Origin of the sequence: Citrobacter sp. Igbk 16 (assembly GCF_028069755.1) — a bacterium.
Classification (GTDB): Bacteria; Pseudomonadota; Gammaproteobacteria; order Enterobacterales; family Enterobacteriaceae; genus Citrobacter.
Window position 1 is genome coordinate 1 of the sequence record NZ_JANEWJ010000028.1, and the last position, 57,671, is coordinate 57,671.

At 51.6% G+C, this 57,671-nt stretch carries 54 protein-coding genes; 35 read left to right on the plus strand and 19 right to left on the minus strand.

Annotated elements, in window-relative coordinates; translation table 11 throughout:
* Positions 1–78 precede the first annotated feature (78 nt).
* Positions 79–3,507 (plus strand): autotransporter outer membrane beta-barrel domain-containing protein, encoded by a 3,429-nt coding sequence (locus tag NNO03_RS17065; RefSeq protein WP_271450073.1) that lies wholly within the window; start codon positions 79–81, stop codon positions 3,505–3,507.
* 110 nt (positions 3,508–3,617) lie between these two features.
* Here the strand turns inward: NNO03_RS17065 and NNO03_RS17070 are convergent, their stop codons facing one another.
* Positions 3,618–4,889 carry a dicarboxylate/amino acid:cation symporter gene (locus tag NNO03_RS17070; RefSeq protein WP_271450074.1) on the minus strand — a complete coding sequence of 424 codons (1,272 nt, stop codon included), beginning with the start codon at positions 4,887–4,889 and terminating at the stop codon, positions 3,618–3,620.
* Between the two features lie 407 nt (positions 4,890–5,296).
* On the opposite strand from NNO03_RS17070, the gene tar reads away from it, so the two are divergent.
* From tar to NNO03_RS17120, 10 genes are all read left to right on the plus strand, one after another.
* Positions 5,297–6,958 (plus strand): methyl-accepting chemotaxis protein II, encoded by a 1,662-nt coding sequence (gene tar / locus NNO03_RS17075; protein ID WP_271450075.1) that lies wholly within the window; start codon positions 5,297–5,299, stop codon positions 6,956–6,958.
* 43 nt (positions 6,959–7,001) lie between these two features.
* Positions 7,002–8,603 (plus strand): methyl-accepting chemotaxis protein IV, encoded by a 1,602-nt coding sequence (gene tap / locus NNO03_RS17080; RefSeq protein WP_271450076.1) that lies wholly within the window; start codon positions 7,002–7,004, stop codon positions 8,601–8,603.
* 19 nt (positions 8,604–8,622) lie between these two features.
* Positions 8,623–9,489 (plus strand): protein-glutamate O-methyltransferase CheR, encoded by an 867-nt coding sequence (cheR, locus tag NNO03_RS17085; protein ID WP_271441777.1) that lies wholly within the window; start codon positions 8,623–8,625, stop codon positions 9,487–9,489.
* The gene (locus tag NNO03_RS17090; RefSeq protein ID WP_005127683.1) at positions 9,486–10,535 is read left to right on the plus strand and encodes a chemotaxis response regulator protein-glutamate methylesterase; all 1,050 of its coding nucleotides are present in this window, start codon (positions 9,486–9,488) and stop codon (positions 10,533–10,535) included. Before cheR ends, NNO03_RS17090 begins: the two co-directional genes overlap by 4 nt.
* A gap of 17 nt (positions 10,536–10,552) precedes the next feature.
* On the plus strand, positions 10,553–10,942 hold the full coding sequence (gene cheY / locus NNO03_RS17095; protein ID WP_005127682.1) for a chemotaxis response regulator CheY: 390 nt from the start codon (positions 10,553–10,555) through the stop codon (positions 10,940–10,942).
* Positions 10,943–10,952: 10 nt separating this feature from the next.
* Positions 10,953–11,597 (plus strand): protein phosphatase CheZ, encoded by a 645-nt coding sequence (gene cheZ / locus NNO03_RS17100; RefSeq protein ID WP_040232409.1) that lies wholly within the window; start codon positions 10,953–10,955, stop codon positions 11,595–11,597.
* Positions 11,598–11,765: 168 nt separating this feature from the next.
* On the plus strand, positions 11,766–12,917 hold the full coding sequence (gene flhB / locus NNO03_RS17105) for a flagellar biosynthesis protein FlhB (RefSeq protein WP_271450077.1): 1,152 nt from the start codon (positions 11,766–11,768) through the stop codon (positions 12,915–12,917).
* Positions 12,910–14,988, plus strand: a complete 2,079-nt coding sequence (gene flhA, locus NNO03_RS17110) for a flagellar biosynthesis protein FlhA (protein ID WP_048211356.1) — start codon at positions 12,910–12,912, stop codon at positions 14,986–14,988. The genes flhB and flhA overlap by 8 nt, the downstream gene beginning before the upstream one ends.
* The gene (gene flhe / locus NNO03_RS17115; protein WP_271441779.1) at positions 14,988–15,380 is read left to right on the plus strand and encodes a flagellar protein FlhE; all 393 of its coding nucleotides are present in this window, start codon (positions 14,988–14,990) and stop codon (positions 15,378–15,380) included. Before flhA ends, flhe begins: the two co-directional genes overlap by 1 nt.
* A 329-nt stretch (positions 15,381–15,709) precedes the next feature.
* The gene (locus tag NNO03_RS17120; protein WP_271441800.1) at positions 15,710–16,849 is read left to right on the plus strand and encodes a glycoside hydrolase family 105 protein; all 1,140 of its coding nucleotides are present in this window, start codon (positions 15,710–15,712) and stop codon (positions 16,847–16,849) included.
* Here the strand turns inward: NNO03_RS17120 and mrdA are convergent.
* Both mrdA and argS read right to left on the minus strand, forming a co-directional pair.
* Positions 16,821–18,758 (minus strand): penicillin-binding protein 2, encoded by a 1,938-nt coding sequence (mrdA, locus tag NNO03_RS17125; protein WP_271450078.1) that lies wholly within the window; start codon positions 18,756–18,758, stop codon positions 16,821–16,823. The two genes, NNO03_RS17120 and mrdA, sit on opposite strands and share 29 nt — an antisense overlap.
* 274 nt (positions 18,759–19,032) lie before the next feature.
* A complete protein-coding gene (gene argS, locus NNO03_RS17130; protein ID WP_271450079.1) occupies positions 19,033–20,766 on the minus strand; it encodes an arginine--tRNA ligase in 1,734 nt (577 codons plus the stop codon).
* Positions 20,767–21,014: 248 nt separating this feature from the next.
* Here argS and NNO03_RS17135 point away from each other — a divergent pair, with 248 nt between their 5' ends.
* Both NNO03_RS17135 and cutC read left to right on the plus strand, forming a co-directional pair.
* Positions 21,015–21,581, plus strand: a complete 567-nt coding sequence (locus NNO03_RS17135; protein ID WP_271450080.1) for a VOC family protein — start codon at positions 21,015–21,017, stop codon at positions 21,579–21,581.
* Between the two features lie 3 nt (positions 21,582–21,584).
* Complete coding sequence (gene cutC, locus NNO03_RS17140) at positions 21,585–22,331, plus strand: copper homeostasis protein CutC (protein ID WP_271450081.1); 747 nt, start codon at positions 21,585–21,587, stop codon at positions 22,329–22,331.
* A gap of 165 nt (positions 22,332–22,496) precedes the next feature.
* Here cutC and cmoB read toward each other — a convergent pair whose 3' ends face one another.
* The 5 genes from cmoB to NNO03_RS17165 form a co-directional block, all read right to left on the minus strand.
* Positions 22,497–23,465 (minus strand): tRNA 5-methoxyuridine(34)/uridine 5-oxyacetic acid(34) synthase CmoB, encoded by a 969-nt coding sequence (gene cmoB / locus NNO03_RS17145; RefSeq protein ID WP_271450082.1) that lies wholly within the window; start codon positions 23,463–23,465, stop codon positions 22,497–22,499.
* Positions 23,462–24,205 carry a carboxy-S-adenosyl-L-methionine synthase CmoA gene (cmoA, locus tag NNO03_RS17150; protein ID WP_271441785.1) on the minus strand — a complete coding sequence of 248 codons (744 nt, stop codon included), beginning with the start codon at positions 24,203–24,205 and terminating at the stop codon, positions 23,462–23,464. Before cmoA ends, cmoB begins: the two co-directional genes overlap by 4 nt.
* A 40-nt stretch (positions 24,206–24,245) precedes the next feature.
* Complete coding sequence (locus NNO03_RS17155; RefSeq protein ID WP_003833847.1) at positions 24,246–24,641, minus strand: MAPEG family protein; 396 nt, start codon at positions 24,639–24,641, stop codon at positions 24,246–24,248.
* Positions 24,642–24,815: 174 nt separating this feature from the next.
* A complete protein-coding gene (locus NNO03_RS17160; RefSeq protein WP_271450083.1) occupies positions 24,816–25,634 on the minus strand; it encodes a DUF72 domain-containing protein in 819 nt (272 codons plus the stop codon).
* Positions 25,631–26,197: a hydrolase gene (locus NNO03_RS17165; protein ID WP_271450084.1), complete on the minus strand. Its 567-nt coding sequence runs from the start codon at positions 26,195–26,197 to the stop codon at positions 25,631–25,633. Before NNO03_RS17165 ends, NNO03_RS17160 begins: the two co-directional genes overlap by 4 nt.
* 286 nt (positions 26,198–26,483) lie before the next feature.
* On the opposite strand from NNO03_RS17165, the gene aspS reads away from it, so the two are divergent.
* The 6 genes from aspS to ruvB all read left to right on the plus strand — a co-directional run bounded on the left by aspS (position 26,484) and on the right by ruvB (position 31,740).
* A complete protein-coding gene (gene aspS, locus NNO03_RS17170; RefSeq protein ID WP_271441788.1) occupies positions 26,484–28,256 on the plus strand; it encodes an aspartate--tRNA ligase in 1,773 nt (590 codons plus the stop codon).
* Position 28,257: 1 nt separating this feature from the next.
* Positions 28,258–28,701 carry a dihydroneopterin triphosphate diphosphatase gene (nudB, locus tag NNO03_RS17175; RefSeq protein WP_271450085.1) on the plus strand — a complete coding sequence of 148 codons (444 nt, stop codon included), beginning with the start codon at positions 28,258–28,260 and terminating at the stop codon, positions 28,699–28,701.
* Positions 28,702–28,729: 28 nt separating this feature from the next.
* Positions 28,730–29,473 carry a YebC/PmpR family DNA-binding transcriptional regulator gene (locus NNO03_RS17180; protein WP_003833836.1) on the plus strand — a complete coding sequence of 248 codons (744 nt, stop codon included), beginning with the start codon at positions 28,730–28,732 and terminating at the stop codon, positions 29,471–29,473.
* A 34-nt stretch (positions 29,474–29,507) separates the two neighbouring features.
* On the plus strand, positions 29,508–30,029 hold the full coding sequence (gene ruvC, locus NNO03_RS17185; protein WP_003034867.1) for a crossover junction endodeoxyribonuclease RuvC: 522 nt from the start codon (positions 29,508–29,510) through the stop codon (positions 30,027–30,029).
* A gap of 80 nt (positions 30,030–30,109) precedes the next feature.
* Complete coding sequence (gene ruvA / locus NNO03_RS17190; RefSeq protein WP_137381569.1) at positions 30,110–30,721, plus strand: Holliday junction branch migration protein RuvA; 612 nt, start codon at positions 30,110–30,112, stop codon at positions 30,719–30,721.
* Between the two features lie 8 nt (positions 30,722–30,729).
* Positions 30,730–31,740, plus strand: a complete 1,011-nt coding sequence (gene ruvB, locus NNO03_RS17195) for a Holliday junction branch migration DNA helicase RuvB (RefSeq protein ID WP_271450086.1) — start codon at positions 30,730–30,732, stop codon at positions 31,738–31,740.
* A gap of 87 nt (positions 31,741–31,827) precedes the next feature.
* Here ruvB and znuB read toward each other — a convergent pair whose 3' ends face one another.
* A complete protein-coding gene (znuB, locus tag NNO03_RS17200) occupies positions 31,828–32,613 on the minus strand; it encodes a zinc ABC transporter permease subunit ZnuB (protein WP_137381571.1) in 786 nt (261 codons plus the stop codon).
* Entirely contained in the window at positions 32,610–33,365 is a 756-nt protein-coding gene (znuC, locus tag NNO03_RS17205) for a zinc ABC transporter ATP-binding protein ZnuC (protein WP_271450087.1), read from the minus strand. Before znuC ends, znuB begins: the two co-directional genes overlap by 4 nt.
* 78 nt (positions 33,366–33,443) lie before the next feature.
* On the opposite strand from znuC, the gene znuA reads away from it, so the two are divergent.
* From znuA to lpxM, 3 genes are all read left to right on the plus strand, one after another.
* The gene (gene znuA / locus NNO03_RS17210; protein ID WP_271450088.1) at positions 33,444–34,388 is read left to right on the plus strand and encodes a zinc ABC transporter substrate-binding protein ZnuA; all 945 of its coding nucleotides are present in this window, start codon (positions 33,444–33,446) and stop codon (positions 34,386–34,388) included.
* Positions 34,389–34,403: 15 nt separating this feature from the next.
* Positions 34,404–35,723, plus strand: coding sequence for a murein DD-endopeptidase MepM (mepM, locus tag NNO03_RS17215; RefSeq protein ID WP_271450089.1), 1,320 nt, complete (start codon positions 34,404–34,406; stop codon positions 35,721–35,723).
* Between the two features lie 120 nt (positions 35,724–35,843).
* Entirely contained in the window at positions 35,844–36,815 is a 972-nt protein-coding gene (gene lpxM, locus NNO03_RS17220; RefSeq protein WP_271450090.1) for a lauroyl-Kdo(2)-lipid IV(A) myristoyltransferase, read from the plus strand.
* Positions 36,816–36,899: 84 nt separating this feature from the next.
* Here the strand turns inward: lpxM and pyk are convergent, their stop codons facing one another.
* Both pyk and NNO03_RS17230 read right to left on the minus strand, forming a co-directional pair.
* Complete coding sequence (gene pyk / locus NNO03_RS17225) at positions 36,900–38,342, minus strand: pyruvate kinase (protein ID WP_137381575.1); 1,443 nt, start codon at positions 38,340–38,342, stop codon at positions 36,900–36,902.
* Positions 38,343–38,461: 119 nt separating this feature from the next.
* Positions 38,462–39,331: a MurR/RpiR family transcriptional regulator gene (locus NNO03_RS17230; RefSeq protein ID WP_271450104.1), complete on the minus strand. Its 870-nt coding sequence runs from the start codon at positions 39,329–39,331 to the stop codon at positions 38,462–38,464.
* A gap of 540 nt (positions 39,332–39,871) precedes the next feature.
* Between NNO03_RS17230 and zwf the strand changes: the two genes are divergently transcribed.
* The 3 genes from zwf (at position 39,872) to kdgA (ending at position 44,069) form a co-directional block, all read left to right on the plus strand.
* Positions 39,872–41,347 (plus strand): glucose-6-phosphate dehydrogenase, encoded by a 1,476-nt coding sequence (gene zwf / locus NNO03_RS17235; RefSeq protein ID WP_271450091.1) that lies wholly within the window; start codon positions 39,872–39,874, stop codon positions 41,345–41,347.
* A 234-nt stretch (positions 41,348–41,581) separates the two neighbouring features.
* On the plus strand, positions 41,582–43,393 hold the full coding sequence (gene edd, locus NNO03_RS17240; protein ID WP_271450092.1) for a phosphogluconate dehydratase: 1,812 nt from the start codon (positions 41,582–41,584) through the stop codon (positions 43,391–43,393).
* Positions 43,394–43,427: 34 nt separating this feature from the next.
* Positions 43,428–44,069, plus strand: a complete 642-nt coding sequence (gene kdgA, locus NNO03_RS17245) for a bifunctional 4-hydroxy-2-oxoglutarate aldolase/2-dehydro-3-deoxy-phosphogluconate aldolase (protein WP_005120716.1) — start codon at positions 43,428–43,430, stop codon at positions 44,067–44,069.
* Between the two features lie 102 nt (positions 44,070–44,171).
* Here kdgA and purT read toward each other — a convergent pair whose 3' ends face one another.
* Entirely contained in the window at positions 44,172–45,350 is a 1,179-nt protein-coding gene (gene purT, locus NNO03_RS17250; RefSeq protein ID WP_271450093.1) for a formate-dependent phosphoribosylglycinamide formyltransferase, read from the minus strand.
* A gap of 132 nt (positions 45,351–45,482) precedes the next feature.
* Between purT and yebG the strand changes: the two genes are divergently transcribed.
* The 4 genes from yebG (at position 45,483) to ptrB (ending at position 49,163) form a co-directional block, all read left to right on the plus strand.
* Positions 45,483–45,773 carry a DNA damage-inducible protein YebG gene (yebG, locus tag NNO03_RS17255; RefSeq protein ID WP_271450094.1) on the plus strand — a complete coding sequence of 97 codons (291 nt, stop codon included), beginning with the start codon at positions 45,483–45,485 and terminating at the stop codon, positions 45,771–45,773.
* 120 nt (positions 45,774–45,893) lie between these two features.
* Positions 45,894–46,250, plus strand: coding sequence for a protein YebF (gene yebF, locus NNO03_RS17260; RefSeq protein WP_271441794.1), 357 nt, complete (start codon positions 45,894–45,896; stop codon positions 46,248–46,250).
* A 91-nt stretch (positions 46,251–46,341) separates the two neighbouring features.
* Positions 46,342–47,001 (plus strand): tellurite resistance TerB family protein, encoded by a 660-nt coding sequence (locus NNO03_RS17265; RefSeq protein WP_271441795.1) that lies wholly within the window; start codon positions 46,342–46,344, stop codon positions 46,999–47,001.
* Between the two features lie 86 nt (positions 47,002–47,087).
* On the plus strand, positions 47,088–49,163 hold the full coding sequence (ptrB, locus tag NNO03_RS17270; protein WP_271450095.1) for an oligopeptidase B: 2,076 nt from the start codon (positions 47,088–47,090) through the stop codon (positions 49,161–49,163).
* On the opposite strand, the gene exoX is transcribed toward ptrB, so the two are convergent.
* From exoX to NNO03_RS17285, 3 genes are all read right to left on the minus strand, one after another.
* The gene (gene exoX / locus NNO03_RS17275; RefSeq protein WP_271441797.1) at positions 49,145–49,807 is read right to left on the minus strand and encodes an exodeoxyribonuclease X; all 663 of its coding nucleotides are present in this window, start codon (positions 49,805–49,807) and stop codon (positions 49,145–49,147) included. The two genes, ptrB and exoX, sit on opposite strands and share 19 nt — an antisense overlap.
* A 23-nt stretch (positions 49,808–49,830) precedes the next feature.
* A complete protein-coding gene (locus NNO03_RS17280) occupies positions 49,831–50,487 on the minus strand; it encodes a carbon-nitrogen hydrolase family protein (RefSeq protein WP_271450096.1) in 657 nt (218 codons plus the stop codon).
* 106 nt (positions 50,488–50,593) lie between these two features.
* On the minus strand, positions 50,594–50,824 hold the full coding sequence (locus NNO03_RS17285; RefSeq protein ID WP_005120732.1) for a DNA polymerase III subunit theta: 231 nt from the start codon (positions 50,822–50,824) through the stop codon (positions 50,594–50,596).
* 142 nt (positions 50,825–50,966) lie between these two features.
* Here NNO03_RS17285 and yobA point away from each other — a divergent pair, with 142 nt between their 5' ends.
* From yobA to pphA, 5 genes are all read left to right on the plus strand, one after another.
* Positions 50,967–51,341, plus strand: a complete 375-nt coding sequence (yobA, locus tag NNO03_RS17290) for a CopC domain-containing protein YobA (RefSeq protein WP_271450097.1) — start codon at positions 50,967–50,969, stop codon at positions 51,339–51,341.
* 3 nt (positions 51,342–51,344) lie between these two features.
* Complete coding sequence (copD, locus tag NNO03_RS17295; RefSeq protein ID WP_271450098.1) at positions 51,345–52,217, plus strand: copper homeostasis membrane protein CopD; 873 nt, start codon at positions 51,345–51,347, stop codon at positions 52,215–52,217.
* A gap of 16 nt (positions 52,218–52,233) precedes the next feature.
* The gene (locus NNO03_RS17300) at positions 52,234–52,572 is read left to right on the plus strand and encodes a YebY family protein (RefSeq protein ID WP_040232386.1); all 339 of its coding nucleotides are present in this window, start codon (positions 52,234–52,236) and stop codon (positions 52,570–52,572) included.
* 588 nt (positions 52,573–53,160) lie between these two features.
* On the plus strand, positions 53,161–53,943 hold the full coding sequence (locus tag NNO03_RS17305; protein WP_271442563.1) for an HNH endonuclease: 783 nt from the start codon (positions 53,161–53,163) through the stop codon (positions 53,941–53,943).
* A 240-nt stretch (positions 53,944–54,183) separates the two neighbouring features.
* Positions 54,184–54,825: a protein-serine/threonine phosphatase gene (gene pphA, locus NNO03_RS17310; RefSeq protein ID WP_271450099.1), complete on the plus strand. Its 642-nt coding sequence runs from the start codon at positions 54,184–54,186 to the stop codon at positions 54,823–54,825.
* On the opposite strand, the gene NNO03_RS17315 is transcribed toward pphA, so the two are convergent.
* Together NNO03_RS17315 and NNO03_RS17320 are read right to left on the minus strand one after the other, a co-directional pair.
* On the minus strand, positions 54,826–55,017 hold the full coding sequence (locus NNO03_RS17315; RefSeq protein WP_271442561.1) for a YebW family protein: 192 nt from the start codon (positions 55,015–55,017) through the stop codon (positions 54,826–54,828).
* 72 nt (positions 55,018–55,089) lie between these two features.
* Positions 55,090–56,007, minus strand: a complete 918-nt coding sequence (locus tag NNO03_RS17320) for a LysR substrate-binding domain-containing protein (RefSeq protein WP_271442560.1) — start codon at positions 56,005–56,007, stop codon at positions 55,090–55,092.
* Positions 56,008–56,133: 126 nt separating this feature from the next.
* On the opposite strand from NNO03_RS17320, the gene NNO03_RS17325 reads away from it, so the two are divergent.
* Positions 56,134–57,315 (plus strand): nitrate/nitrite transporter, encoded by a 1,182-nt coding sequence (locus NNO03_RS17325; RefSeq protein WP_271442559.1) that lies wholly within the window; start codon positions 56,134–56,136, stop codon positions 57,313–57,315.
* A gap of 27 nt (positions 57,316–57,342) precedes the next feature.
* Here NNO03_RS17325 and NNO03_RS17330 read toward each other — a convergent pair whose 3' ends face one another.
* A complete protein-coding gene (locus tag NNO03_RS17330; protein WP_101742234.1) occupies positions 57,343–57,579 on the minus strand; it encodes a YebV family protein in 237 nt (78 codons plus the stop codon).
* Between the last annotated feature and the right edge of the window lie 92 nt (positions 57,580–57,671).

Consider the following 57,671-nt stretch of genomic DNA (forward strand, 5'->3'; position numbering starts at 1 on the left):
GAAATAGTTTATATTGCTCATGAATACATAATGAAGTTGTGCCTCCTGATTTTTCTATTGGCGTAGAGGGAACTAAATATGAATGCTATATATAATATAGTCTGGAGTACGGCGCGTAATATGTTTGTGGTTGCTGGTGAGTTTTCCCGCGGTAATAATGGAATGCGTAATAGCATCAAGGTAACAGGCCTCGCAACATTAATCTGTACTGCTGCTGTCAATGCTGCAGAGTTAGGCCCACAAAACGGTGCATCGATCATTTTGAGTGATAATGATGTCGTTACGGCTAGCGGGCAAACAAATACCACGGGGGTTGAGAGCATCACTACCGGTGGTGATGGCTTGCAGATTCAAGGAAAAACAATTATCAACGTATCGGGTGAAACCCTGTCTACCGGTGTTTCACTGGATAATGGCACCCAAAATGATTTAGGTACGAATACCGAAATCCATGTTACCGATACGGATGGCACACAAAACTCAAGTAAAAATACCAGCGGGATTTTGATTTCAGGTAATAACCCGGGCACAGAAGTAACAGCATCCGGTATTAATATTGATGTTTCGGGTAAAAATAATGTTTATGGGTTTAGAAATACAGGCAAAGACAGTAACGTCGATCTTGGTAGTGGAAGTTCTATTACAGCCATAACTGAAACGGATTATAGTATTGGTGGGATAGGTGATGCCCGCGGTGTCTATTTATTAGACGGGAGTGGTACTTTCACCATGGATAATGGTTCTATCCATGCTACGAGTAAAGACAACACCGCGTGGGGGATTCAAAGTACGGGTAATGCCAACATTGATTTAGGTAAAAATAGCCAGGTGGTTGTAGAGGGCAATAATATTGCAACCGGTATTGAGATAGGTACTGATGGTGTATTGGATGCCGATCAACTCACTGTCACGGCAACAGGACTGGCAACAGATTATGGTTCTGTGACAGGTTTAAAGCTAGGTAAGAATAATCAGGTTGATTTGGGCGATAACAGCAGAGTCACCATCACTGGTACCTCCGATCTTGCCGAAGGCATCTCAGTTATGGGGCCTGATGCTACTTTCATCGCCAATAATATGGATATTAATATCAGTACGACTCTGGACTGCCGCACAGGAGGGTGTACCACGCGTGGCATCGCTATTAATGGCACCGGATCACGCATTGATTTGGGCAGCGGATCGACCATCTCAATCACCGGTTTCTATGATGGGGCTGGAGTAATGATAAACCCCGCGGCAAAAGGTTCTGAATTTATTGCTGATAACCTGACGATTGATGTGACTGGACCGCAGGTAAATGCAATATCAATGAGCACGGGTTTTATGGATTTAGGCCAAAACAGCATCATAAGCGCAGCCGGAAAGGCGACGACCCTCTGGGTGATGGGGGGCGAATTCCACGCGGATGCGCTTACCGTCAATACCGCTCAGTCTGTGGGCATCATTGCGCAGGGGGGCGATGTGATGATTGGCGCAGGCAGCGTTGTTGACGGCAGAAGTTCTGCCATGTCGGGCGCTGCGACCAGCGGTATCGCTGCGACCTCCGGAAGTACTCTTGATTTTAAAGGGGATGCCGACAATCGAAATGTTATTTACGCGATCGATGGTTATGGCGTGTCATCCCAGTTTTACGGTGCAACGGTTAATATCGCGAATACCGATATTCTCATGAGTGGGCAGAATAACCCTTACGGGCTTTGGGCGATAGGAAGTAATGATTTAAGCCGTCCGGGAATAATTAATGGTGAAAACTTGACCATTGATGTGACAGCGAGTGGGACAAATGGTTATGGGGCGGTGGTTCAGCAGGGCGGGGCAATATCGCTGACCGGTGACACCACCATTAAAACCCAGGATGGCGTCGCTATTTTTGTTCCGCTTGTTACCGACAGTGCGGGAAATCTCTTACCCGGCGGGACCGTGGCCGGTTCAGGTGTAATGGATATTACGGGCGATATCATTAGCGCGGGTGAAGGCAGTATTTCACTGGATATGGCGTCTGGTTCGCGGTTTGTGGGGGCGACGTCTGTTAACACCGATCCGACGGTAGACTCCTCGCTGAATCTCTCACTGGCTGAACAGACGCAATGGACAATTACCGGTGATTCTTCTTTAACTCAATTAAGTAATGCCGGAGATATTGTATTTGATACGCCTTCACAGAACGGACAATTCAAAACGCTGACGATTAATGGGAATTATAACGGCAGTGACGGTGATCTTTATCTGAACACGCAGTTAGGGGATGACAATTCACCGACGGATAAAGTGATTATCACTGGTGATACTTCCGGTAGTACGACGCTCTATGTCAATAACATCGGCGGGGAAGGGGCGTTAACTACAAAAGGTATTGAAGTGATTGATGTCGGCGGTCAGTCTGATGGCGTTTTTACTCAGGGTAATCAGGTGCAGACAGGTTTGTATGAATACCGATTGTATGAAGACGGTGGTGACTGGTATTTGCGTTCGCAGGCTGCCACGCCGGTAGATCCTGATGACGGCGACGATGTTTCGCCGGTAGATCCGGATGACGGCGGTGATGTTACGCCGGTAGATCCGCAGTACCGGGCAGATATTGGCGCTTATCTGGGCAACCAGTGGATGGCACGTAATCTGCAAATGCAGACCCTTTATGACCGCGAAGGGAGTCAATTACGTACCGATGATGGCAGTATGTGGATGCGCTTTAAAGCAGGTGATGCGTCGTCAACCGCTGCAGACGGTCATCTGGATATTGACAACACTTACTCGCAACTGCAAATCGGTGGTGATGTGCTTAGTTGGGATAATGGCGAGCAGAGTCTGAAGGCGGGACTGATGGTGAGCTACATTAACGCCGACACTGACAGTACAGGCAACCGTGGTGCTGATGGGAGCCGGTTCTCTGCCAGTGGTAACGTAGCCGGTTATAATCTTGGCGCTTATGCTACCTGGTTTGCGGATGCGAAGGATCACAGCGGCCTGTACGTGGACAGTTGGTATCAGTACGGGCTGTACAATAACAGCGTTGATAACGGCGATGTCGGGTCAACGGATTATGATTCAACGGCCAGCGCGGTCTCTGTGGAAACGGGCTATCGGTACGACATCATACTTGCAAACCATAATGTCGTCAGCCTGACGCCGCAGGCTCAGGCGACATGGCAGCAATTTAAAGCGGACGCTGTCGTCCAGAATGGAACGCGTATTGACGGACAAAACGGTGACAGTTGGACCACGCGCCTCGGACTGCGGGTAGATGGCAAGCTACACAAGAATACCACGTCGGTGATCCAGCCGTTTGCGGAGGTGAACTGGTTACACACCAGTGATGATGTTGCCGTTGCATTTGATGGTGCTAAGGTGAAGCAGGATCTTCCGGCAGATCGCGCCGAAGTGAAAGTGGGTATCCAGGCGAATCTGAATAGCCAGTGGAGTATCACTGGACAAGTGGTGGGTCAAAAAGGACGTAATGACTATGGCGATCTCAGCGGTAGTTTGCGCGTTCGTTACAGCTGGTAATTGATGTAAATTATCATCCTGGTGTTGTTGAAATACCCCAGTCTATGGCTGGGGCAATCTTTGTAGATGTGCTGTTCTTGTTTACTTAGCCCGCTCTTGTCTTAAAAAAGTTACGCCTTAATTTGTTCTGTGACGATTTCTGAAGACTCGCTTTCTTCCAGTAACCCTTCCTTCTGCGCCAGCATCGCTGTCGCAATTCCGTTACCCAATACGTTTATCGCCGAGCGCCCCATATCAAGGAAATGGTCGATGCCCATCAGTAACAGGATCCCTGCAACAGGAATATTAAAGCTAGGAATGGTTGCCGCCAGCACCACCAGCGCTGAACGCGGTACGCCAGCAATCCCTTTTGACGCCAGCATCAATGTCAGCATCAGCACGGTAATTTCCGCGAAGGAAAGGTGGATGTTATAAGCCTGTGCGATAAACATGGAGGCGAACGAGCAGTACACCATCGAACCGACCAGGTTGAACGAATAGCCAATCGGCAGCACGAACGACACGATGTTACGTGAGCAGCCAAATTTGGTTAATTGCTCCAGCGTTTTAGGGTAGGCCGCTTCCGAACTGCTGGTAGTGAAGGCGACCAACACCGGATCTTTGAGCATACTGACCAGGCGGAACACCTCTTTCTTCAGCACCAGATAGCCCACTGCCAACAGGACCAGGCAGGTCAGCAGAATAGCGACGTAGTAGCCGCCAATAAATGACGCGTAGTTGAGCAGAATACCCAGGCCCTGCATGGAGATAACGGAAGAGATAGCGGCGAAAATTGCCAGCGGCGCGACGTACATAACATAGCCCGTCACTTTCAACATAATGTGTGAAACCACATCCAGTGCGGCGACCAGCGGCGCGTTAAATTTCTCTCCCAACGATGCCCCACCAATACCGAAGAACATTGAGAACACGACGATTTGTAGGATCTCATTATTCGCCATCGCTTCGGCAATACTGGTAGGAATGGTATGAGACAGAAAACCTTTCAGGCTCATACCACCGACGGCGAGTCCGGTGTCAGTAGCTTCCAGTGGAATGGCCAGGTTCAGCCCGCTCCCAGGTTGTTCAAGTGAGACAACAAACAGGCCAACCAAAATAGACAGCACGGACGAGCTGATAAACCAGATCATCGCTTTGCCGCCAACGCGTCCGATGGTGGAGGTTTCTCCCAGACGCATGATTCCGACGGTCAGAGTGCTGAAGACTAACGGTGCGATGACCATTTTTATCAGCCGCAAAAAGATGTCGGTGAGCAGCGTAATATTATCAGCCCAGGCGGTAACGACGCCGGGGGAGGCATAGGTGTGGATCACCGCACCCGACAAGATCCCCGCCAGCATGAAGATCACGATAAAGAGCGTGAGTTTGTTTGCATTTGCCACTAAAAAGCCCTCAGTAAGGATTTAACATTTATTAATCAGTTACTCATTTTTTATACTTATTAAGTGGTAACGAAGTATTCATCATATAAATTGAATTAAAGCCCAGGCAGATACAACTTTTTTTAATTTTTTATCCGTTTTGTTGTGGTATTCGGCGGATGGTTATGTGATCGGTATCACAGGAAAAGGGAGGGGGGGAATACAAATAGTGGTCAAACAGGGTGGTTGAAAATGTTATTTGCATGATAATTATGATGTTTTTATGTAAATGAGTTGTGGTTTCTATTCCTCAGTTTTTCCCTTCTCCCGCCGGGCCTTGCTTTCCTGCTGGATTTCCTTTTTGCAAACGTAAAGTTATCTCAGTGAATGCCGATAATGTTGATAACTCGTTTTCAGGAAGGTGCCTTATGTTTAACCGTATCCGCGTTGTCACAATGCTGATGATGGTGCTGGGGGTTTTCGCACTGCTACAGCTTGTTTCCGGTGGTCTGTTGTTTTCTTCATTGCAGCAGAATCAGCAAAGTTTTGTTATTTCTAACGATCTACGACAGCAGCAAAGTGAACTCACCTCGACATGGGACCTGATGCTGCAAACACGCATCAATTTGAGTCGTTCCTCTGCGCGCATGATGATGGATGCGTCCAACCAGCAGAGCAGCGCGAAGAACGATCTGCTTAAGAATGCGAAAACGTCGCTGGCGCAAGCCGAAAAGCATTACGCTAATTTCAAAAAAATCACGCCGTTGCCTGATATGACGGATGCCAGCGGCAACGTCGATGAAAAATATCAGCAGTACCATGCAGCCTTGGTGGAACTCATTCAGTTCCTGGAGAGCGGCAACATGGATGCATATTTTGCACAACCAACTCAGGGCATGCAAAACGCCCTCGGTGAAGCGTTAGGTAAATATGCCGATGTTAGCGAGAAACTCTACCGCCAGGCCTTCGATCAAAGCGCAAGCGATTACCATTTTGCCCAATGGCAACTCGGCATTCTGGCTGTCGTGCTGGTACTGATTCTGGTGGTGGTGTGGTATGGCATCCGTCATGCCTTGCTGAACCCTTTGTCCCGCGTCATTGCGCATATCCGTGAAATTGCCAGCGGTAACTTAACCGCAACTCTGGCTGTAAGCGGCCGTAATGAAATTGGCGAACTGGCCAGCACGGTCGATCATATGCAGCGTTCGCTGACCGAAACAGTAACCCTGGTGCGCGAAGGTTCGGATGCGATTTATTCCGGTACCAGTGAAATTGCCAGCGGTAACACCGATCTTTCATCCCGTACCGAACAACAGGCTTCCGCGCTGGAAGAAACAGCAGCCAGCATGGAACAGTTGACGGCTACCGTGAAGCAAAATGCGGACAATGCGCGTCAGGCCTCTCAACTGGCGAAAAGTGCCTCCGATACCGCACAACATGGCGGCAAAGTGGTTGATAGCGTGGTGAATACCATGCACGAAATCGCCGATAGTTCGAAGAAAATTGCCGACATCATTAGCGTTATTGATGGCATTGCATTCCAGACAAACATTCTTGCGCTGAATGCGGCGGTAGAAGCTGCGCGTGCCGGTGAACAAGGCCGTGGTTTTGCCGTCGTTGCCGGTGAAGTGCGAAACCTGGCAAGCCGCAGTGCGCAGGCAGCAAAAGAGATTAAAGCGCTAATTGAAGATTCTGTATCGCGGGTTGATACCGGTTCTGTATTGGTAGAAAGCGCCGGGGAAACCATGCATGACATCGTTAATGCGGTCACGCGTGTGACCGACATCATGGGGGAAATCGCCTCAGCATCCGATGAACAAAGTCGAGGAATAGATCAGGTTGCGCTCGCTGTGTCTGAAATGGATCGGGTTACGCAACAGAACGCCTCACTGGTGCAGGAGTCGGCCGCTGCCGCTGCCGCACTCGAGGAGCAGGCCAGTCGCCTGACCCAGTCGGTATCGACATTCCGCCTCGCGACGCGTCCTGCATCATCAAAGACGCGGGAAACACGACTACCTGCAACATCGACTCCGGCGTCACAACCGCGCCAGCTCGCTACCGAACAAGATACGCATTGGGAAACATTTTGACTGACAGCTAAACCGCGGCCTGCGCCGCCTGATGGGAGCGTTGATGTTTAATCGTATTCGAATTTCGACCACGCTGTTTTTGATTTTAATCCTCTGTGGTGTTTTGCAGATTGGCAGTAATGGCTTGTCCTTCTGGGCATTTAGGGATGGTTTTCAGAACCTGAACCAGGTCGAACAGAGTAATCAGCAACGCGCTGCGCTGGCGCAAACCCGCGCTGTGTTATTACAGGCCAGTACTGCCCTTAATAAAGCAGGAACGCTGACGGCTTTGAGCTATCCGCCAGAGGATATCAAAGCGCTGATGGTGATTGCACAGGACAGCCTGGCCCAGTCCGAATCGATGTTTAAACGCTTTATGGCGACGACAGAGACGGCAGAAGAGGGGAAGGCGCTGCAAAGCGCAACCGCGAAAAGTTTCAGTCAATGGCATAGCGATCTGGTTCACCAGGCAACCTGGCTGGAAAATAACCAGTTGTCGGATTTTTTGACCGCGCCGGTACAGGCTTCACAGGATGCCTTTGATGCAAACTTTACGGCGTGGCAGAACAACATCAACCTGGTATTGCAAAAAGCAGAGGACCACAGCCAGCGTAGTTACCATATGTCCGGGGTGATTTTCACCACCATGCTGGTACTGGCGGCACTGTTAACGACTGCAGCGCTGTACTGGTCGCGAAAAATGATTGTACAGCCACTGGCTATCATCGGTAGCCATTTCGACAGCATTGCGGCCGGTAATTTGGCGCGACCGATAGCGGTATATGGCCGTAATGAGATTTCAGCTATTTTTGCCAGCCTGAAAGCGATGCAACAGGCACTGCGTGAGACGGTCAGTGAGGTACGCCAGGGGAGCTCGGCAATGCATACCGGGATCTCGGAAATCGCGATGGGTAATAACGATCTGTCCTCGCGAACTGAACAGCAGGCGGCATCGCTGGCGCAAACGGCAGCCAGTATGGAACAGCTTACCGCCACCGTGGGGCAAAATGCGGATAACGCGCGACAAGCTTCAGGCATTGCCAAAAGTGCGGCCGATACAGCGCATAAAGGAGGGGAACAGACGGCTAAGGTTGCCAGCACTATGCATGAGATTTCTGCCAGCTCGCAGAAGATAGGTGACATCACCAGTGTGATTGACAGCATTGCCTTCCAGACCAACATCCTGGCGTTAAACGCCGCGGTAGAAGCTGCCCGTGCCGGTGAACAGGGGCGCGGTTTCGCCGTGGTCGCCGGAGAGGTCCGCAATCTGGCAAGCCGTAGCGCGCAGGCCGCGAAAGAAATTAAAGGGCTGATCGAAGAGTCCGTCACCCGCGTTCATCAGGGATCGCAACTGGTGGATATGGCGGCGCGCACGATGACAGAGATTGTTAGCTCGGTTACCCGGGTTAACGACATCATGGGGGAGATTGCCTCGGCCTCCGATGAACAACGCAGAGGCATTGAGCAGGTGGCGCAAGCCGTCAGCCAGATGGATTCTGTCACACAGCAGAACGCCGGGCTGGTGGAAGAAGCGGCAGCCGCCACTGAGCAGTTAGCTACCCAGGCAGATAATCTTTCCGCCTGTGTCGCATTTTTTAAGCTTGAAGAGCAAACCGTAACACAACAAGAATTGGCGCAACCGCAGGTTGTGCCCGTTGTATCCTGAATGTGATTGAGAAGGCGCTATGACATCATCTCTGCCCTCCGGGCAAACGTCATTATTGTTACAGATGACACAGCGCCTCGCGCTGTCTGACGCGCATTTTCGTCGGATATGTCAATTAATCTACCAGCGCGCGGGGATCGTGCTGGCTGACCACAAGCGGGACATGGTCTATAACCGCCTGGTTCGCCGGTTGCGTACCCTGGGACTGGATGATTTTGGTCGCTATCTCAGCATGCTGGAAGCCAACCAGAACAGTGCTGAGTGGCAGGCTTTTATTAACTCCCTGACCACCAACCTGACCGCTTTTTTTCGCGAAGGGCATCACTTTCCGGTGCTGTCTGACCACGCCCGTCGACGCAGCGGTGAATATCGCGTCTGGAGCGCGGCAGCGTCTACCGGAGAAGAACCTTACAGTATTGCAATTACGTTGGCCGATACCCTGGGTATGGCACCGGGTCGCTGGCGTGTTTTTGCGAGCGACATTGATACTGAGGTGTTGGAAAAGGCAAGAAGCGGTATTTACCGCCTTGATGAGCTAAAAACGTTGTCGCCACAGCAGCTGCAACGCTATTTCATGCGCGGTACCGGACCTCATGAAGGGCTGGTACGTGTACGGCAAGAACTGGCAAGCCATGTTGAATTTTCCAGCGTGAACTTACTGGACAAAAAATACAATGTGCCAGGCCCGTTCGACGCCATATTCTGTCGTAACGTCATGATCTATTTTGACAAAACGACTCAGCAGGACATTTTGCACCGTTTTGTTCCACTCCTTAAACCTGACGGACTGCTGTTTGCCGGTCATTCAGAAAACTTTAGCAACCTCGTGCGCGAGTTTAGCCTGCGCGGGCAGACGGTGTATGCGCTAGGTAAGGATAAAGCATGAGTAAAATCAGGGTATTGTCGGTTGATGATTCTGCATTGATGCGTCAAATCATGACCGAGATTATTAACAGCCACAGCGATATGGAGATGGTTGCGACAGCGCCTGATCCTTTGGTTGCGCGGGATCTCATCAAAAAATTTAATCCCGACGTTCTGACGCTGGATGTTGAAATGCCGCGCATGGACGGCCTCGATTTTCTTGAAAAACTGATGCGTCTGCGTCCGATGCCCGTGGTGATGGTCTCTTCACTGACTGGCAAAGGTTCTGAGGTCACGCTGCGGGCCCTGGAACTGGGGGCGATTGACTTTGTTACCAAACCTCAACTGGGGATCCGCGAAGGAATGCTGGCGTATAGCGAGATGATTGCGGAGAAAATCCGCACTGCATCGCGCGCAAAACTGGCCGCCCACAAACCCACGGCAGCGCCAGCGACCTTGAAGGCGGGGCCGTTACTCAGTTCGGAAAAACTGCTGGTCATCGGCGCATCAACCGGAGGAACAGAGGCAATTCGTCATGTACTCCAGCCATTGCCGCTTTCAAGTCCCGGTATTCTTATTACCCAGCATATGCCGCCAGGATTTACCCGTTCGTTCGCCGAACGTCTGAACAAACTGTGTCAGATAACCGTGAAAGAGGCAGAAGACGGAGAGCGCGTGCTCCCAGGGCATGCGTATATCGCCCCTGGCGACAAGCATATGGAACTGGCGCGTAGCGGGGCGAACTACCAGATCAAAATTCATGATGGTCCGCCGGTTAACCGGCATCGGCCTTCAGTGGATGTGCTGTTTCATTCGGTGGCGAAACATGCGGGGCGCAATGCCGTCGGGGTGATCCTGACCGGTATGGGCAACGATGGGGCCGCCGGAATGTTAGCGATGAACCAGGCTGGTGCCTGGACCATTGCGCAAAACGAAGCAAGTTGTGTGGTGTTCGGCATGCCGCGCGAGGCCATCAATATGGGTGGCGTAAGCGAAGTGGTCGATCTTAGCCAGGTAAGCCAGCAAATGCTGGCGAAAATCAGTGCCGGACAGGCAATACGTATTTGAATCAGGAGTTTATTTTTATGGCGGATAAAGAGCTTAGGTTTTTGGTTGTGGATGACTTTTCCACCATGCGTCGCATTGTGCGTAACCTGCTGAAGGAACTGGGGTTCAACAACGTTGAAGAAGCTGAAGATGGTGTTGACGCGTTGAACAAACTGCAGGCAGGGGGATTCGGGTTTGTTATTTCCGACTGGAACATGCCTAACATGGACGGTCTTGAACTGCTGAAAACCATTCGTGCTGATGGCAGCATGTCTGCTCTGCCAGTGCTGATGGTGACGGCAGAAGCGAAGAAAGAAAACATTATCGCGGCAGCACAAGCGGGTGCCAGTGGTTATGTTGTAAAACCGTTCACCGCGGCGACGCTGGAAGAAAAACTCAATAAGATCTTTGAGAAACTGGGCATGTGAGGATGTGATGATGATGCAACCACAAATTAAACCTGTTGACGAACACTCAGCAGGGGACATCATTGCGCGCATCGGTAGTTTAACCCGAATGCTGCGCGACAGCCTGCGTGAACTGGGGCTGGATCAGGCCATTGCCGAAGCGGCGGAAGCCATTCCCGACGCGCGCGATCGCCTGGACTATGTTGTACAAATGACTGCACAGGCGGCAGAGCGCGCACTGAACAGCGTAGAAGCTTCACAGCCACACCAGGATGCCATGGAAAAAGGGGCAAAAGACCTGACCAAACGCTGGGATGAATGGTTCGAAAATCCGATTGAACTGTCCGATGCCCGTGAACTGGTCACTGATACCCGCCAGTTTCTTGGTGATGTCCCCGGTCATACCAGCTTTACCAATGCCCAATTGCTGGACATCATGATGGCGCAGGATTTCCAGGATCTTACCGGTCAGGTTATCAAGCGCATGATGGATGTTATCCAGGAGATTGAACGTCAACTGCTGATGGTGCTGCTGGAAAACATTCCGGAGCAGGGCGCCCGACCAAAACGCGAGAACGAAAGTTTGCTGAATGGTCCGCAGGTTGACACTTCAAAAGCCGGCGTAGTGGCAAGCCAGGATCAGGTTGACGACCTGCTGGATAGCCTCGGTTTCTGATGTGTATTTGCCGGATGCGGGAGGAAACTTCTCATCCGGCTTACATGTTATTCATCGGCAATTGGCGTTAAAGCCATAAATCCCGTCTTTTTTACCGCTTACTCTCCCCATTGTTGTATGGCTGTTCTGGCATCATTCTCGCCTATATCTCTATCCAGGGTCTGATGCGTGGCAGAAGAAAGCGACGACGACAAAACAGAAGCCCCCACACCCCACCGACTTGAAAAAGCACGGGAAGAAGGGCAGATACCCCGATCCAAGGAGCTAACCTCACTGCTTATTTTGCTGGTGGGCGTGTGCATTATCTGGATTGGTGGGGAGTCGCTCGCCCGTAGGTTGGCAGGCATGCTGTCAACTGGATTACGCTTTGACCATAGTATGGTCAATGACCCTAACCTGATCCTGAGCCAAATCATTCTGTTGATTAAAGACGCCATGATTGCGTTGTTGCCGCTGATTACCGGGGTTGTGCTGGTGGCATTGATCTCCCCGGTGATGCTTGGCGGCTTGATCTTCAGTGGTAAATCGCTGCAACCCAAATTCTCAAAGCTGAATCCGTTACCGGGTATTAAGCGTATGTTCTCGGCGCAAACCGGGGCGGAGCTGCTTAAAGCCATATTGAAATCCACATTGGTGGGTAGCGTGGCGGGATTCTATCTCTGGCATAACTGGCCAGAGATGATGCGCCTGATGGCCGAATCCCCGATTAGGGCGATGGGTAATGCGCTGGATTTAGTCGGTATGTGCGCATTGCTGGTGGTGCTTGGCGTCATTCCGATGGTGGGGTTTGACGTCTTTTTCCAGATTTATAGCCACGTAAAAAAACTGCGGATGTCGCGTCAGGATATCCGTGACGAATTTAAACAAAGCGAAGGTGATCCGCACGTTAAGGGCAAAATTCGCCAGATGCAGCGTGCGGCCGCACAGCGCCGCATGATGGCAGATGTGCCGAAGGCGGATGTTATTGTGACCAACCCTACGCACTATTCGGTTGCCTTGCAGTACGACGAAAACAAAATGAGCGCGCCAAAAGTTGTGGCTAAAGGGGCCGGACTGGTGGCATTGCGTATTCGAGAGATTGGCGCGGAGCACCGTGTCCCAACGTTAGAAGCTCCGCCTCTGGCTCGTGCGTTATATCGCCATGCTGAGATCGGTCAGCAAATACCTGGCCAATTGTATGCCGCCGTTGCCGAAGTGTTGGCATGGGTATGGCAGCTAAAACGCTGGCGTCTGGCTGGCGGCACGCCGCCACCACAACCTGGAAACCTTCCGGTGCCTGAAGCACTGGATTTTATGAACGAGAAGAATACTGATGGCTAATCTGGTCGCGATGCTGCGTCTGCCCGGCAACCTGAAATCCACGCAATGGCAAATTCTTGCCGGGCCGATCCTCATTCTGCTGATCCTGTCGATGATGGTGCTGCCGCTTCCGGCCTTCATCCTCGATTTACTGTTCACCTTTAACATTGCACTGTCGATCATGGTGCTGTTGGTGGCGATGTTCACCCAGCGCACGCTTGAATTCGCCGCATTCCCAACGATTCTGCTGTTCACCACCTTGTTGCGCCTGGCACTGAACGTCGCGTCTACGCGTATCATATTGATGGAAGGACATACAGGTGCAGCGGCGGCAGGTAAGGTGGTGGAAGCCTTTGGTCACTTCCTGGTCGGCGGTAACTTTGCCATCGGTATCGTGGTCTTCGTCATTCTCGTCATCATTAACTTTATGGTTATCACCAAAGGTGCGGGACGTATCGCTGAAGTGGGTGCGCGTTTCGTGCTGGACGGGATGCCGGGTAAGCAGATGGCGATTGACGCCGATCTGAATGCGGGATTGATTGGGGAAGATGAAGCCAAAAAACGCCGTTCTGAAGTGACACAGGAAGCCGATTTTTACGGCTCCATGGACGGTGCGAGTAAATTTGTTCGTGGGGATGCCATCGCCGGTATTCTGATTATGGTCATCAACGTGGTTGGCGGCTTGCTGGTTGGGGTGTTGCAGCACGGTATGAGCATGGGCAGCGCGGCAGAAAGCTATACCCTGCTGACCATTGGTGACGGGCTGGTAGCACAGATCCCTGCGCTGGTTATCTCAACGGCGGCGGGGGTTATCGTAACCCGCGTGAGTACCGATCAGGACGTGGGTGAACAGATGGTCACCCAGTTGTTCAGCAACCCAAGCGTCATGCTGCTTAGTGCGGCGGTCCTCGGTTTATTGGGGTTGGTACCGGGAATGCCAAACCTGGTGTTTCTGATGTTTACCGCGGCCTTACTGGGGCTTGCCTGGTGGATGCGCGGACGCGAGCAAAAAGCACCAGAAGAAGCTCAGCCGGTGAAAATGCCGGAAAACAACTCGGTGGTAGAAGCTACGTGGAGTGATGTACAGCTGGAAGACACGCTGGGAATGGAGGTTGGGTATCGCCTGATTCCGATGGTGGACTTCCAACAGGACGGCGAATTGCTGGGGCGTATTCGCAGCATTCGTAAGAAATTTGCCCAGGATATGGGGTTCCTGCCGCCAGTGGTACACATTCGCGACAATATGGATCTGCAACCTGCCCGCTATCGTATTCTGATGAAAGGGGTTGAGATTGGTAGTGGTGATGCTTACCCTGGGCGCTGGTTGGCTATCAACCCTGGTACCGCAGCCGGATCGCTGCCAGGGGAGAAAACGGTTGATCCTGCTTTTGGTCTGGATGCTATCTGGATTGAAAGCGCGCTAAAAGAGCAGGCGCAAATTCAGGGCTTCACCGTTGTTGAAGCCAGTACAGTGGTTGCCACACACCTGAACCATCTGATTGGCCAGTTTGCCGCAGAGCTGTTTGGTCGCCAGGAGGCGCAACAGCTGTTGGATCGTGTTTCACAAGAGATGCCAAAACTGACAGAAGATCTGGTGCCGGGTGTGGTCACACTGACCACACTGCACAAAGTGCTGCAGAACCTGTTGGATGAAAAAGTCCCTATTCGTGATATGCGCACCATTCTTGAAACGTTGGCGGAACATGCCCCGTTACAGAATGATCCGCATGAACTTACCGCAGTGGTTCGTGTGGCGCTTGGACGGGCGATTACTCAACAGTGGTTCCCGGGTAACGAGGAAGTTCAGGTTATCGGACTCGATACACCGCTTGAGCGCCTGCTGTTACAAGCGTTACAGGGCGGTGGGGGCCTTGAACCTGGTCTGGCAGACCGGTTGCTGGCGCAGACGCAGGAAGCACTGTCTCGTCAGGAAATGTTGGGTGCGCCGCCAGTATTGCTGGTGAATCATGCGCTGCGACCTCTCCTTGCGCGTTTTTTACGGCGCAGTATTCCGCAGTTGGTGGTGTTGTCGAATATGGAGCTTTCCGATAACCGTCATATCCGTATGACCGCGACCATTGGAGGTAAATAATGGGTAAATTTCTTTGGCTGTTGTTTTTCCCGCTGGCTGTACAGGCTGCCGGGGAAGGGACATGGCAGGCAAGCGGTATGGGGATTACCTTAAATTATCGTGGGGAGTCGGCTTCATCTTCGCCTTTGGTTCCCAGCCAGCCCGTTTCAGGCCTGATGACGCTGGTCGCCTGGCGCTATGAATTAAATGGGCCTACGCCTGCGGGATTACGTGTGCGCTTATGCTCTCAGTCCCGTTGTGTCGAACTGGATGGGCAAAGCGGGACCACTAATGGCTTTAATAGTGTCCCTGCGATTGAACCCATGCACTTCGTCTGGGAAGTGCCTGGTGGCGGTCGCCTGATCCCTGCCTTGCAGGTTCAGAGCAATCAGGTGATTGTGAACTACCGTTAATTCCCTTCATTACGTCGGCCAGCAGGCGAAACTGCTGGCCACCTCGCAGTTCTGATCGACCATCCCGATTAAAAAGAAACGCTGTTTTATAAAATTAGTGACCTGTGTTGTCGGACTCTTTGTGCTATTGCCATTTCGCAAAAATCCCTGGCAGAAACAAAAAGGTTTCCCCTGCGGTTAGCTTTTACTGTGGCCCGGTAATGATGCCCAATGTTTACACATCACTTTAGGGTAACAACACACAGGGTTACCTGAATCGTAATAAACCTGCCGCGCCGAAACTGGAACAGGGCGCAGCATTGAATTCGACACTGACAGAGGTTAAGGAAATGATTGTTTACCCGGTTAAACACAGTCCATTGTTGCGTCAACCAGAACATTTTATATCCAGGGATGAATTAAAAACGCTCATTAAAAAGGTGACGCATAACCTGGTCAATATTCATGATGAAACGGGCGAGTTCTTGCTGCGACTGGATGACGGACGTGTTATTGATACCAAAGGCTGGGCCGGATGGGAGTGGACTCACGGCGTCGGCCTGTACGGAATGTATCAGTATTATCAGCAAACCGGTGATGAGATGATGCGCGACATTATCGATAGCTGGTTTGCCGAACGCTTTGCGGAAGGGGCGACGACCAAAAACGTCAACACGATGGCCCCGTTTTTAACACTGGCATATCGCTATGAAGAAACGCGTAATCCGGCGTATCTGCCCTGGCTTGACGCATGGGCAGAGTGGGCCATGCATCAGATGCCCCGTACTGAGTTTGGCGGTATGCAACACATCACGCTGGCAGAAGAAAACCATCAACAGATGTGGGATGACACACTGATGATGACGGTGCTGCCGCTGGCGAAAATTGGCAGGTTGCTCAATCGTCCTGAGTATATCGAAGAGGCCACGTATCAGTTTCTGCTGCATGTACAAAATCTGATGGATAAGGAAACGGGGCTGTGGTTCCACGGCTGGAGCTATGTGGGGCGGCATAACTTCGCGAACGCCCGTTGGGCGCGAGGTAATAGTTGGCTTACGATTGTGATCCCGGACTTCCTTGAACTTATCGATTTGCCGCCAAACAGCGCCATTCACCGTTATCTGGTGCAGGTTCTCAATGCGCAAATTGCAGCCCTGGCGGAATGTCAGGATGAGAGCGGATTGTGGCACACCTTACTGGATGATCCTCAGTCATATCTGGAAGCATCTGCAACGGCTGGATTCGCTTACGGTATTCTCAAAGCGGTGCGTAAACGCTATGTCGGTCAGGAATATGCGGGGGTGGCGGAGAAAGCTATCAGAGGTATTGTGCAACACATTTCCCCGGAAGGGGAGTTGCTACAAACCTCGTTTGGCACCGGCATGGGGCACAATCTCGATTTCTACCACAACATCCCACTCACCTCTATGCCTTACGGACAGGCCATGGCCATGCTGTGCCTCACCGAATACTTGCGTAAGTACTATTAATTGTGTCGTCCGCTGATGCCGTGTTGACTGGGTCAGGTTGTTCTGCGGCATCGGGTTGACCGGTGTTGTCCTGCGGCGCAAACAGATGATCCATGATTTGGCGCATGACCGGCGCGGCGGTAACCCCGTCGCTGCCGCCGTTTTCCAGAATCAATGCGATGGCGACTTTTGGATTCTTATACGGCGCAAATGCGGTATAGAACACGTGGTCGCGCAGTCGTATGGGGATCATCTTCGCATTGTAAGTCTGGTTTTCTTTCAGGCTAAAGACTTGTGATGTTCCGCTTTTGGCCGCGATGCCATAAGGTGCCGTATGGAAAAACTTATAACCAGTACCGTTTGGGGCATTCGCCATGCCGAACATGGCCTGGCGTACCAGACTCCAGTACGGTGATGAGGCTGAGGCTATTTGCGCGGGTGCCTCCGGTGCCTGATAGGGTGTGATTGTTTTGCCGCTTTCTTCATCCTGTAGCAGGTGAGGGGCAATAACTTTCCCGTTGTTAATCAGTGCGACCATCGCTTTTACCATCTGAATTGGCGTGGCAATCCAGTAGCCCTGGCCGATACCGACCGAAATGGTGTCTCCCTGGTACCAGGCTTTTTTATGCACCCGTTGTTTCCAGTCGCGGCTTGGCAGCAGACCGTTGTACTCTTCATCAAGATCGATACCGGTAGGTTTGCCGTAGCCAAACTGGCTAAGCATGCTGTTAATACGGTCGATCCCCATCATGTACGCCACCTGATAGAAGAACGTATCCGCTGATTCTTCAATCGCTTTGGTCACATCCAGCATGCCGTGTCCTGTTTTTTTCCAGTCGCGGTAATGCCGTTCGGTGCCGGGGAGTGTCCATGTCGGGGCGCCAAAGAAGCTGGTTTGTGGTGTGATCACGCCGTTTAATAAGGCTGACATCGCCATGTACGGTTTTACCGTTGAGGCGGGAGGATATAACCCTTGGGTGACACGGTTAATTAATGGCAGGTCTTTATCCTGCAACAGCGTGTTGTAATCCTGGTAGCTGATGCCTTTTACAAACGGGTTTGGATCGTAGCTGGGGTTTGAGACCATTGCCAGCACGGAACCATCATGGGGATCTTCCACCAGCACCGCGGCGCGTTGTCCCACCAGCAGGCTTTCAATGTATTCCTGTAAGTGTAAATCCAGCGTCAGATGGATATCTTTTCCGGCGACAGGGGGGACGTCTTTAATCAAACGTACAATACGCCCGTGATTATCAACTTCCACTTCCTGATAACCCGTTTTGCCGTGCAGGTCATTCTCGTAGTAGTGCTCAATGCCCTGCTTACCGATGTTGTGGTCGGCGGCGTAGTTCTCTGCCAGCCCTTTTTTATCCAGTGCTTTCAGATCGCTATCGTTGATTTTTGATACGTAGCCAAGTACATGTGCCAGCTCCGCCCCATAAGGATACTGGCGATCTTCGTAGCTATTGATGGTCACGCCGCTGAAATGGAACTGGTTCACAGAGAAACGGGCAATTTCTACATCGGTCAGCGCATTTTTAAGTACTACCGGGCGATAGCGACTGCTGGCCTTCAGTTCATGGCGAAACTGGTCAATATCATCTGGCGTGAGGTCAACAATCGGCGTGAGTTGCTTCAGCAGGGCGTCCATATCGCTGATTTTATATGGCGTAACAGAAATGTCGTACCAGGTGACATTTCGTACCAGCGGGATACCGTTACGATCATAAATGATACCGCGTGTTGGGGCGACGGGCAGCATTTTGATGTCGTTTGCATCCGAACGGGTGGTGTAATACTGGTGTTGACGGATTTGTAAGTTATAGAGGTTATAAATCAGGATGCCAAAACAGATGACGACCAGGCCAAAGGCCACCATTACACGCCGCTGGAAAAGTTTTTCTTCCGCCTCAAAATCTCTGAATGTCATTGACCCGTACCCGATTAATTCGCCGCCTCATGATACGGAGGCGTAAACGGGATGACAGGCAAAAAATGTACCATCCCTCAACGGAAATGTGTCATTCCTTGTGAGTTGTTACAAATTGATGCTATCAGTAGGCCGGATAAGGCGTTTACGCCGCCATCCGGCAAGGTATGGCTGACCGCCTGATGATGCTTTACTTATCACGCCTGTGAGGGCCGGTAAGATCATAATAAAAAAGCCCGCGACATAGCGCGGGCTTTCACATCACTCGAGGTGATTACATGCGTTCTACGGTTTCGATACCCAGCGTATCCAGACCCAGTTTCAGCGTTTTCGCCGTCAGTTGTGCCAGTTTCAGACGGCTGTTACGAATTTCTTCATTTTCAGCGCTGAGGATCGGGCAGTGTTCGTAGAAGCCAGAGAACAGGCCGGCAACGTCGTACAAATAAGCGCACATTACGTGCGGCGTACCTTCACGTGCGACAACGGTCAGTGTCTCTTCGAACTGCAGCAGGCGGGCGGCCAACTGAGCTTCGCGATCTTCACTGATAATAACCTGTGCGCTGGCCAGCGCGTTTTCGTCGATATCCGCTTTACGGAACACGGAAAGTACGCGCGTGTAGGCATACTGCATATACGGTGCTGTATTGCCTTCGAAGGCCAGCATGTTGTCCCAGTCGAAGATATAGTCGGTGGTACGGTTTTTCGACAGATCCGCATATTTCACCGCACCGATACCGACGGCATTCGCCAGTTTTTCCAGCTCATCAGCGGGCATATCCGGGTTCTTCTCGGCCACCAGACGACGCGCACGTTCCAGCGCTTCATCCAGCAGGTCGGCCAGTTTTACAGTACCGCCAGCGCGAGTTTTGAACGGCTTACCGTCTTTACCCAGCATCATGCCGAACATATGGTGTTCCAGCGGTACGGAGTCCGGCACATAACCGGCTTTACGCACGATAGTCCATGCCTGCATTAAATGCTGATGCTGACGGGAGTCAATGTAATAGAGGACGCGGTCGGCATGCAGCGTTTCGTAACGATACTTCGCACAGGCGATATCGGTCGTGGTGTAGAGATAGCCGCCATCTTTCTTCTGAATGATGACGCCCATTGGTTCACCTTCCTTGTTTTTATACTCATCAAGGAATACAACGGTAGCGCCTTCGCTCTCAACGGCCAGACCTTTGGCTTTCAGATCAGCAACAATGCCCGGTAGCATCGGGTTGTACAGGCTTTCGCCCATCACGTCGTCACGGGTCAGGGTGACGTTCAGACGGTCATAGGTTAACTGGTTCTGCGACATAGTGATGTCGACGAGCTTGCGCCACATCTCGCGGAAATATTCATCCCCGCCCTGCAGTTTCACTACATAGCTACGAGCACGCTCGGCGAAGGCTTCATCTTCGTCGTAGTGTTTTTTCGCATCGCGGTAGAAACCTTCCAGGTCTGCCAGCGCCATTTCTCCGGCATTTTCCTGCTGCTGTTTTTCCAGCCATGCGATCAGCATGCCGAACTGAGTGCCCCAGTCGCCGACGTGGTTGGCGCGGATCACCTTATGGCCGAGAAACTCCAGCGTACGCACCGCGGCGTCACCGATGATGGTGGAACGCAGGTGGCCAACGTGCATCTCTTTCGCCACGTTAGGTGCGGAGTAGTCAACAACAACAGTTTGTTTTGCCGGTTGAGTGACGCCCAGACGATCGGAGGTCAGCGCCTGCTGAACATGCTGCGCGAGGAATGCCGGATCGAGAAAAATGTTGATAAAGCCAGGGCCTGCAATTTCAACTTTGCTGGCAATCCCGCTGAGATCCAGATGAGTCAGCACCTGCTCTGCCAGTTGTCGCGGCGCCATACCCAGTTTTTTAGCAACTGCCATCATGCCGTTGGCCTGATAGTCGCCGAACTGTACTTTTGCTGACTGACGAACCTGCGGTTCGCAATCTGCAGGTGCACCTGCAGCAATCATGGCCTGACTAACTTTTTCTGAGAGAAGAGCCTGAATATTCACCGGAATACCTTACATTTATGAAGCGGGATAAAATTCACCGCACCAGTTTAAGAATTTAGGGCGGGAGTATACTGCAAATGCCCGTTGCCGTCAGCACTCGTCGGCATTGCGAGTACCGCCGACTGCCTGAAACGCAAACACGGTAACCCGGTGGGATTCATCATCCCATGCCCGACAAAATCAGCAGTTGGATGGGGCTGCGCAACAGAGTAAATTAGCGGCTTTGAACATGGATATGGGCTTTTACTATGGCGAACTGGCAAACAGTTGAAGAACTGCATGATATTTCCGCAGATTTACCGCATTTCATTCAGGCATTAACGGAACTTTCCACCCGCCTGGGCCTGGATATTTCATCGCTGGACGCCGATCATATCTCTTTGCGCTGTCATCAAAATACCACCGCAGAACGCTGGCGTCGGGGGTTTGAACAGTGTGGTACGCTGCTATCGGAAAATATCATTAATGGCAGACCGATTTGCCTGTTCAAACTGGATGAGCCGGTTTGTGTCGCGCACTGGCAGTTTTCGGTGGTTGAGTTGCCATGGCCGGGTGAAAAACGTTACCCGCATGAGGGGTGGGAGCATATCGAAATCGTTCTGCCCGGTGCGCCAGAAACACTGAACGCGCGTGCGCTGGCGCTGCTTTCTGATGAAGGATTGAGTCAGCCGGGGATTTTCGTGAAAACCAGCTCGCCAAAAGGAGAGCGTGAGCGTTTACCGAATCCGACACTGGCGGTGAGTGATGGCAGCGTCACCCTCAAATTTCATCCGTGGTCAATTGAAGCGATTGTCGCAAGCGAGCAACAGGAGTGAGTGATGGCATTACTGGAAATCTGCTGTTACAGCATGGAGTGCGCACGCACCGCGCAGCTTCAGGGTGCTGACCGTATTGAACTGTGCTCGGCGCCCAAAGAAGGAGGATTAACGCCGTCGCTGGGGGTGTTGCGCTCAGTACGCCAGCATGTCTCTATTCCTGTTAATCCCATTATCCGCCCGCGTGGGGGTGATTTTTGTTACACCGACGGTGAATTTGCCGCGATGCTTGATGATATCGCGATGGTCAGAGATTTAGGTTTTTCAGGGCTGGTGACCGGCGTTCTCGATGTGGACGGAAATGTCGATATGCCACGCATGGAAAAAATAATGGTTGCTGCGGGCCCGCTAAATGTGACGTTTCATCGGGCCTTCGATATGTGCGCCAACCCATTAAATGCGCTGAATAAATTGTCCGATTTGGGTGTCGCCAGAGTGCTGACTTCCGGGCAAAAATCAGATGCAGCGCAAGGTTTAACAAAAATAATGGAACTTATTGCGCAGGTGGATGCTCCAATCATTATGGCCGGAGCGGGGGTTCGCGCCGCGAATTTATCCCTGTTCCTCAACGCTGGAGTGCAGGAAGTCCACAGTTCTGCCGGAGTATGGCTGGCTTCACCCATGCGGTATCGCAATTCGGGGTTGTCGATGTCTTCGGATACGCAGGCGGATGAATATTCCCGCTATGCGGTAGACGGGGCGGCGGTTGCTGAAATGAAGGCAATCATTGCGCACCACCAGGCCAGCTGATTTTTACCGTTGCATCATGTCGCCCAATATGATGCTTGCTCGTACCAGGCCCCTGCCAATTCAACAGGGGCCTTTTTTTCTCCTTCTTATGCCTGATGGCGACGATGCCTTATCAGGCCTACGATATTTGTAGGCCCGGTAAGCGTAGCGCCACCGGGCAATCCATCATGGCTTACGTGCAATTAACACGGCACGTAATGGTGCAGGGTAACCTTCCAGTGTTTTACTGCTGTCATTCGGGTCGAGGAAATCGGCCAGTGACTCGGTTATCATCCATTTGGTGCGACGCTGCTCTTCTGTGGTAGTGACACAGACGTCGGCGATACGGACATCCACAAACCCACATTTTTCCAGCCAGTTTTTCAGCGCCAGCGCGGATGGAATAAAGTAGACGTTACGCATTTGCGCGTAGCGGTCACCTGGTACCAGAACGGTATTCTCATCACCTTCGACCACCAGTGTTTCCAGCACCAGCTCTCCGTCTTTTACCAGTTGATCTTTCAACTGCCAGAGATGTTCCAGCGGTGAGCGACGGTGATAAAGCACGCCCATAGAGAATACGGTATCAAACGCGTTCAGTGCCGGAAGCTGTTCGATACCCAGCGGCAGCAGGTGAGCGCGCTGATCGTTACCCAGCAATTTACGTACTGCTTCAAACTGACACAGGAACAACTGCGTAGGATCGATACCGACAGCCAGATGAGCACCCGCGCCAATCATGCGCCACATGTGATAGCCACTACCGCAGCCCACGTCGAGAATGGTTCGCCCGGTCAGATCGGATAAATGCGGCAGAACGCGATCCCACTTCCAGTCGGAACGCCATTCGGTATCAATATTGACGCCGTACAGCGAATATGGGCCTTTGCGCCACGGCATGAGATGTCGCATCAGCGTATCAATCCGTTTGATCTGCCCTTCGCTGAGCGGCTCTTCGCTTTCGGCAGTCACGCTATGCAGTAAATCCAGTCGATGCGGCGTCAGTTCCGGCAGAAACTCCACGGCATTCGACCACTGCTTAAACAACCCATGTTGATCGCGCTGCCAGGCGGCGATTTGCGCCGGGAGCGTTTCCAGCCAATGGGAAAGATGGTTTTTGGCAATCAGCTGATAAAAGTTACCAAAGTCTGTCATGCAGGAACCTCAGATTTCAACGCTACCAGTGACCCAAAGTTGAAGCACTGGAACCACAGTTCGCTGTGCTCAAAACCTGCCTGATGCAGACGTGCTTTGTGCGTTTCAACGGAGTCAGTTAGCATCACATTTTCCAGCATGCTGCGCTTCTGGCTGATTTCCAGCTCGCTGTAGCCATTGGCGCGTTTGAAGTCGTGGTGCATATTGAACAGCAGTTCGCCAACTTTGGCATCTTCGAAGCTGAACTTCTCTGACAGCACCAGCGCACCGCCGGGGTTCAACCCCTGATAAATCTTATCCAACAATGCCTGGCGCTCAGGTGGTTCAAGGAATTGCAGGGTAAAATTCAGCACCACCATCGAGGCATTTTCGATAGTGATGTTGCGAATATCGCCTTCGACCACGTCAACAGGCGTGGGGGCTTTATAGGCATCGATATGACGACGACAGCGTTCAACCATCGCCGGCGAGTTATCAACGGCGATAATTTTGCAATTCTCATGATGGATATTGCGACGCACCGAGAGCGTCGCTGCGCCCAAAGAGCAGCCCAGATCGTAGACCTGCGTGTTGGGTTGCACGAAACGTTCGGCCAGCATGCCAATCATGGAGATGATATTGGAATAGCCGGGAACGGAACGCTGGATCATATCCGGGAAGACTTCAGCTACCCGTTCATCAAAGGTCCAGTCACCCAGACTGGCGATAGGCGCAGAAAAAAGCGTGTCGCGGTGAGACATAACGTAAAAATCCGGGAAAAATAAAGTGGCGTATTGTGCGCTAATGCAGGGAGAAAACCAACTCCCAGGGCATATACCAAAGATTCGCCAGCACCATTAGCAACAGTGAACACCAGGTGGCGCTCATGCCGGAACGACGCCAGCGGAAAAGACGGTGATGGAATCCGTAATAATGCATCAGTCGTCCGGCTATCAACATCAGCCCGCAAATATGCACCATCCACGTTTCAGCGCCGTTCATTTCCATAAAAAGCAGCAGCACTAATGCAACGGGAATATATTCCACTGCATTGCCGTGAATGCGGATAGCGCTTTGCAGCTCACTAAAGCCACCATCACCATAGGCAACGCGATATTGCATGCGCAGGCGAACGACGTCAAAGGAGAACTTTATTAACAATAACGCACCCAGGACGGCATATAGCGCGCTTACCATACAAACTCCCTTTCCTCGTCATACTTCAAGTTGCATGCGCGGTGGCTGTACTCGCTCCCCCCAGTCACTTACTTATGTAAGCTCCAGGGGATTCTCTCCCTTGCCATCTTCCTGCAACTCGAATTATTTAGAGTACGGTTGGGTTGATGGCATTGACTATGATAGGTGGCATTTTCAGAAAAGAGAAGATTGCTGTGGAATCGAGGGTGCTGATCCGATCTCTGGCAGGGCACTACGTAAATCTGCCCATAGCGTGTCTACAAGCTGTGGAGCCTGTGCGATATCCGGCGTATGCAAAAACAGATATGGCGTGGAGGTCTGTTGCCAGAGTGACAACTTTGCCAGCCAGGCGGCAAAGAACTGCCGATTCTGTGCCATGTTATCACTACCGATAAAACGGACCATCGGGTGGTTTGCCGTGACTACCGCATGGACCGGGACCTTCGGTTTCTTACGTTGAGCATCGCGTATCGCTTCCGTGTGTGGGATCGCGGCATGGACCGGACGACTGTCTAAAATGACCCGATTAACCCCGCGTTCATGCAACCCCCGATTGAGCTGAATCTCTGATTCACCCTTCGCAAAGAAATCCGGATGACGAACTTCGACACCGTAGGTAAACGTTTTAGGGAGGGCATCGAGGAATTGCCACAGGGCAGGGAGGTCACGTGGGCCGAACGTGGCAGGTAGCTGCAACCAGTATTGTCCGATACGGGTATCCAGCGGTGACATACGCGTAAAAAATGCCTGCACTAAATCATCGCAATTCCGCAGTGCAGCCTGATGTGAGATGGTGGCCGGGAATTTGAAACAGAAGCGAAAATCGTCGCTGGTTTGTGCAAACCAGCGGTCAACAATCTCGGCTTTCGGCAAGGCGTACAGCGTGGTATTACCCTCCACGCAGTTAAAGTGGTGGGCATACTCTTCAAGGCTGGTGATCCCCAGACGCATCCATTTCGGGTGTGACCACTGGGGTAAGCCGATATAGATCATAACGCTTGTAGGATCTCGTCAACGCGACGTACACGGGCAATGCGTGGGAAAATATGCGTCATGCTGCCCTGATGCTGGTCGGCGCTGGCGGCACTGCAGGCGTCTTCGGCAACGATCAGGCTAAAACCCAGCTCCCAGGCGTTACGCGCAGTGGATTCGACGCCGATATTGGTGGAGATCCCGCAAAGGACGATGGTGTCGATACCACGACGGCGCAGCTGTAGTTCCAGGTCAGTACCGTAGAATGCTCCCCACTGGCGCTTGGTAACCTCCAGGTCTGTTGCACATTTTCCCAGCGCTTGCGGGTATTCCCACCAGTTGTCGGGTAATGCTTTGGCTGGCGCGGGGGCATCAACCGGTTGTTTTAGCGCTTCGGCATAATCCGCAGACCAGCCGACACGAACCATCACCACCGGTGAACCGTGGGTACGGAATTTTTCCGCCAGTTGTGCTGCGCGAGCGACGACGTCGTTTGCCGAATGAGGCCCACCCGCGAAAGGCAAGATCCCTTCCTGTAGATCGATGACGACAAGTGCGGTTGTTTTTGCGTTCAGTTCCAGCATGGTGACTCCAGTAAAAAAGATTTCCGTTACACCTTAATCGCGAATCTGTGTGAAAGGGGCGACAATTTTTGTTATTTTTTGTGAGATTACGCAATACCCGCTTAGGAAACACGCGTACAGTCAGTACCGGACTGAGAGTCTACCCCAGTAGGCTCTTATCGTGCGGCAGAATTTCCAGTATAATAGCCGCCTTTTTTCATTCAGTTGTGACATTCAGCTAAAGCTGCGACTTCGTCATCTGCCGGGCAGGTGACAATCCGCCTGCGGCAAAGTTAAGGGATATCTCATGCGTACAGAATATTGCGGACAGCTACGTCTGTCCCACGAGGGGCAGCAGGTGACTCTGTGTGGTTGGGTCAACCGTCGTCGTGATCTTGGTAGCCTGATCTTTATCGATATGCGCGACCGCGAAGGTATCGTGCAGGTATTTTTCGATCCGGACCGTGCGGACGCGTTAAAGCTGGCCTCCGAACTGCGTAATGAGTTCTGCATTCAGGTAACGGGCACCGTGCGTGCGCGTGACGCGAAAAACGTCAACGCCGATATGGCGACGGGCGAAATTGAAGTGCTGGCATCCGATCTGGTCATTATCAACCGTTCAGATTCACTGCCGCTCGACTCTAACCACGTAAATACTGAAGAAGCTCGTCTGAAGTATCGCTATCTCGATCTGCGTCGCCCTGAAATGGCGCAGCGTCTGAAAACGCGTGCCAAAATTACCAGCCTGGTGCGTCGTTTCATGGACGACCATGGCTTCCTCGACATCGAAACGCCGATGCTGACCAAAGCGACGCCAGAAGGCGCGCGTGACTACCTGGTACCGTCTCGCGTACATAAAGGTAAATTCTACGCACTGCCACAGTCTCCTCAGTTGTTCAAACAACTGCTGATGATGTCTGGCTTCGACCGTTACTACCAGATCGTAAAATGCTTCCGTGATGAAGATTTACGTGCTGACCGCCAGCCTGAATTTACTCAGATCGATGTTGAGACCTCCTTCATGACCGCACCGCAGGTGCGTGAAGTGATGGAAGCGCTGGTGCGTAATCTGTGGCAGGAAGTAAAAGGTGTGGACCTGGGCGATTTCCCGATCATGACCTTTGCTGAAGCAGAGCGTCGTTACGGTTCCGATAAGCCGGATCTGCGTAACCCGATGGAGCTGGTGGACGTTGCTGATCTGCTGAAATCTGTTGAATTCGCCGTGTTCTCTGGTCCGGCTAACGATCCGAAAGGGCGTGTAGCGGCTCTGCGCGTACCTGGCGGCGCCGCACTTAGCCGTAAGCAGATCGACGATTACGGTAACTTCATTAAGATCTACGGTGCGAAAGGTTTGGCATACATTAAAGTCACCGAGCGTGCAAAAGGTCTGGAAGGGATAACCAGCCCGGTGGCCAAGTTCCTGAATGCTGAAATCATTGAAGCTATTCTGGAACGTACTGGCGCACAAGACGGCGATATGATCTTCTTCGGTGCCGACAACAAGAAAGTGGTTGCCGACGCGATGGGGGCTCTGCGCCTGAAACTGGGTAAAGATCTGAACCTGACCGACGAATCCAAATGGGCGCCGTTGTGGGTTATCGACTTCCCAATGTTTGAAGACGATGGTGAAGGCGGTCTGACCGCGATGCACCATCCGTTCACCTCACCGAAAGACATGACGGCGGCTGAGCTGAAAGCTGCGCCGGAAGATGCGGTTGCCAATGCGTACGATATGGTTATCAACGGCTACGAAGTAGGCGGTGGTTCTGTACGTATCCATAACGGTGATATGCAGCAGACCGTATTCGGTATTCTGGGTATCAACGAACAAGAGCAGCGTGAGAAATTTGGCTTCCTGCTGGATGCATTAAAATACGGTACACCGCCGCACGCGGGCCTGGCGTTTGGTCTGGATCGTCTGACCATGCTGTTGACCGGTACTGATAACATCCGTGACGTTATTGCTTTCCCGAAAACGACAGCTGCCGCATGTCTGATGACCGAAGCGCCTAGCTTTGCCAACGAAGCTGCGCTGGCGGAACTGAGCATTCAGGTTGTTAAGAAGGCCGAGAATAACTGATATGGCATATAAACAGCCTGTCTCGGTGTTAGTCGTGATTTATGCAAAGGACACCGGGAGAGTGCTGATGTTACAGCGACGCGACGATCCTGATTTTTGGCAGTCGGTCACCGGCAGCCTTGAAGAAGGTGAAACCGCGTCGCAAGCCGCCCTGCGCGAAGTAAAGGAAGAGGTCGCCATTGATGTTGCGCGTGAGCAACTGACCTTAATTGACTGCCAGCGCACGGTGGAGTTTGAGATTTTTAGTCATTTACGTCATCGCTATGCGCCAGGAATTGTACGTAATACGGAGTCCTGGTTTTGCCTGGCTCTGCCCACTGAACGAAAGATCGTGTTCACCGAACATTTGACCTACCGTTGGGTTAATGCGCACGAGGCTGCACAGTTAACCAAGTCGTGGAGTAACCGGCAGGCGATTGAAGAGTTTGTAATTAACGTCGCCTGAGAAGGCGCGCTTTTTGGAGAGATTATTTATGGCAGGTCATAGTAAATGGGCCAACACCAGACATCGTAAAGCAGCGCAGGATGCTAAGCGCGGTAAGATCTTCACCAAAATCATTCGTGAGCTGGTAACGGCGGCTAAATTGGGTGGTGGCGATCCAGATGCTAACCCGCGTCTGCGTGCAGCGGTTGATAAAGCGCTGGCAAACAACATGACCCGTGACACCCTGAACCGTGCAATCGCGCGCGGCGTGGGCGGTGATGAAGATTCCAACATGGAAACCATCATCTATGAAGGTTACGGTCCTGGTGGTACAGCCGTGATGATTGAATGTCTGTCTGACAACCGTAACCGTACCGTTGCGGAAGTGCGCCACGCATTCACTAAAACAGGCGGCAACCTCGGTACTGACGGTTCCGTTGCATACCTGTTCAGCAAGAAAGGCGTGATCTCCTTTGAGCAAGGCGACGAAGACGCCATCATGGAAGCGGCACTGGAAGCCGGTGCTGAAGATGTTGTAACCTTCGACGACGGCGCGATTGACGTTTACACCGCGTGGGAAGAGATGGGGAAAGTTCGTGATGCGCTGGAAGCGGCAGGTCTGAAAGCGGACGCGGCTGAAGTTTCTATGATCCCATCCACCAAAGCGGATATGGATGCAGAAACAGCGCCGAAACTGATGCGTCTGATCGATATGCTGGAAGATTGCGATGACGTGCAGGAAGTTTACCACAACGGCGAAATCTCCGATGAGGTTGCAGCTACGTTAGAATGATGTGGTTAAGCCATAAAATAACAGGAGATGCGTGATGTCTATTATTCTCGGCATTGATCCGGGGTCGCGCATTACCGGTTATGGCGTAATCCGTCAGGTCGGCAGACAGTTGACCTACCTCGGCAGTGGTTGTATTCGCACCAAAGTTGACGATCTCCCGTCACGCCTGAAATTGATATACGCGGGTGTGACGGAAATCATCACCCAGTTCCAGCCGGATTATTTTGCCATCGAGCAGGTCTTTATGGCGAAAAACGCCGATTCGGCGCTGAAACTGGGACAGGCGCGCGGCGTAGCGATTGTTGCTGCGACCAATCAGGATCTTCCGGTGTTTGAGTATGCTGCCCGACAGGTTAAACAGACCGTCGTCGGTATCGGCAGCGCGGAAAAAAGCCAGGTACAGCACATGGTGCGTACGCTTCTCAAACTCCCGGCTAACCCTCAGGCGGATGCTGCGGATGCGCTGGCGATTGCCATTACTCACTGCCATGTCAGCCAGAACGCCATGCAAATGAGTGAGTCGAGGTTAAATTTAGCGCGCGGCAGGTTACGTTAGTGACAAATGAGGCTGGATATCTATCCAGCCTTTTTTTATGATAGCGCATTACCTTTTAGCCCTTAACGCAGGAGCGTCATGTGATAGGCAGACTCAGAGGCATCATTCTTGAAAAACAACCCCCACTGGTCCTTCTGGAAACGGGCGGGGTAGGCTATGAAGTGCATATGCCGATGACCTGTTTCTACGAGCTGCCGGAAGCCGGGCAGGAAGCGATCATCTTCACGCATTTTGTGGTGCGCGAAGACGCACAACTGCTGTATGGCTTTAACAATAAGCAAGAACGCACGCTGTTTAAAGAGCTAATTAAAACCAACGGCGTGGGGCCGAAGCTGGCGCTGGCGATCCTCTCCGGCATGTCTGCGCAGCAGTTCGTGAATGCTGTTGAGCGCGAAGAGCTTGGTGCGTTAGTGAAATTACCGGGTATCGGTAAGAAAACGGCGGAGCGTTTGATTGTCGAAATGAAAGACCGCTTTAAAGGACTGCATGGCGATCTCTTTACACCGGCTGCCGATCTGGTGCTGACATCACCTGCCGGTCCGGTAAGTGATGACGCCGAGCAGGAAGCGGTTGCTGCGCTGGTAGCGTTAGGCTATAAACCACAAGAAGCCAGCCGCATGGTAAGCAAAATTGCTCGCCCTGATGCCAGCAGTGAAACCCTGATTCGCGAAGCCCTTCGCGCGGCATTGTGAGGTAAAGGATGATTGAAGCAGATCGCCTGATTTCGGCTGCCAGCACTACTCCTGAAGACCTGGTGGATCGTGCGATCCGCCCCAGGTTGCTGGAAGAGTATATCGGCCAGCCTCAGGTACGTTCGCAGATGGAAATTTTTATCCAGGCGGCGAAGCTGCGCGGTGATGCCCTCGATCACCTGCTGATTTTTGGACCTCCGGGTCTGGGTAAAACCACGCTTGCCAATATTGTTGCCAATGAAATGGGCGTCAATCTGCGCACTACGTCCGGCCCGGTACTGGAAAAAGCAGGCGATCTGGCGGCTATGCTCACCAACCTTGAACCCCATGATGTGCTGTTTATTGATGAAATCCATCGCTTGTCACCGGTAGTGGAAGAGGTGTTGTATCCGGCAATGGAAGACTATCAGCTGGATATCATGATTGGCGAAGGCCCGGCAGCACGTTCAATTAAAATCGATCTGCCGCCGTTTACCCTGATTGGTGCCACAACGCGTGCGGGTTCGTTAACGTCTCCACTGCGTGATCGCTTTGGCATTGTGCAGCGCCTGGAGTTCTATCAGGTCGCTGATCTTCAGCACATTGTTGGACGCAGTGCCCGCTTTATGGGGCTGGAGATGAGTGACGAAGGGGCGCTTGAAGTAGCGCGCCGGGCACGCGGTACGCCGCGTATTGCCAACCGTTTACTGCGTCGTGTGCGTGATTTCGCCGAAGTGAAGCATGACGGCACCATCTCGGCGGATATCGCGGCCCAGGCACTGGATATGCTCAATGTCGATGCTGAAGGCTTCGATTATATGGACCGCAAGCTGTTGCTGGCGGTGATCGATAAATTCTTTGGTGGTCCGGTCGGGTTGGATAACCTGGCGGCGGCAATCGGCGAAGAACGTGAAACCATTGAGGACGTGCTGGAACCGTATTTGATTCAGCAAGGCTTTCTACAACGTACCCCACGTGGGCGCATGGCAACGGTGCGGGCATGGAACCACTTTGGCATTACACCGCCGGAAATGCCTTAAGCCCCAATAATGCCTGATGGTGCTACGCTAATCAGGCCTGGCGATTTTGTAGGCCCGGTAAGCGCAGCGCCACCGGGCAACACATGCTCAGCTCGCTTGCTTCTTCATCATACTAAAGATAAACAGCAGCGCAGCGCAAAGCACCACGGATGGCCCCGCCGGTGTGTCATAAAACGCTGAGAAGGTCAGCCCGCCTGTAACCGCTATCATCCCTACACCTACGGCAACGCCCGCCATCTGTTCGGGTGTACGGGCGAAACGACGTGCGGTAGCCGCAGGAATGATCAGCAGTGATGTGATAATCAGTGCCCCGACGAATTTCATCGCCACACCAATAGTGAGTGCTGTGACCAGCATCAGCAATAGCTTGACACGTTGCAGCTTCACGCCATCAACAAAGGCCAGATCCGGGCTGATAGTCATCGACAGCAGGTTACGCCACTGCCAGAACAGAATAGCCAGTACAACCACGACACCAATGGCAATGGCCACCAGATCTTCTGGGGTGACGGCGAGCAGATCGCCAAACAGATAGGCCATCAGATCCACACGAATGTTCGACATCAGGCTGACAACCACCAGGCCTAATGACAGCGCGCTGTGCGCCATAATACCGAGCAGGGTATCAATCGCGAGGTGCGGGCGCTTCTCCAGCCATACCAGGCCTGCGGCCAGCAACAGGGTGACGACGATAACAGCATAAAAGGGGTTTACATCCAGCAGCAGACCAAACGCAACGCCCAGCAGTGATGCGTGCGCCAGCGTATCGCCAAAATAAGACATCCGACGCCAGACCACAAACGAGCCAAGCGGGCCAGCAGCGCAGGCCAGCATGATCCCGGCTAACCAGCCGGGTAATAATAATTCAATCATGAGTGACCATTTCCCCGGCGTAAAACAATGCGACCCTGTAAATCGTGGCGATGATTATGGTTGTGACGGTAAATTCCGAGTTGTTCAGCGCCGCGTTGCCCGAACATAGAAATGAATTCGGGGTGCATTGAAACCACCTCTGGTGTGCCGGAGCAGCAAATGTGGTGGTTCAGACACAGGACTTCGTCGGTTTTTGCCATGACCAGATGCAGGTCATGGGAGACCATCAGCACGGCGCAATCCAGTTCATGTCGCAACTGATCGATAAGATCGTACAGTGCAACCTGACCATTCACATCCACTCCCTGCGTCGGCTCATCGAGCACCAGGAGCTGTGGTTTATTAAGCAAAGCACGGGCCAGCAAGACACGCTGCGTTTCCCCGCCGGACAGTTTTTGCATCGGAGCATCCATCAGATGCCCGGCCTGAACACGCTTTAGCGCAGGGAGAATGTCGGCTTTCTTTGTGCCAGGACGTAAGCGCAAAAAGCGGCTCACCGTCAGCGGAAGTGTTGTATCGAGGTAGAGTTTTTGCGGTACATAGCCAATTCGCAAATGCCCGTTGCGCTTGATAACCCCTTCATCAGCCGCTACCAGCCCCAATACAACGCGCACCAGCGTAGACTTTCCGGCCCCATTCGGGCCAAGAAGCGTTAAAATTTTGCCGGGTCGAAGTTCAAGCGATACGTCAGAAAGGACGCGGCGTTGACCATAAGAGACCGAGACATTTTCCAGTGAAACCAAAGTCGTCATATCAATTTTAGTCTTGCAGAAGTTATAGAATGTTATAATATCACATTTCTCACATTCGTTACGATGATTGGTCGCATTATGTTACATAAAAATACGCTTCTTTTCGCAGCATTATCCGCTGCTCTTTGGGGTAGTGCAACTCAGGCAGCAAATGCCGCTGTAGTGGCGTCACTTAAGCCGTTGGGCTTTATTGCTTCAGCGATTGCTGATGGGGTTACAGACACCCAGGTTCTGCTGCCTGACGGGGCTTCCGAACACGATTATTCGCTGCGCCCTTCAGATGTAAAACGCTTACAGAACGCGGACTTAGTAGTATGGATCGGTCCGGAAATGGAGGCGTTTATGGAAAAATCAGTCAAGAATATTCCTAACGCAAAACAGGTAACGATTGCGCAGCTCAATGACGTGAAACCGTTACTCATGAAAGGCGCTGACGATGATGATGACGATCATGGGCATAAGGACGCTCACGGCGAAAAAAGTGACGAGCATCACCATCATGGTGATTACAACATGCATCTTTGGCTTTCCCCAGAGATAGCGCGGGCCTCAGCGGTTGCAATCCATGATAAATTAGTGGAACTTATGCCGCAAAGTCGAGCCAAACTTGACGCCAACCTGAAGGATTTTGAGGCACAATTAGCCGCAACCGATAAGCAGGTAGGTAACGAGCTCGCACCGCTCAAGGGGAAAGGGTATTTTGTTTTTCATGACGCCTATGGCTACTACGAAAAACACTACGGGCTAACGCCGCTTGGTCACTTTACCGTGAACCCTGAGATTCAACCTGGTGCGCAGCGTTTACATGAAATAAGAACACAGTTGGTTGAGCAAAAAGCAACCTGCGTTTTTGCTGAGCCACAGTTCAGGCCAGCGGTCGTTGAAGCCGTAGCGAGAGGGACATCCGTTCGAATGGGAACGTTGGATCCCCTCGGAACGAATATCAAACTGGGTAAAACAAGCTATTCAGCGTTTCTGAACCAATTAGCCAACCAGTATGCGAGCTGCCTGAAAGGAGATTAATGAGGAAGTGAATACGTGCAACAGATAGCCCGCTCTGTCGCTCTGGCATTTAATAATTTGCCGCGACCCCATCGTGTTATGTTGGGGTCGCTTACTGTTCTGACATTGGCCGTCGCAGTCTGGCGGCCTTATGTATACCATCCCGACTCTGCACCCATCGTTAAAACCATTGAGCTGGAAAAAAGCGAGATCCGTTCACTGTTGCCAGAGGCCAGCGAACCTATCGATCAAGCCGCTCAGGAAGATGAAGCTATCCCTCAGGACGAACTCGATGACAAGACCTCTGGCGAAGCCGGGGTTCACGAGTATGTTGTTTCTACCGGCGATACGCTGAGCAGTATTCTGAACCAGTACGGCATTGATATGGGCGATATCAGCCAGCTTGCCGCATCTGATAAAGATTTACGTAACCTAAAAATTGGCCAGCAACTTTCCTGGACACTGTCTTCGGAAGGTGATTTGCAGCGCCTGACCTGGGAAGTCTCCCGCCGTGAAACCCGTACTTATGATCGTACGGCAACGGGTTTCAAAATGAGCAGCGAAATGCAGCAGGGTGACTGGGTCAACAGCCGAATCAACGGTACGGTGGGCGGTAGTTTTGTCGCCAGTGCAAGAGATGCCGGCCTGACCAGCTCTGAAATCAGCGCGGTGATTAAAGCGATGCAATGGCAGATGGACTTTCGCAAGCTGAAGAAAGGCGATGAGTTCTCCGTTTTGATGTCTCGCGAGATGCTGGACGGTAAACGCGAACAAAGCCAACTGCTGGGTGTTCGTTTGCGCTCTGAAGGCAAAGATTATTACGCGATCCGTGCTGAAGACGGTAAATTCTATGACCGTAGCGGGACCGGGCTTGCTAAAGGGTTTATGCGTTTCCCTACGGCGAAGCAATTCCGTATTTCGTCAAACTTCAATCCACGTCGCCTGAATCCGGTAACCGGGCGTGTTGCACCGCACAAAGGTGTCGACTTTGCGATGCCGCAAGGTACGCCGGTGCTGTCAGTCGGTGATGGAGAAGTGGTAGTCGCGAAACGCAGTGGCGCGGCCGGATACTATGTTGCTGTTCGTCACGGTCGTACTTACACCACCCGTTACATGCACCTGCGTAAGCTGCTGGTTAAACCGGGGCAAAAAGTGAAACGAGGTGATCGTATTGCGCTGTCAGGTAACACTGGGCGTTCTACTGGCCCGCACCTGCACTACGAAGTATGGGTCAACCAGCAGGCTGTGAACCCGTTGACGGCAAAACTGCCGCGTACGGAAGGGCTGAGCGGCTCAGATCGTACCGAGTATCTGGCACAGGTGAAAGAGGTTCTGCCTCAGCTACGCTTCGATTAATAAATACACGGACAGAGCCGGTACGCTAAGCGTGCCGGCTTTTTTATTTTGTACGGGACACGGTGCGCCGCTACACTATCAGCAGATTTACTTTTTCGCGGCCCCCGATACTGGAAGAGCATGGAAACGAAAAAAAAGAGTATTGAGTATATCCCTGAGTTTCATAAATCATTCCGTCATCCGCGCTACTGGGGCGCCTGGCTTGGCGTAGCAGCGATCGCTGGGATTGCATTAACGCCAGCATCATTTCGCGATCCCATTCTGGCGAAACTGGGACGGCTTGCCGGACGGCTGGGGAAAAGTTCGCGTCGTAGAGCGCTTATCAATTTATCCCTCTGTTTTCCTGAGCGCAGCGAAGCCGAGCGTGAGGCCATCGTTGATGAGATGTTTGCGACTGCGCCTCAGGCGATGGTGATGATGGCAGAATTAGCCATGCGTGGCCCGGAGAAAATTCAGAACCGCGTTGACTGGCAGGGTCTGGAAATTATCGATGAGATGCGACGCAATGAGGAAAAGGTGATTTTTCTCGTCCCTCACGGCTGGGGTGTTGATATTCCGGCAATGCTGATGGCATCTCAAGGCCAGAAAATGGCAGCGATGTTCCATAACCAGGGCAATCCGGTATTTGACTATGTCTGGAATACGGTACGTCGACGTTTCGGCGGCCGTTTACATGCCCGTAACGACGGTATTAAACCTTTTATTCAGTCAGTTCGGCAGGGATACTGGGGATATTACTTACCGGATCAGGACCACGGCCCGGAGCACAGCGAGTTTGTGGATTTCTTCGCGACCTATAAAGCAACGTTACCGGCAATTGGTCGTCTGATGAAGGTTTGTCATGCGCGCGTAATACCGCTGTTCCCGGTGTACGATGGCAAAACGCATCGTCTGACGATTCAGGTACGCCCACCCATGGATGACATTCTGACGGCCGATGACCATACCATTGCCAGACGGATGAATGAAGAAGTGGAGATTTTTGTCACCCCGCATCTCGAACAATACACCTGGATTCTGAAACTGCTAAAGACCCGCAAACCCGGCGAAATCGAACCGTATAAACGCAAAGATCTTTATCCTAAGAAATAGAAAAAGCCTCTCGTTCGAGAGGCTTTTTTGTATCAGACGACCCGTCGCTGAATAGCGAGTAATATCAGGCAGTCAGCAGCGTCGTTATTCTACAGTCAGAATACGTGTGGTGTTGGTGGAACCGATGGTGCTCATGACATCACCCTGAGTCACAATCACCAGATCGCCTGACACCAGGTAACCTTTGTCGCGCAGCAGATTGACCGCTTCGTTGGCAGCCACTACACCGTCAGTTTCGCTGTCAAAGTGAACCGGCGTAACGCCACGGTACAGAGAGGTCAGATTCAGCGTACGCTCATGACGAGACATCGCGAAAATTGGCAGGCCAGAACTGATGCGGGATGTCATCAGCGCAGTACGGCCGGACTCGGTCATGGCGATGATAGCGGTAACGCCTTTCAGATGGTTCGCGGCATACATCGCTGACATAGCGATAGCTTCTTCTACATTATCAAACTGTACGTCAAGACGGTGTTTAGAAACGTTGATGCTCGGGATTTTCTCTGCACCCAGACAGACGCGAGCCATCGCTGCGACGGTTTCCGCCGGGTACTGGCCTGCGGCAGTTTCTGCAGACAGCATAACGGCATCAGTCCCATCCAGAACGGCGTTTGCCACGTCCATGACTTCCGCACGGGTCGGCATTGGGTTAGTGATCATCGACTCCATCATCTGCGTTGCGGTAATTACCGCACGGTTCAGTTGACGTGCGCGACGGATCAACGCTTTCTGAATACCGACCAGCTCCGGGTCACCGATTTCCACGCCCAGGTCACCACGCGCAACCATTACCACGTCAGAGGCAAGGATGATGTCATCCATCGCATTCTGGTCGCAGACGGCTTCAGCACGCTCTACCTTGGCAACGATTTTCGCATCGCAGCCTGCGTCGCGCGCCAGGCGGCGGGCATAATTCAGATCTTCGCCGCAGCGAGGGAAGGAGACCGCCAGATAGTCAACGCTGATTTGCGCTGCAGTAATGATGTCTGCTTTGTCTTTTTCCGTCAGCGCTTCAGCAGAAAGGCCACCGCCAAGTTTGTTGATGCCTTTATTGTTGGAGAGCGGGCCACCGACAGTGACTTCGGTGAAAACTTTCATACCCTGAACTTCCAGCACTTTGAGCTGTACGCGACCATCATCCAGCAGCAGGATATCGCCCGGCACGACGTCAGCAGGCAGACCTTTGTAATCGATGCCGACTTTTTCTTTGTCGCCTTCACCTTTACCGAGGTTGGCGTCTAACAGGAATTTGTCGCCAACATTGAGAAATACTTTGCCTTCTTTAAAGGTCGATACGCGGATTTTAGGTCCCTGCAGGTCACCCAAAATAGCTACATGACGTCCCAGTTTGGCGGCAATCTCACGGACTTTATCCGCCCGCATTTTGTGATCTTCTGGAGAGCCGTGTGAAAAGTTCATACGTACAACGTTCGCCCCAGCGGCGATAATTTTTTCAAGGTTGTTATCGCGGTCAGTTGCCGGGCCTAACGTGGTAACGATTTTGGTTCTGCGAAGCCTTCTGGACATGTAATACTCCGTTGACTGAAACAACTAGGTGTTGCGTGAACATTGATCCGGCCGTTCTCGAACATAAACGGTAAAATGAACGACCCGGATGATAAAAGGGTAGAACATTGTTATTGCTTTTAGCGGTCATCACTCTTGATGAGTAATTCTTTATCAAAACGCGATTCCTTGAGCGCTTCCTTGACACGCTTCAAGTTATCTCTAAATTTTGCCCCACGGCGCAAAGTAAATCCCGTAGCCAGCACATCTATCACGGTAAGTTGAGCAAGTCGAGAGACCATGGGCATATAAATGTCAGTATCTTCCGGTACATCGAGGGTAATTGCCAGCGTTGCTTCACGTGCCAGCGGAGTACCAGGAGATGTCAGGGCAATCACCATGGCATCGTTTTCTCTTGCCAGTTGTGCCAGTTCCACCAGACTTTTGGTTCTTCCGGTGTGTGAAATGAGCACAATGACATCATCATCACTACAATTCATACAGCTCATGCGTTGCAGAACGATGTCGTCGGAATAGATAACCGGAACGTTAAAACGGAAAAATTTATTCATGGCGTCATGCGCCACCGCAGCGGAGGAACCTAGCCCAAAAAAGGCTATTTTCTTCGCCTGAGTGAGCAAATCAACCGCACGATTTACCGCCACGTTATCCAGAGACTGACGAACATGGTCAAGGCTTGCCATTGCAGACTCGAAGATTTTCCCCGTGTAGGATTCAACGCTGTCATCCTCATCCACATTGCGATTAACATATGGGGTACCATTTGCCAGACTTTGCGCCAGATGCAGTTTAAAATCAGGAAAGCCACGCGTATCCATGCTGCGACAGAAACGGTTAACGGTCGGTTCGCTGACATTGGCTTCCAGCGCCAGCGCAGCAATGCTCGAATGGATTGCCTGGTCTGGTGAGGTAAGAATAACGTCAGCAACTTTACGTTCTGACTTGCTCAAATGTTCCAGTTTGAACTGGATTTTTTCCAGCATATTCATGATGTAGGTGGACTCATGGGTCATGGGCAAAAGCGATTTCAGCAATATGGGGAAATCGGGGCATAATTTTGTTATACACGGCATACTTCGAGCCGCAGGGGCGTTGGCTATGTTAACTCACCTGAATCACTTACTTGAGTAAGCTCATCGGGAGGGAATGAGGGACATCCTTCAGCAGGGAAAATTCGTTCCTGACGAGTTTGTCACACTCTTGCCGCTGTCCTGCAACGCGAATTATTTTGTGTATAGATACTACCCCTGGGAGCGAAGGAACGGGGCAAAATGGAGAGAATAGTTGTTGTTTTTTTTCATTACATGATCGAAGTCTGGTTTTCATACTTCTTCATGGGTACGAAAAAAAACGACTTTTTTATCCATTTTGAGCCTAACTGGCGTCTCTTTAGCCGCTGTTTTCGGTAACAGCACGGCTGGATAAGCGTTTACGGTTCACGGAATCACGTAAAAGCAGTACAGTGCATTGTAAGAAAATTACAACCAGTGTCTGGCAAAAGCACCAGGCACTCAATTGAGGAGAATGACATGGCGGTAACGCAAACAGCCCAGGCATGTGACCTGGTCATTTTCGGCGCGAAGGGCGACCTGGCGCGACGGAAATTGCTGCCTTCCCTGTATCAACTGGAAAAGGCCGGTCAGATTAACCCGGATACCCGTATCATTGGGGTAGGGCGTGCTGATTGGGACAAAGCTGCCTATACCAAGGTTGTACGCGAAGCGCTCGAAACTTTCATGAAAGAAAAAATTGATGAAAGTTTATGGGAAACCCTCAGCGGCCGTCTGGATTTTTGTAACCTGGACGTCAATGACACCGCCGCATTCAGCCGTCTGGGCGAGATGTTGGATCAAAAATCACGTACCACGATTAACTATTTCGCAATGCCGCCAAGCACCTTTGGCGCAATCTGCAAAGGTTTGGGTGAAGCAAAACTTAATGCTAAACCTGCGCGTGTCGTGATGGAAAAACCGCTGGGTACTTCGCTCACGACATCCCGTGAAATCAACGACCAGGTGGGTGAGTATTTCGAAGAATGCCAGGTTTACCGCATCGACCACTATCTTGGTAAAGAGACGGTTCTGAACCTGCTGGCGCTGCGTTTCGCTAACTCCTTGTTTGTAAATAACTGGGATAATCGCACTATCGACCACGTAGAAATTACGGTGGCGGAAGAAGTGGGTATTGAAGGACGCTGGGGCTATTTTGACCAGGCAGGTCAAATGCGGGATATGATCCAGAACCACCTGCTGCAGATCCTCTGCATGATCGCAATGTCTCCTCCGGCTGATCTGAGCGCCGACAGCATTCGCGATGAGAAAGTCAAGGTACTGAAATCGCTGCGTCGCATCGATCGCTCGAACGTGCGTGAAAAAACGGTTCGCGGTCAGTACACCACCGGTTTTGCCCAGGGTAAAAAGGTACCGGGTTACCTGGAAGAAGAGGGCGCGAATAAGAGCAGCAACACGGAAACGTTTGTGGCGATCCGCGTCGATATCGATAACTGGCGCTGGACGGGTGTACCGTTCTACCTGCGTACCGGTAAACGTTTACCAACCAAGTGCTCTGAAGTGGTGGTTTACTTCAAAACACCTGAGCTGAATCTGTTTAAAGAATCCTGGCAGGACCTGCCGCAGAACAAGCTGACTATTCGTTTGCAGCCTGATGAAGGGGTTGATATCCAGGTACTGAACAAAGTGCCGGGTCTGGACCACAAACATAATCTGCAAATCACTAAGCTGGATCTGAGCTACTCAGAAACCTTCAACCAAACGCACCTGGCCGACGCCTATGAGCGCCTGCTGTTGGAAACCATGCGCGGTATTCAGGCTCTGTTTGTGCGTCGCGATGAGGTCGAAGAAGCCTGGAAGTGGGTGGATTCAATTACCGAAGCCTGGGCGATGGATAACGAGTCGCCGAAGCCTTATCAGGCAGGAACCTGGGGACCGGTTGCGTCTGTGGCCATGATCACCCGTGACGGCCGTTCCTGGAACGAATTCGAGTAAAAGATCATCTAGCCATTAGGTGTTATTTTACCGGTAACATGATCTAACACAGATTGTAGAATAATTTTTGCACTTTTAAACCTCGCGTGGATTCACCCGCGAGGTTTTTTTTATTACACTGCCTGAAACGATTTTGCCCCTGAGCTACGGATAACAAGCGATTCAGCAATATTTAGTGATGCTGAGTAACACTGTTTACCCAACCGCTCTGACAGATAAATTTTAGGAGCCTCTATGAATCCGAATTTGTTACGCGTAACACAACATATCGTCGAACGTTCCCGGGACACGCGTTCCGCCTACCTCGCTCGAATCGAACAGGCTAAAACGACTACCGTATATCGTTCACAACTGGCATGCGGTAATCTGGCGCATGGTTTTGCCGCCTGTCAGCCGGAGGATAAAGCCTCGCTAAAAAGCATGTTGCGTAACAATATCGCGATCATTACCTCCTATAACGACATGCTTTCCGCGCACCAACCGTATGAACACTATCCGGCCATCATTCGTAAAGCACTACATGAAGCCAATGCAGTGGGCCAGGTTGCTGGTGGCGTACCTGCGATGTGCGACGGGGTGACCCAGGGTCAGGACGGCATGGAGCTTTCTCTGTTAAGTCGTGAAGTCATTGCGATGTCGGCGGCCGTGGGGCTCTCACACAATATGTTCGATGGTGCGCTGTTCCTTGGCGTATGTGACAAGATTGTCCCGGGCCTGGTCATGGCGGCGCTTTCCTTCGGTCATCTGCCTTCAATCTTCATCCCTTCAGGCCCGATGGCGAGTGGTCTGGCGAACAAAGAGAAAGTGCGTATTCGTCAGCTGTATGCCGAAGGCAAAGTAGATCGTATGGCACTGCTCGAATCCGAGGCTGCGTCTTATCATGCACCGGGTACCTGTACGTTTTACGGCACCGCTAACACCAACCAGATGGTCGTGGAGTTTATGGGCATGCAGTTGCCAGGCTCCTCTTTTGTGCACCCGGATGCACCACTGCGTGAAGCATTGACCGCAGCGGCGGCCCGTCAGGTAACACGTCTGACCGGGAACGGTAACGAGTGGATGCCGATCGGTAAAATGATCGATGAAAAAGTGGTAGTGAACGGTATTGTCGCACTGCTGGCGACCGGCGGTTCAACCAACCATACGATGCACCTTGTGGCTATGGCGCGTGCAGCCGGTATTCTGATTAACTGGGATGACTTCTCCGATCTGTCCGATATCGTGCCGCTGATGGCGCGTTTGTACCCGAATGGCCCAGCAGACATTAACCATTTCCAAGCAGCGGGTGGTGTGCCGGTGTTAATGCGAGAGCTGCTTAACGCGGGTCTGTTACATGAAGATGTGAATACCGTGGCCGGATTCGGTTTATCGCGTTATACCCTGGAGCCGTGGCTGAATAACGGTGAACTGGACTGGCGCGAAGGCGCGGAAAAATCGCTGGACAGCAATGTGATTGCTACCTTTAACCAGCCATTCTCCCATCATGGCGGCACTAAAGTACTGAGTGGCAATCTGGGGCGTGCAGTGATGAAAACCTCAGCTGTTCCAGTTGAAAATCAAGTGATTGAAGCGCCTGCCGTGGTCTTCGAAAGTCAACATGATGTGTTACCGGCATTTGATGCGGGTCTGCTTGACCGGGATTGTGTGGTTGTTGTGCGCCATCAGGGACCAAAAGCGAACGGAATGCCAGAATTACATAAACTCATGCCGCCACTTGGTGTATTATTGGACCGTTGTTTCAAAATTGCGTTAGTTACTGATGGACGACTTTCAGGTGCTTCAGGTAAAGTGCCTTCAGCAATCCATGTAACCCCAGAAGCCTACGATGGCGGGCTGCTGGCGAAAGTGCGTGATGGCGACATCATTCGTGTGAATGGACAGACAGGTGAATTGACGCTGCTGGTTGATGAAGAGGAACTTGCCTCTCGTCAGCCTCACATTCCTGACCTTAGCGCTTCGCGCGTGGGTACCGGGCGTGAAATGTTCAGCGCGTTGCGTGAAAAGCTGTCCGGTGCGGAGCAGGGCGCAACCTGTATCACTTTTTAAGACTTAATTTGTAATCAGGCGAGAGAAAACTCTGATGAAAAACTGGAAGACAAGTGCAGAAGCAATCCTGACCACTGGCCCGGTTGTACCGGTTATCGTGGTTAACAAACTGGAACACGCTGTGCCGATGGCAAAAGCGTTAGTTGCAGGGGGCGTGCGCGTTCTGGAAGTGACGTTACGTACCGCATGTGCGATGGATGCTATTCGTGCAATCGCGAAAGAAGTCCCGGATGCTATCGTCGGTGCGGGTACTGTGCTGAATCCACAGCAACTGGCTGAAGTTACTGCGGCTGGCGCTCAGTTTGCGATTAGCCCGGGTCTGACCGAGCCGCTGCTGAAAGCAGCAACCGAAGGGACGATTCCGCTGATCCCTGGTATCAGCACCGTTTCTGAACTGATGCTGGGTATGGATTACGGTTTGAAAGAGTTCAAATTCTTCCCGGCTGAAGCAAACGGCGGTACGAAAGCACTGCAGGCAATCGCGGGTCCATTCTCTCAGGTTCGTTTCTGCCCGACTGGCGGTATCTCCCCGGCGAACTACCGTGATTACCTGGCCCTGAAAAGCGTGCTGTGCATTGGCGGTTCCTGGCTGGTTCCGGCGGATGCGCTGGAAGCGGGTGATTACGATCGTATTACCAAACTGGCTCGCGAAGCGGTTGAAGGCGCGAAGCAGTAAGCTATCAATGTGTAAACCGAAGGCCCGATAATAGGCGTTAGCGCCGATATCGGGCTTTGCCGGATGGGGGGTTACTGCCTCATCCGGTCTACGGGTCCGGTTTTAACCTGCCACTTTTACCTGTGCAGCCGCGTTTTTCGCACGATCAACCGCTTCTTCAACACTTTCTGCCGTTGCCAGCACGACACCTAAACGACGCGTACCGTCGATCTCGGGTTTACCAAACAGACGTATCTGCAAACCCGCGCCAACGGCAGCATCCACATTATCAAAGGTAACGTTTTGGCTGCTTAGCTGCGGCAGGATCACCGCTGACGCTGACGGCCCATACTGACGGATTGCGCCAACGGGAAGACCAAGGAATGCACGCACGTGCAGGGCAAACTCGGACAGATCCTGAGAAATCAGCGTCACCATACCCGTGTCGTGCGGGCGAGGGGATACTTCGCTGAAAATGACTTCGTCACCGCAGACAAACAGCTCCACACCAAATAATCCGTGGCCGCCCAATGCCAGTACCACTTTCCGGGCAATCTCCTGCGCCCGCGCTAATGCCAGTTCGCTCATCTGCTGTGGCTGCCAGGATTCGCGATAATCGCCGTCTTCCTGGCGATGACCTACTGGTGCGCAAAAATGTACGCCGTCAATGGCGCTGACGGTAAGCAGTGTGATTTCAAAATCGAAATTCACCACGCCTTCGACGATGACACGCCCGGCGCCAGCCCGCCCACCCTGTTGGGCATAGTTCCAGGCTTCGGTTAGCTGTTCGGCGGAGCGGATAAAGCTCTGTCCTTTACCAGAAGAACTCATTACCGGTTTTACGATGCAGGGATAACCGATTTCCTCTACGGCCTCGCGAAAACGCATTTCACTGTCGGCGAAGCGAAAAGATGATGTTGGTAAAGATAACTCGTCGGCGGCGAGGCGACGGATGCCTTCCCGGTTCATGGTCAGTTGAGTCGCACGTGCACAAGGCACTACGTTCAGGCCTTCCTGCTCCAGTTTTACCAGCATATCTGTGGCGATGGCTTCGATTTCTGGCACGATAAAATGTGGTTTTTCATGCTCGACTACCTGGCGCAATGCATCGCCATCCAACATGTTGATGACGTAGGAACGATGAGAAACGTGCATCGCTGGTGCGTCGGGGTAACGATCCACGGCAATGACTTCCACACCCAGGCGTTGGCATTCAATCGCCACTTCTTTACCCAGTTCACCTGAACCTAATAACATCACACGCGTTGCTGCAGGACGCAGTGCTGTGCCTAATAACGTCATAAATTAATCCCCTGTTTCAACTAGGCGCAGTATATACGAAAACGTTTGCGTCTGTCTTTATTACCAGGTTGATTTCAGGGATGAAAAAGAATATGCTGTATATAAATACAGGTAATTTAAGAGGCTGCAAAAATGGCGGTTGAAGTTAAATACGTAGTCATTCGGGAAGGTGAGGAAAAAATGTCGTTTACCAGCAAAAAGGAAGCCGATGCGTATGACAAGATGCTCGATACAGCCGATCTGCTCGACACATGGCTGGAACAATCACCGGTAGCGCTGGAAGATGAGCAGCGTGAAGCGCTTTCTCTGTGGCTTGCTGAGCAAAAAGAGGTGCTAAGCGCCATCCTGAAAAACGGCAAGCTGCCTTCTCCGCAGGTGGTCGACAGCGACACATCTGCTGAGGATGATACCCAGGCGGCCTGAAGCGACTTGCGCTCCTGATATTTTGTACCATGCTTTTCCCTGAATCATTGTGCAATCTCTGACAGCCTTCACACCGCGGGTCTGCGGCCTGAAGGACGAAGGGGAGATAAGGAGAAAAGAATGTATAAAAAAAGAGCGCTGTTGAGCCTGCTGTTATTATCTGCCAGCGTATCAGTATTTGCGGCGAATACGGAAAGTAAGTCAGTTAAGTTTCCAAACTGTGAAGGCCTGGATGCTGATGGTATCGCGGCCAGCGTAAAACGTGATTATCTGCAGAATCGCATTGTGCGCTGGGCCGACGATCAAAAGAAACTTGGTCAGCTTGACCCGGTAGCATGGGCCAATCCGCAGGATATTGTCGGTAAAGATGGGCAGTGGACAGTCCCCCTGACCGTGCGCGGCAAAAGCAGCGACATTCAATATCAGGTAAAGCTTGATTGCAAAGCTGGCACAGCAGAGTATCAGGTGCGTCAGTAGCTGAATTTGCACATCTTTTGATGACCTGAACACTTCCTGACATCCCCTCGGGTACGCTTTGATGATTATTCGTCTGTACTTGAGGGGCAAAATGGCTAACTGGCTGAATCAACTACAATCTCTTCTTGGGCAAAAAGCATCATCTGCGACATCTTCTGGTGAACAAGGGCTTAGCAAACTGCTGGTGCCTGGCGCGCTAGGCGGTCTGGCAGGATTACTGGTTGCTAACAAATCCTCACGTAAATTACTCAGTAAATACGGAACCAGTGCGCTGCTGGTCGGTGGGGGCGCAGTGGCCGGCACGGTGTTATGGAACAAGTACAAAGATAAGGTTCGTGCGGCGCATCAGGGGGAACCACAATTTGGTGCACAGAGCTCACCGCTGGATGAGCGAACTGAGCGTCTGATCCTGGCGCTGGTTTTTGCGGCGAAAAGCGATGGGCATATCGATGCTAAAGAGCGTGCGGCCATTGAACATCAACTCCGTGAAGCAGGTGTCGAAGAGCAGGGGCGTGTTCTGATTGAGCGTGCGATTGAACAACCACTCGACCCGCAGCGTCTGGCTCAGGGGGTCCGTAATGAAGAAGAGGCACTGGAAATTTACTTCCTGAGCTGTGCGGCAATTGATATCGACCACTTTATGGAGCGCAGTTATCTGAATGCATTGGGTGATGCGTTGAAGATTCCGCAGGATGTTCGCGAAGGGATTGAGCAAGATCTTAAGCAACAAAAACAGGCTCTGCCGGGTTAAATAGTTACTGCGCAGGAGCATGTTTCGCTTGCATCATTGCTGACTTTTGCCACCCTTATAGAATGTTTAAGCAAAAGAACAATGACATGCTACCTAAAGCTCCTCGTATCCCCTACGCCATGACGCAGCATGGCGATACTCGTGTTGATAATTATTACTGGCTGCGAGATGACACCCGCTCGCAGCCAGAAGTATTGAATTACCTGCAACAAGAAAATGCGTATGGCCGCCAGGTGATGGCTTCGCAGCAAGCTTTGCAGGATCGTGTTCTGAAAGAGATTATCGACCGTATTCCCCCTCAGGATGTGTCCGCACCGTATGTGAAAAATGGGTACCGCTATCGCCATCTCTATGAACCGGGGTGTGAATATGCCATTTATCAGCGTCAGTCTGCTCTCAGTGAAGAGTGGGATGAATGGGATACCTTGCTGGATGGGAACCAGCGCGCAGCCCATAGCGAATTCTATACATTAGGTGGTCTGGCAATATCACCGGATAATACCATTATGGCGCTGGCGGAGGATTACCTTTCCCGCCGGCAATATGGCGTGCGCTTTCGCAACTTACAAACGGGTAACTGGTACCCGGAGGTACTTGAAAACGTCGAGCCGGAATTAGTCTGGGCTAACGACTCGCAGACTTTCTATTATGTCCGCAAGCATGAAACCACATTGCTGCCGTATCAGGTCTGGCGGCATACTGTCGGTTCACCATCCACTGATGATGAGCTAGTGTATGAAGAGGCTGATGATATGTTTTATGTCAGCCTGCATAAAACCACCTCACAGCACTATGTTGTTATTCATATTGCGAGTGCAACCACCAGTGAGGTTTTGCTCATTGATGCAGAACTGGCTGATGCCGAGCCACTGGTCTTTTTGACGCGTCGGAAAGACCATGAATACAGTCTCGATCATTATCAGCACGCGTTTTATCTGCGCTCAAACCGTCAGGGTAAAAACTTCGGTCTGTACCGTACCCGAGTACGAGACGAACACGCCTGGGAGACGCTAATCCCTGCGCGTGACAGTGTCATGCTGGAGGGCTTTACGCTGTTCACCGACTGGCTGGTGGTGGAAGAACGGCAACAGGGGTTAACCAGCCTGCGGCAGATCAATCGCAAAACGCGCGAAGTAATAGGGATTGCCTTTGACGATCCCGCCTATGTGACCTGGCTGGCTTATAATCCTGAGCCGGAGACATCGCGCCTGCGCTATGGCTATTCCTCCATGACTACGCCGGACACACTGTTCGAGCTGGATATGGATACTGGCGAGCGCCGTGTACTTAAGCAGACCACTGTCCCCGGTTTCGACGCTGCAAATTACCGCAGTGAACACGTGTGGATAACCGCGCGCGATGGTACCGAGGTACCTGTCTCGCTGGTCTACCACAAGCAGCATTTCCGTAAAGGGAAAAATCCATTATTGGTGTATGGCTATGGTTCATATGGCGCAAGCATGGACGCTGATTTCAGCAGCAGCCGCTTAAGCTTATTGGATCGTGGCTTTGTGTACGCGATCGCCCACGTGCGTGGCGGTGGTGAATTGGGGCAGCAATGGTATGAAGAGGGTAAATTTCTGCGCAAGAAAAATACCTTCAATGACTATCTTGACGTCTGTGATGCACTGCTCAAACTGGGTTATGGATCACCTTCATTGTGTTATGGGATGGGAGGAAGCGCCGGGGGGATGCTGATGGGTGTTGCCATCAACGAGCGTCCGACACTTTTTCACGGTGTTATTGCCCAGGTGCCATTTGTCGATGTGGTGACCACCATGCTGGATGAGTCAATTCCGCTGACAACCGGTGAGTTTGAAGTGTGGGGTAATCCGCAGGACAAAGAATATTACACCTACATGAAAAGCTACAGCCCATACGATAATGTCACCGCACAGGATTATCCGCATCTGTTGGTTACCACAGGGTTACACGATTCCCAGGTGCAATACTGGGAACCGGCGAAGTGGGTGGCGAAACTGCGTGAAATGAAAACAGACGAACATCTGCTGCTATTGTGTACGGACATGGACTCCGGGCATGGCGGTAAATCCGGGCGTTATAAATCCTATGAAGGTGTGGCCCTCGAGTTCGCTTTTTTAATTGGTCTCGCGCAGGGAACACTGCCTGGTCAGGCGGCAGCTCAGGCGTTATCCAGATAGTGTTTCAGCGTTAGGCGCAATTCCGGGCTCATATTGTCAAGGTTATTAAACAGCCAGCGCAAATAGCCCGGATCGCGTTCAGCGACTTCAGATACCGGTTTCCCGCGGTATTTCCCGAAGGTAAATGTGGTTAGCAACGCAGGACGACCGGTGACATCGGCCATTTGCTCCGGGGTCCAGCCGGACGTCTGCATAATGTCGATCAGCAGTGCCGCCGTGATGTAGCAGTCATAAAGCGCGCGGTGGTGGTGTAGACCAGACGGTGTCTGGACGCTCAGCTTGCGGGATTTATAGAGCGCCATATTGCTGTATTTGATCCCCGGCCACAGGCGACGGGAAAGCTTCATGGTGCAAATCCATTCCCCCGGCATTTCGGGCAGCACACGCCGATCAAAACTGGCGTTATGCGCCACGTACCACTCGCTGCCGTAATAGTGCGGGATGACATCTTCAATCCACGGTTTATCCGCTACCATCGCTTCAGTGATGTGATGGATAGCCATGGCTTGTGGACTGATGGGACGGTCAGGGCGCACCAGATGGCTCATGGGATTAACGATCGTTCCGTCAACGACATCGACAGATGCAATCTCAACAATGCCTCCCTGCAGACCACAGGTTTCTGTATCTATTATGCGCAACATGCCGGGCTCCAGACCAAAAACGACTAGCGTAATGGAATGATATCACCTTGCCAACCCCGTGGCGTGCGTTGACCGGTTAACAGTAATGAACCGCTGTCGGCGCGTACAATTAACCGACCACGTTCATCCCACAATGCGCTGCTGCCACGGGCATTGGCCATCAGTACCGCAATGGCGAATTTATGCGAAAAACTTTGCAGGCGCGAAGCGGAAGAGAGCAGTTCTGGTTCGCTGACGGACTGACAGGTTGTGAATAGCGAAAATGTCGGGTCGATATCAATACCTTCCGGCTGGCTGTCGACCACGCTGATGGCATTTCGTTGCCTGGCGATACAGGCGCCATGGCTTTGATGAAACATTAACGGCGAGCTCATCCAGGGAGAGAAAAGCGCTATTCCCTTCACAAATCGATCGTGATGCTCTACCGACAACCCGGCAATGATGGTCATACGATACGTGGCCGCGGCGTGGGCGAGGGGTTGCAATAACTCTTCATCGGGCGGGGCTGGGAGAGCGTCGTCTTCGTCCACACATCCCAACAGGGACAATGATGGAAAAACCAACAATTCGCATTGGCATTTAGCCGCTTCATGAATGAACTGCAAATGATGGGCGACGTGTTCGCTTAATGATCTTTGAAGTGGTTCGTACTGCGCTGCAGCAATTTTCCAGTGTGACATAATGATTTCCTTTTCATAGTGTCTACAACCATCCTTAAATAATAGATTAAGAATGTGCTTATACTGTAGCAGGCATCATGTAAGGAATCGTAACTTAATATAAGGTTTATTTTACTTTAGGCTCGTAAGGTAAACGTGAGAGGGAAACGGAAGCTAAACGGTGCGCGATCAGGCGTTCACGGAACCAGTCGCGTAAATGTGCAGGCTGTTCACGCTCGACAACTTCAGCAACGACAGGCATGTTGTAGCGCTCTTTAAATGCGACGCCTGCCGCAGCCAGATCGACGTTAACCTTGTCCATTTCTGCTTGCTCAAGTTTGGCCAGATTAATATTCATACGTTTCTCCTTATCTCTCCATTGGCGCGCAAAAGTTACTAAGAGTGCGCATTAATGGCAAGCCTGAAATGATGATTCTCGACTCGATCATTGTAGAAGGTTATTCTCTACAGATTAGACATAACAAAAAGGAATAGTTGATATGGCTTCATCTGCATCTTCACTTCGCTATGCTCTCATCGCTCTTGCCGGAATTCTGGCGACACCCGCTGCCCTGGCGCATGCGCATCTGACACAACAAAGTCCTGCGGCTAATGCGCAGGTCACGGCATCACCCCAGGCATTGACGCTCAATTTTTCTGAAGGTGTCGAACCTGCATTCAGCGGAGCAACGCTGACAGGCCCGCAAAAAGAACAGATAAAAACGGGTAAGGCAACGCGTAATGAGCAGGATAAAACGCAACTGATTATTCCGCTCGTTCAGTCACTGGAAACAGGAAAATACACGGTCGATTGGCACGTTGTGTCAGTGGATGGGCACAAGACGAAAGGACAATATAGCTTTAGCGTGAAATAACCGATGCTGGCGTTTACCTGGGTTGCACTGCGTTTTATCCATTTTACCACGCTGATGCTGGTGTTTGGCTGTGCGCTCTATGGCGCATGGCTGGCTCCTGTTTCGCTCCGTCGTTTGATGATGCGTCGTTTCTTACATCTGCAACGCCACGCCGCGGCGTGGAGCTTTGTCAGTGCGACGCTGATGCTGGCGGTTCAGGGGGGATTAATGGGCGCGGGTTGGCAGGATGTCCTCTCCATCACCGTTTGGGGAGCCGTCCTGCAGACACAATTCGGGGGCGTCTGGCTGTGGCAAATTATCCTTGCGCTGGTCACACTGGCGGTGACCATTATCGTACCGCGCAGTATGCCGCGACGACTGCTAATGCTGACGATTGCTCAGTTTATTCTGCTGGCGGGCGTTGGGCATGCAACACTACACGATGGTGTAACGGGTACACTTCATCAGGTTAACCATGCGCTGCATCTGATATGCGCAGCTGCCTGGTTTGGCGGCTTGCTGCCGGTGCTCTACTGTATGAAAATGGCACAAGGACGCTGGCGCGATCAAGCCATCAAGACCATGATGCGCTTCTCCCGCTATGGGCATCTTTTTGTGGTTGGCGTATTGCTTACCGGCATCATGAATGCACTGTTTATTGTCGGTTTTTCTGTTCCCTGGCATGCGGCTTATGGGAAACTGCTGTTGTTAAAATGCGCCCTGGTCATGCTAATGGTGGCGATTGCGCTGGTGAATCGGTATGTTCTTGTTCCACGTATGCAGCAGGATAATCGCTGCATGACCCTCTATTTTATTTGGATGACGAAGCTGGAATGGGGTATAGGCGCTGTTGTGCTGGCAATTGTCAGCCTGTTTGCAACCCTCGAACCGTTCTGATGGACTGGCAAAACGTATGAAAAAAATCATTATCTCTTTATTGCTACTGGCAAGTTCAGGAGCGGCACTGGCTGCGCCGCAGGTTATTACCGTCAGTCGTTTTGAGGTTGGCAAAGATAAATGGGCGTTTAATCGTGAAGAGGTGATGCTGACCTGCCGTCCGGGCAACGCGCTGTATGTCATCAACCCCAGCACGCTGGTGCAATACCCGCTGAATGATGTTGCCAGACAGCAGGTTGAGAGTGGTAAAACCACGGCAAAACCGATCGACATTATCCAGATCGACGATCCGGCTAAACCTGGCGAAAAAATGAGCCTTGCTCCGTTTATCGAGCGTGCAGAAAAGCTCTGTTAATTGTCAGATGTAGCGCTCTGATTTCCAATAAAAAACCGCAAGGCTCTCACAGGAGAACTTGCGGTTTTTACATTGTAGCGAGTGACAATCACCCTTTTTTTCAGGCCACTTTAGTCGCGGACTGGAAAACCTGGCGCTGTCATCTATTCTTAAATGGCAGGGTAACTTAGCCTGCATTAATGCCAACTTTTAGCGCACGGCTCTCTCCCAAGAGCCATTTCCCTGGACCGAATACAGGAATCGTATTCGGTCTCTTTTTATGTGCTTATTCTCATTGATTTTTTTCGATGCTTTCACGAAACCCCGCGAAAACTACTCGAAATTTCCATATCCTGTCTAAACCATAACATATTCTACACCACGTGCGTCTAGGTATTTTTGGGCCATTGTTAAATTTTTATACCCCAAACAACCTCAGAGCAAAATCCTCTATGTGTTCCCTTTTCTGACGCGAAGACTTGAAACCATGCTTTCATGCAGACGGCACCTGTAGCATGAAACAACAGTCCGCTGTACAGCATTTATACGTTAAGTTTTCTCGTGGAATTGTCGATATTACTCTTTATTGGCTCTTCAAAAGGAATAAAAATGAAATATTTCTATGCTTATCATGGTCCCAAAAATACAAAAGATTTTGACTACAGTAATGGGTACGGGGTTGGGCAGGAATGGAAAACCCGTCAAGTGAACCCGGGTGACCGCCTTTTTGTTATTCAAAAACTCTCTGGAAAGCGAGATTTCCAGTTGTGTGGTGTGTTCGAAATTATTGACACTTTAGTAGACCCAAACAGTGCTTATCCCTATCGAGTTCAGCTGAAAGACTTATCCAATCTTGATACTTTCCTACCAATGGATGAAGTGCTTGTTGGTGAACAACTTCCCCCCAGCAATCGAAAAGAGGCGTGGACTAATTTTAAACGACATTTCTGTCATCAGGGAGTTTCATTCGAAGCTCCGTTGTGCGAAGAAATTGTGTCGGTTCTCAGTTTACTGATTGCTGTACCTGAGGATCAAATTGGAAAATATGCTCGCAGGGAAGACGGTTTACGCATGGTTAAGATTCGCCGGGAGCAGGCAAAGTTTCGCAAAGCGGTGATGTTAAATTGGGGCAGTAAATGCGCAATTACTGGCAGTTCTTTGGCAGTTGAAGCTTGCCATATAATTAGCCATGCCAATAAAGGATTACCGAGTGTAGAAAATGGAATTGCACTTGCTGCTGATCTCCATAAGTTATTTGATAGTGACCATCTGAGTTTTCGGGATAACCGAGTTATTCTTTCAGAATCAGCTCGTCTTGAACCACGATACAAAGATTTTCATGATACTGAACTGAGGGAGCCACTGAAACCAGTTGATCTATCAATGAAGTAACGGATGGGCCAGGCAGAGTAGTAGCGCTATTAAAAGTGAAGAAGCCCTATTGCATAGGCGACATGTGGGCAGCATTCACAGCATAGTTATTCTGTCTGCATGACATCGACGGCAGAGGGTTTGTCGTGGTGTCAAATCGTACCCTGCGCAAATCATCGCGTGTCGCATGCGGCATTCTCCTCATTTCATGGCGCTGTTGCTAAAGTTATAGGCAGGGAATATCTGAGTGCAGAAGGTCATATGGGGCAGCCTGATAACGTCTACCAAAAGATAGAAGGAACAAACTGGCGTCACATCTGGGTCGTGGGGGATCTTCACGGCTGTTTTTCTATGCTGATGGATAAATTGCGCCAGTGTCGGTTTGATCCGTGGCGCGATCTGCTGGTTTCTGTCGGCGATGTTACCGATCGTGGGCCTGATAGTCTGCGCTGCCTACAGTTGCTTCGCCGGAACTGGATCGTGGCGGTCAGGGGGAATCACGAGCAAATGGCGCTGGATGCACTGGTGACGGGGGATCTGCAGTTGTGGTTTATGAATGGGGGCTCGTGGTTTTCGCACGCAGCACAACCCGCGGCAAGGTTTGCTCTTGAAGCCTGTCAGCAATTACCGTGGATTCTGGAACTGCATTGTCAGAATGGCGTACATGTGATTGCCCACGCTGATTACCCGGATGATGATTATCTGTGGCGAAAAGAGGTCGATTTACAACGGGTGTTGTGGGATCGTGCGCGATTAATGAATAAAGGCAGTGGAATTCATGGCGCAGATCACTTTTGGTTTGGCCATACGCCTCTGCGCCATCGGCTTGATCGCGATAATCTGCACTATATTGATACCGGCGCGGTATTTGGCGGCGAGCTAACGTTGGTACAGTTACAATAATTAGAAATCACTATATTCCTGAGCAGGGTGCCAGAAGCTGTCGATATAGTTTTCGGCAGGTAAGCATCCGCCGTTGCGAATACGCTGATCGTCCATCGAAATTAGGCACTGCTGTTCCGTATTGTAGACATCAACCACGATATCTTCACAACCGCCATCCAGGTAGCAAACAAAAAGAATCAGCGTGAACATTCCATCCTCAAATTGTGTTGCCGTATCAATAGTGTAGAAGAAATTGCAGTTAATGGGGCGAGGAGAAATACGTTAACGCGTCACTGTGTGTTCACTCGTGAAGGGCAGGGATGTTTCAGCGGGCAGTTCAAAAGATTGCAACCAGTGGGTAAATTTTCTTACCGCCTCATCTTGTCTGTCGTTCCATAGCAGAGAGTAGGTTCCGGTATCGATGGTCAAATCGCCAAATGGCGCAACCAGCCTTCCTGTTTTCAGGTGTTTTTCACAGAATAAATAGGGCATTACAACCAAGCCCAAACCATCTTCAGCCGCCTGCATTGCCGCAAACGTATGATCCAGCGTGATAATCTGGTTACTTTCATGATGATCATTTGGGAAATGGCTATGCCAGCGTTTCCAGAGATCGTTACGCGCACGAATTTGAATTTTTATATGATCGCCCAGTTGATCTGGCGAGACCAGCGGTCGGCTGTGCAGATACTGCTGGCTGCAAACCAGCAGGCTTGATTCCCGAAGAAATGGCACAGGTTTAAGTCCGGAAAAATGCGCCGGATCCCGGCGAATAGCGATATCAAAGGGAGAGGCAAAGCTAACGGGACCGATGCTGGTGGTGACATCGACGGTGAGCTCAGGGTGGACTTCATTCAGCTCAGCCAGTCTTGGCATTAGCCAGTGCATGGCGAATGTGGGCAGGCACTGGACGGTTAATCTTCCCGAAAAAACGTTAGCGCTGACCTCTTTTTCTGCCTGCGCAAGTTCATCGAGTAACCGTGTTGCGACGCGGGAAAAGGTCTCACCGGCACTCGTCAGCCTGACAGATTTGTGTGCACGATAAAACAGTTGTACACCCAGTTGTTCTTCCAGTGTGCGGATGTGTCGGCTGACTGCTCCTGTGGTGATAAACAGTTCATCAGCAGCCGCACTGAAGCTGCTTCTGCGTGCAGCAGCTTCGAATGCCGGCAAATGGGGGAGCGAGAGTAATCGTGTCATTGGTTGAGTTTAACTCAACCAATGGACGCAATAAAGATCGTTTGTCAGCGTCTTCCCCTTGCTCATAACATGGCCCGCAACGCTCTGATTCACTATTGATATCCACTTTTTCTGAAGGCAATTTTAGTGAAAGCATTCAATTTGTTTTGCCTTGGCCGGGCGGGGACATGCCTGGGGACAATGGCTTTTGCTGGTGCACTTCCGGTAATACGCGATGAGTGGCATATCGACGCCGCCGCTGCGGGAACAATACAGACGGTATTTAGTATTTCAAACGCCTGCGCCTTATTTGCTGCCTCCTGGCTGTGTGACTATCTGGGGGCTCGCAAGGTGTATCTCATTTTCTCGTGGTTCGGTGTGTTCGCTTTATTGCTTTTCGCCTGTTTTGCCCGCTCTTACTCTTCCGCTCTGGTCATGATGGCCTTCGTCGGATTGACCCAGGGTGGGGCCTATACGCCAGCGATGATGTTGGCGATGGGTATGAACAGTGTGCCCAAACGAGGACTTGCCGTTGGGATGATCCTGGCCGCAGGTTCGTTTGGCTACCTGCTGTCGGTATTTATCTCCGCCTGGGGAGCATTGCGCTGGGGAGCGTCCTTTGCGTTCTATTTATGTGCCGCTGGCGCATTGGTTGGTGCGGTATCCGGTTCAGTGGCGTTATCCGGCTATCAGGAAGACATGCACAGGACGCAGAAGCAGGGGGGATCGGCAAAGCGCCATGTTCTGTCGGTTGGCGCAATACTGCTGATGGCGGGTTATATTGCGCATTGCTGGGAGTTACTGGGGAGCTGGGCATGGACCCCTAGCCTGGTGACGGGTGCGTTGCAAGCCTGGCAGATGGAGCCGATAACCACCGGATTGATCGTCGCCTGTGCCGTACATTTATCGGGGATGTTCTCGACGCTGATTGTAGGAGCAATCTCCGATTATTTTAATCGCGCAACGGTGTTGATCTTCATGGGCGCTGCCGGCGCGTTGAGTTCACTCCTGATGGGATTATCGGTTTCCTGGGGGGCGGGGTGGACGTTGCTGTTTGCGTTTATGGGGAGTTTCTTCATTCTTGGCGATTCGGGCGTTTTATCTGCCGCGATTGCCGATAATGTGCCTCAGGCAAAGCTGGGGAGTGTGATGGGATTGCGGTCGCTACTTGGATTTGGTGTGGGGTCTCTTGCGCCTTTATCATTTGGTGTGGTGATGGATTCAACGCAAAGCTGGGAACTCGCTTATAGTGTGTTGGCTGCGGGGGGAACCATCGCTTTCTTCTGTGCCTGCGTGCTTAGAGTTAATTGTTTTAACGCCAATAAATAACCCGTCTGGCGACGGGTTCTTTTTGAATCAGGCAAAGCGCATGACCCAGGCATCTGACTTACGATCGTAGTGCTCGCGGAATAGAACGGAATGTTCTCCATTGAGAAGGGCCGGGACGCTGGTGTCGGCATCCCAGGCGTCCAGTTGCATACATAAATCCGGATCGGATTTACACGGAATGGTTAACGTTCGGTCCCCCGGCGATTCGCCATGTAACTCGGCGTCGTCGATTTCAAAAGCGCCAATGCGCACACTGGTTTTCATCATCGTGCTCTCCGTTGATTTGCTGGTTGTGGTACGACCAGTTAAGCCGCCCATTTTTCAGCGTAGTCAACGTTAGCAAAAGCGCCAGTAAA

Coding starts and splice junctions, on each gene's coding strand:
- NNO03_RS17065 (WP_271450073.1), top strand. CDS start 79: ATGAATGCTATATATAATATAGTCTGGAGTACGGCGCGTAATATGTTT.
- tar (WP_271450075.1), top strand. CDS start 5,297: ATGTTTAACCGTATCCGCGTTGTCACAATGCTGATGATGGTGCTGGGG.
- tap (WP_271450076.1), top strand. CDS start 7,002: ATGTTTAATCGTATTCGAATTTCGACCACGCTGTTTTTGATTTTAATC.
- cheR (WP_271441777.1), top strand. CDS start 8,623: ATGACATCATCTCTGCCCTCCGGGCAAACGTCATTATTGTTACAGATG.
- NNO03_RS17090 (WP_005127683.1), top strand. CDS start 9,486: ATGAGTAAAATCAGGGTATTGTCGGTTGATGATTCTGCATTGATGCGT.
- cheY (WP_005127682.1), top strand. CDS start 10,553: ATGGCGGATAAAGAGCTTAGGTTTTTGGTTGTGGATGACTTTTCCACC.
- cheZ (WP_040232409.1), top strand. CDS start 10,953: ATGATGCAACCACAAATTAAACCTGTTGACGAACACTCAGCAGGGGAC.
- flhA (WP_048211356.1), top strand. CDS start 12,910: ATGGCTAATCTGGTCGCGATGCTGCGTCTGCCCGGCAACCTGAAATCC.
- flhe (WP_271441779.1), top strand. CDS start 14,988: ATGGGTAAATTTCTTTGGCTGTTGTTTTTCCCGCTGGCTGTACAGGCT.
- NNO03_RS17120 (WP_271441800.1), top strand. CDS start 15,710: ATGATTGTTTACCCGGTTAAACACAGTCCATTGTTGCGTCAACCAGAA.
- mrdA (WP_271450078.1), bottom strand. CDS start 18,758: ATGACATTCAGAGATTTTGAGGCGGAAGAAAAACTTTTCCAGCGGCGT.
- NNO03_RS17135 (WP_271450080.1), top strand. CDS start 21,015: ATGGCGAACTGGCAAACAGTTGAAGAACTGCATGATATTTCCGCAGAT.
- cutC (WP_271450081.1), top strand. CDS start 21,585: ATGGCATTACTGGAAATCTGCTGTTACAGCATGGAGTGCGCACGCACC.
- cmoB (WP_271450082.1), bottom strand. CDS start 23,465: ATGACAGACTTTGGTAACTTTTATCAGCTGATTGCCAAAAACCATCTT.
- cmoA (WP_271441785.1), bottom strand. CDS start 24,205: ATGTCTCACCGCGACACGCTTTTTTCTGCGCCTATCGCCAGTCTGGGT.
- NNO03_RS17155 (WP_003833847.1), bottom strand. CDS start 24,641: ATGGTAAGCGCGCTATATGCCGTCCTGGGTGCGTTATTGTTAATAAAG.
- NNO03_RS17160 (WP_271450083.1), bottom strand. CDS start 25,634: ATGATCTATATCGGCTTACCCCAGTGGTCACACCCGAAATGGATGCGT.
- NNO03_RS17165 (WP_271450084.1), bottom strand. CDS start 26,197: ATGCTGGAACTGAACGCAAAAACAACCGCACTTGTCGTCATCGATCTA.
- aspS (WP_271441788.1), top strand. CDS start 26,484: ATGCGTACAGAATATTGCGGACAGCTACGTCTGTCCCACGAGGGGCAG.
- nudB (WP_271450085.1), top strand. CDS start 28,258: ATGGCATATAAACAGCCTGTCTCGGTGTTAGTCGTGATTTATGCAAAG.
- NNO03_RS17180 (WP_003833836.1), top strand. CDS start 28,730: ATGGCAGGTCATAGTAAATGGGCCAACACCAGACATCGTAAAGCAGCG.
- ruvC (WP_003034867.1), top strand. CDS start 29,508: ATGTCTATTATTCTCGGCATTGATCCGGGGTCGCGCATTACCGGTTAT.
- ruvB (WP_271450086.1), top strand. CDS start 30,730: ATGATTGAAGCAGATCGCCTGATTTCGGCTGCCAGCACTACTCCTGAA.
- znuB (WP_137381571.1), bottom strand. CDS start 32,613: ATGATTGAATTATTATTACCCGGCTGGTTAGCCGGGATCATGCTGGCC.
- znuC (WP_271450087.1), bottom strand. CDS start 33,365: ATGACGACTTTGGTTTCACTGGAAAATGTCTCGGTCTCTTATGGTCAA.
- znuA (WP_271450088.1), top strand. CDS start 33,444: ATGTTACATAAAAATACGCTTCTTTTCGCAGCATTATCCGCTGCTCTT.
- lpxM (WP_271450090.1), top strand. CDS start 35,844: ATGGAAACGAAAAAAAAGAGTATTGAGTATATCCCTGAGTTTCATAAA.
- pyk (WP_137381575.1), bottom strand. CDS start 38,342: ATGTCCAGAAGGCTTCGCAGAACCAAAATCGTTACCACGTTAGGCCCG.
- NNO03_RS17230 (WP_271450104.1), bottom strand. CDS start 39,331: ATGAATATGCTGGAAAAAATCCAGTTCAAACTGGAACATTTGAGCAAG.
- zwf (WP_271450091.1), top strand. CDS start 39,872: ATGGCGGTAACGCAAACAGCCCAGGCATGTGACCTGGTCATTTTCGGC.
- edd (WP_271450092.1), top strand. CDS start 41,582: ATGAATCCGAATTTGTTACGCGTAACACAACATATCGTCGAACGTTCC.
- kdgA (WP_005120716.1), top strand. CDS start 43,428: ATGAAAAACTGGAAGACAAGTGCAGAAGCAATCCTGACCACTGGCCCG.
- purT (WP_271450093.1), bottom strand. CDS start 45,350: ATGACGTTATTAGGCACAGCACTGCGTCCTGCAGCAACGCGTGTGATG.
- yebG (WP_271450094.1), top strand. CDS start 45,483: ATGGCGGTTGAAGTTAAATACGTAGTCATTCGGGAAGGTGAGGAAAAA.
- yebF (WP_271441794.1), top strand. CDS start 45,894: ATGTATAAAAAAAGAGCGCTGTTGAGCCTGCTGTTATTATCTGCCAGC.
- NNO03_RS17265 (WP_271441795.1), top strand. CDS start 46,342: ATGGCTAACTGGCTGAATCAACTACAATCTCTTCTTGGGCAAAAAGCA.
- ptrB (WP_271450095.1), top strand. CDS start 47,088: ATGCTACCTAAAGCTCCTCGTATCCCCTACGCCATGACGCAGCATGGC.
- exoX (WP_271441797.1), bottom strand. CDS start 49,807: ATGTTGCGCATAATAGATACAGAAACCTGTGGTCTGCAGGGAGGCATT.
- NNO03_RS17280 (WP_271450096.1), bottom strand. CDS start 50,487: ATGTCACACTGGAAAATTGCTGCAGCGCAGTACGAACCACTTCAAAGA.
- NNO03_RS17285 (WP_005120732.1), bottom strand. CDS start 50,824: ATGAATATTAATCTGGCCAAACTTGAGCAAGCAGAAATGGACAAGGTT.
- yobA (WP_271450097.1), top strand. CDS start 50,967: ATGGCTTCATCTGCATCTTCACTTCGCTATGCTCTCATCGCTCTTGCC.
- copD (WP_271450098.1), top strand. CDS start 51,345: ATGCTGGCGTTTACCTGGGTTGCACTGCGTTTTATCCATTTTACCACG.
- NNO03_RS17300 (WP_040232386.1), top strand. CDS start 52,234: ATGAAAAAAATCATTATCTCTTTATTGCTACTGGCAAGTTCAGGAGCG.
- NNO03_RS17305 (WP_271442563.1), top strand. CDS start 53,161: ATGAAATATTTCTATGCTTATCATGGTCCCAAAAATACAAAAGATTTT.
- pphA (WP_271450099.1), top strand. CDS start 54,184: ATGGGGCAGCCTGATAACGTCTACCAAAAGATAGAAGGAACAAACTGG.
- NNO03_RS17315 (WP_271442561.1), bottom strand. CDS start 55,017: ATGTTCACGCTGATTCTTTTTGTTTGCTACCTGGATGGCGGTTGTGAA.
- NNO03_RS17320 (WP_271442560.1), bottom strand. CDS start 56,007: ATGACACGATTACTCTCGCTCCCCCATTTGCCGGCATTCGAAGCTGCT.
- NNO03_RS17330 (WP_101742234.1), bottom strand. CDS start 57,579: ATGAAAACCAGTGTGCGCATTGGCGCTTTTGAAATCGACGACGCCGAG.